Source organism: Mycobacterium sp. SMC-4 (assembly GCF_050205565.1).
Taxonomy (GTDB): Bacteria; Actinomycetota; Actinomycetes; order Mycobacteriales; family Mycobacteriaceae; genus Mycobacterium.
Window position 1 is genome coordinate 224,620 of the sequence record NZ_JBNMQU010000002.1, and the last position, 57,671, is coordinate 282,290.

At 69.3% G+C, this 57,671-nt stretch carries 51 protein-coding genes, 1 tRNA gene and 1 pseudogene (2 of these 53 only partly in view); 15 read left to right on the forward strand and 38 right to left on the reverse strand.

All coding sequences use genetic code 11. From position 1 onward, the window contains the following. Positions 1-928, forward strand: partial view of a quinone-dependent dihydroorotate dehydrogenase gene (locus tag ACQI46_RS05840; protein WP_427093027.1) — the 3' portion only. The gene continues 134 nt to the left of window position 1, outside the view; 928 of the gene's 1,062 nt are visible here — the last part of the coding sequence; the start codon falls outside the window, past its left edge; it ends in the stop codon at positions 926-928. 519 nt (positions 929-1,447) lie between these two features. Here ACQI46_RS05840 and ACQI46_RS05845 read toward each other — a convergent pair. Continuing rightward, positions 1,448-1,984, reverse strand: coding sequence for a YbhB/YbcL family Raf kinase inhibitor-like protein (locus ACQI46_RS05845; RefSeq protein ID WP_427093028.1), 537 nt, complete (start codon positions 1,982-1,984; stop codon positions 1,448-1,450). Positions 1,985-2,011: 27 nt separating this feature from the next. Then, entirely contained in the window at positions 2,012-3,346 is a 1,335-nt protein-coding gene (locus ACQI46_RS05850; protein WP_427093029.1) for a M20/M25/M40 family metallo-hydrolase, read from the reverse strand. A 104-nt stretch (positions 3,347-3,450) separates the two neighbouring features. On the opposite strand from ACQI46_RS05850, the gene ACQI46_RS05855 reads away from it, so the two are divergent. Further along, positions 3,451-3,536, forward strand: a tRNA-Leu gene (locus ACQI46_RS05855). Positions 3,537-3,583: 47 nt separating this feature from the next. On the opposite strand, the pseudogene ACQI46_RS05860 reads toward ACQI46_RS05855, so the two are convergent. Next, positions 3,584-5,899: pseudogene (locus ACQI46_RS05860) on the reverse strand (arylsulfatase); the annotation flags it as partial. A 198-nt stretch (positions 5,900-6,097) separates the two neighbouring features. On the opposite strand from ACQI46_RS05860, the gene ACQI46_RS05865 reads away from it, so the two are divergent. Then, positions 6,098-7,405: an acyltransferase family protein gene (locus ACQI46_RS05865; RefSeq protein WP_427093030.1), complete on the forward strand. Its 1,308-nt coding sequence runs from the start codon at positions 6,098-6,100 to the stop codon at positions 7,403-7,405. Here ACQI46_RS05865 and ACQI46_RS05870 read toward each other — a convergent pair. Further along, a complete protein-coding gene (locus tag ACQI46_RS05870; protein WP_427093031.1) occupies positions 7,384-11,160 on the reverse strand; it encodes a molybdopterin-dependent oxidoreductase in 3,777 nt (1,258 codons plus the stop codon). The two genes, ACQI46_RS05865 and ACQI46_RS05870, sit on opposite strands and share 22 nt — an antisense overlap. After that, positions 11,157-12,599 carry a nitrate/nitrite transporter gene (locus tag ACQI46_RS05875; RefSeq protein WP_427093032.1) on the reverse strand — a complete coding sequence of 481 codons (1,443 nt, stop codon included), beginning with the start codon at positions 12,597-12,599 and terminating at the stop codon, positions 11,157-11,159. The genes ACQI46_RS05870 and ACQI46_RS05875 overlap by 4 nt, the downstream gene beginning before the upstream one ends. 180 nt (positions 12,600-12,779) lie before the next feature. Between ACQI46_RS05875 and ACQI46_RS05880 the strand changes: the two genes are divergently transcribed. Genes ACQI46_RS05880 through ACQI46_RS05895 form a run of 4 tightly spaced genes read left to right on the forward strand, consistent with a single transcriptional unit; the run spans position 12,780 to position 16,671 of the window. Then, positions 12,780-13,133: a molybdopterin oxidoreductase gene (locus ACQI46_RS05880; protein ID WP_427093033.1), complete on the forward strand. Its 354-nt coding sequence runs from the start codon at positions 12,780-12,782 to the stop codon at positions 13,131-13,133. Positions 13,134-13,135: 2 nt separating this feature from the next. Continuing rightward, positions 13,136-15,607, forward strand: a complete 2,472-nt coding sequence (gene nirB, locus ACQI46_RS05885; RefSeq protein WP_427093034.1) for a nitrite reductase large subunit NirB — start codon at positions 13,136-13,138, stop codon at positions 15,605-15,607. Further along, a complete protein-coding gene (locus ACQI46_RS05890) occupies positions 15,604-15,918 on the forward strand; it encodes a Rieske (2Fe-2S) protein (RefSeq protein WP_427093035.1) in 315 nt (104 codons plus the stop codon). The genes nirB and ACQI46_RS05890 overlap by 4 nt, the downstream gene beginning before the upstream one ends. A gap of 21 nt (positions 15,919-15,939) precedes the next feature. Then, complete coding sequence (locus ACQI46_RS05895; protein ID WP_427093036.1) at positions 15,940-16,671, forward strand: type 1 glutamine amidotransferase; 732 nt, start codon at positions 15,940-15,942, stop codon at positions 16,669-16,671. On the opposite strand, the gene ACQI46_RS05900 is transcribed toward ACQI46_RS05895, so the two are convergent. After that, positions 16,653-18,005, reverse strand: coding sequence for a TIGR01777 family oxidoreductase (locus ACQI46_RS05900; protein WP_427093037.1), 1,353 nt, complete (start codon positions 18,003-18,005; stop codon positions 16,653-16,655). The genes ACQI46_RS05895 and ACQI46_RS05900 overlap by 19 nt on opposite strands. Before the next feature lie 91 nt (positions 18,006-18,096). On the opposite strand from ACQI46_RS05900, the gene ACQI46_RS05905 reads away from it, so the two are divergent. Beyond that, positions 18,097-18,771 (forward strand): phosphoribosyltransferase, encoded by a 675-nt coding sequence (locus ACQI46_RS05905; RefSeq protein WP_427093038.1) that lies wholly within the window; start codon positions 18,097-18,099, stop codon positions 18,769-18,771. Positions 18,772-18,782: 11 nt separating this feature from the next. Here the strand turns inward: ACQI46_RS05905 and ACQI46_RS05910 are convergent, their stop codons facing one another. The 20 genes from ACQI46_RS05910 to ACQI46_RS06005 form a co-directional block, all read right to left on the reverse strand. Further along, positions 18,783-19,175, reverse strand: coding sequence for a DUF308 domain-containing protein (locus ACQI46_RS05910; protein ID WP_427093039.1), 393 nt, complete (start codon positions 19,173-19,175; stop codon positions 18,783-18,785). Positions 19,176-19,205: 30 nt separating this feature from the next. Then, positions 19,206-20,018 (reverse strand): DivIVA-like cell division protein Wag31, encoded by an 813-nt coding sequence (wag31, locus tag ACQI46_RS05915; protein ID WP_427093040.1) that lies wholly within the window; start codon positions 20,016-20,018, stop codon positions 19,206-19,208. Between the two features lie 224 nt (positions 20,019-20,242). After that, the gene (locus tag ACQI46_RS05920) at positions 20,243-20,533 is read right to left on the reverse strand and encodes a YggT family protein (protein WP_427062377.1); all 291 of its coding nucleotides are present in this window, start codon (positions 20,531-20,533) and stop codon (positions 20,243-20,245) included. A gap of 110 nt (positions 20,534-20,643) precedes the next feature. Further along, positions 20,644-21,285 (reverse strand): cell division protein SepF, encoded by a 642-nt coding sequence (locus ACQI46_RS05925; RefSeq protein ID WP_427093041.1) that lies wholly within the window; start codon positions 21,283-21,285, stop codon positions 20,644-20,646. Then, positions 21,282-22,118 carry a YggS family pyridoxal phosphate-dependent enzyme gene (locus ACQI46_RS05930; protein ID WP_427093042.1) on the reverse strand — a complete coding sequence of 279 codons (837 nt, stop codon included), beginning with the start codon at positions 22,116-22,118 and terminating at the stop codon, positions 21,282-21,284. The genes ACQI46_RS05925 and ACQI46_RS05930 overlap by 4 nt, the downstream gene beginning before the upstream one ends. Continuing rightward, positions 22,115-22,852, reverse strand: coding sequence for a peptidoglycan editing factor PgeF (pgeF, locus tag ACQI46_RS05935; protein WP_427093043.1), 738 nt, complete (start codon positions 22,850-22,852; stop codon positions 22,115-22,117). Before pgeF ends, ACQI46_RS05930 begins: the two co-directional genes overlap by 4 nt. 18 nt (positions 22,853-22,870) lie before the next feature. Continuing rightward, complete coding sequence (gene ftsZ / locus ACQI46_RS05940; RefSeq protein ID WP_427093044.1) at positions 22,871-24,031, reverse strand: cell division protein FtsZ; 1,161 nt, start codon at positions 24,029-24,031, stop codon at positions 22,871-22,873. Between the two features lie 182 nt (positions 24,032-24,213). Next, a complete protein-coding gene (locus ACQI46_RS05945) occupies positions 24,214-25,113 on the reverse strand; it encodes a cell division protein FtsQ/DivIB (protein ID WP_427093045.1) in 900 nt (299 codons plus the stop codon). Further along, positions 25,110-26,570 carry a UDP-N-acetylmuramate--L-alanine ligase gene (gene murC / locus ACQI46_RS05950; RefSeq protein ID WP_427093046.1) on the reverse strand — a complete coding sequence of 487 codons (1,461 nt, stop codon included), beginning with the start codon at positions 26,568-26,570 and terminating at the stop codon, positions 25,110-25,112. Before murC ends, ACQI46_RS05945 begins: the two co-directional genes overlap by 4 nt. Beyond that, positions 26,567-27,703, reverse strand: coding sequence for an undecaprenyldiphospho-muramoylpentapeptide beta-N-acetylglucosaminyltransferase (murG, locus tag ACQI46_RS05955; RefSeq protein ID WP_427093047.1), 1,137 nt, complete (start codon positions 27,701-27,703; stop codon positions 26,567-26,569). The genes murC and murG overlap by 4 nt, the downstream gene beginning before the upstream one ends. Then, entirely contained in the window at positions 27,700-29,316 is a 1,617-nt protein-coding gene (gene ftsW / locus ACQI46_RS05960) for a putative lipid II flippase FtsW (RefSeq protein ID WP_427093197.1), read from the reverse strand. The genes murG and ftsW overlap by 4 nt, the downstream gene beginning before the upstream one ends. A 35-nt stretch (positions 29,317-29,351) precedes the next feature. After that, entirely contained in the window at positions 29,352-30,815 is a 1,464-nt protein-coding gene (gene murD, locus ACQI46_RS05965; RefSeq protein WP_427093048.1) for a UDP-N-acetylmuramoyl-L-alanine--D-glutamate ligase, read from the reverse strand. Next, positions 30,808-31,887 (reverse strand): phospho-N-acetylmuramoyl-pentapeptide-transferase, encoded by a 1,080-nt coding sequence (gene mraY, locus ACQI46_RS05970; protein ID WP_427093049.1) that lies wholly within the window; start codon positions 31,885-31,887, stop codon positions 30,808-30,810. The genes murD and mraY overlap by 8 nt, the downstream gene beginning before the upstream one ends. Beyond that, positions 31,884-33,380: a UDP-N-acetylmuramoyl-tripeptide--D-alanyl-D-alanine ligase gene (locus tag ACQI46_RS05975; protein WP_427093050.1), complete on the reverse strand. Its 1,497-nt coding sequence runs from the start codon at positions 33,378-33,380 to the stop codon at positions 31,884-31,886. The genes mraY and ACQI46_RS05975 overlap by 4 nt, the downstream gene beginning before the upstream one ends. Beyond that, positions 33,373-34,908: a UDP-N-acetylmuramoyl-L-alanyl-D-glutamate--2,6-diaminopimelate ligase gene (locus ACQI46_RS05980; RefSeq protein WP_427093051.1), complete on the reverse strand. Its 1,536-nt coding sequence runs from the start codon at positions 34,906-34,908 to the stop codon at positions 33,373-33,375. Before ACQI46_RS05980 ends, ACQI46_RS05975 begins: the two co-directional genes overlap by 8 nt. A 44-nt stretch (positions 34,909-34,952) precedes the next feature. Further along, a complete protein-coding gene (locus ACQI46_RS05985; RefSeq protein ID WP_427093052.1) occupies positions 34,953-36,869 on the reverse strand; it encodes a peptidoglycan D,D-transpeptidase FtsI family protein in 1,917 nt (638 codons plus the stop codon). Next, positions 36,866-37,831, reverse strand: coding sequence for a hypothetical protein (locus ACQI46_RS05990; RefSeq protein WP_427093053.1), 966 nt, complete (start codon positions 37,829-37,831; stop codon positions 36,866-36,868). Before ACQI46_RS05990 ends, ACQI46_RS05985 begins: the two co-directional genes overlap by 4 nt. Further along, positions 37,828-38,955 carry a 16S rRNA (cytosine(1402)-N(4))-methyltransferase RsmH gene (gene rsmH / locus ACQI46_RS05995; protein ID WP_427093054.1) on the reverse strand — a complete coding sequence of 376 codons (1,128 nt, stop codon included), beginning with the start codon at positions 38,953-38,955 and terminating at the stop codon, positions 37,828-37,830. The genes ACQI46_RS05990 and rsmH overlap by 4 nt, the downstream gene beginning before the upstream one ends. Then, positions 38,930-39,364 carry a division/cell wall cluster transcriptional repressor MraZ gene (locus ACQI46_RS06000; RefSeq protein ID WP_427093055.1) on the reverse strand — a complete coding sequence of 145 codons (435 nt, stop codon included), beginning with the start codon at positions 39,362-39,364 and terminating at the stop codon, positions 38,930-38,932. Before ACQI46_RS06000 ends, rsmH begins: the two co-directional genes overlap by 26 nt. Before the next feature lie 300 nt (positions 39,365-39,664). Next, complete coding sequence (locus ACQI46_RS06005; protein ID WP_427093056.1) at positions 39,665-40,069, reverse strand: DUF3040 domain-containing protein; 405 nt, start codon at positions 40,067-40,069, stop codon at positions 39,665-39,667. 212 nt (positions 40,070-40,281) lie between these two features. Here ACQI46_RS06005 and ACQI46_RS06010 point away from each other — a divergent pair, with 212 nt between their 5' ends. The 4 genes from ACQI46_RS06010 to ACQI46_RS06025 all read left to right on the forward strand — a co-directional run bounded on the left by ACQI46_RS06010 (position 40,282) and on the right by ACQI46_RS06025 (position 44,291). Continuing rightward, positions 40,282-40,860 carry a GNAT family N-acetyltransferase gene (locus ACQI46_RS06010; protein WP_427093057.1) on the forward strand — a complete coding sequence of 193 codons (579 nt, stop codon included), beginning with the start codon at positions 40,282-40,284 and terminating at the stop codon, positions 40,858-40,860. A 51-nt stretch (positions 40,861-40,911) separates the two neighbouring features. Then, positions 40,912-41,607: an LppM family (lipo)protein gene (locus ACQI46_RS06015; RefSeq protein ID WP_427093058.1), complete on the forward strand. Its 696-nt coding sequence runs from the start codon at positions 40,912-40,914 to the stop codon at positions 41,605-41,607. 84 nt (positions 41,608-41,691) lie between these two features. Further along, positions 41,692-42,771: a bifunctional (2E,6E)-farnesyl/geranyl diphosphate synthase gene (idsA2, locus tag ACQI46_RS06020; protein ID WP_427093059.1), complete on the forward strand. Its 1,080-nt coding sequence runs from the start codon at positions 41,692-41,694 to the stop codon at positions 42,769-42,771. Between the two features lie 2 nt (positions 42,772-42,773). Then, positions 42,774-44,291 (forward strand): alpha-(1->6)-mannopyranosyltransferase A, encoded by a 1,518-nt coding sequence (locus ACQI46_RS06025; protein WP_427093060.1) that lies wholly within the window; start codon positions 42,774-42,776, stop codon positions 44,289-44,291. Between the two features lie 41 nt (positions 44,292-44,332). On the opposite strand, the gene ACQI46_RS06030 is transcribed toward ACQI46_RS06025, so the two are convergent. Continuing rightward, positions 44,333-44,737, reverse strand: coding sequence for an Rv2175c family DNA-binding protein (locus tag ACQI46_RS06030; RefSeq protein ID WP_427093061.1), 405 nt, complete (start codon positions 44,735-44,737; stop codon positions 44,333-44,335). A gap of 86 nt (positions 44,738-44,823) precedes the next feature. On the opposite strand from ACQI46_RS06030, the gene ACQI46_RS06035 reads away from it, so the two are divergent. Next, positions 44,824-46,029 carry a protein kinase domain-containing protein gene (locus tag ACQI46_RS06035; RefSeq protein WP_427093198.1) on the forward strand — a complete coding sequence of 402 codons (1,206 nt, stop codon included), beginning with the start codon at positions 44,824-44,826 and terminating at the stop codon, positions 46,027-46,029. 23 nt (positions 46,030-46,052) lie between these two features. On the opposite strand, the gene ACQI46_RS06040 is transcribed toward ACQI46_RS06035, so the two are convergent. Genes ACQI46_RS06040 through ACQI46_RS06050 form a run of 3 tightly spaced genes read right to left on the reverse strand, consistent with a single transcriptional unit; the run spans position 46,053 to position 48,826 of the window. After that, positions 46,053-47,447: a class II 3-deoxy-7-phosphoheptulonate synthase gene (locus tag ACQI46_RS06040; RefSeq protein WP_427093062.1), complete on the reverse strand. Its 1,395-nt coding sequence runs from the start codon at positions 47,445-47,447 to the stop codon at positions 46,053-46,055. Positions 47,448-47,467: 20 nt separating this feature from the next. Then, the gene (locus ACQI46_RS06045) at positions 47,468-47,968 is read right to left on the reverse strand and encodes a polyadenylate-specific 3'-exoribonuclease AS (protein ID WP_427093063.1); all 501 of its coding nucleotides are present in this window, start codon (positions 47,966-47,968) and stop codon (positions 47,468-47,470) included. A gap of 3 nt (positions 47,969-47,971) precedes the next feature. Next, the gene (locus ACQI46_RS06050) at positions 47,972-48,826 is read right to left on the reverse strand and encodes a hypothetical protein (protein WP_427093199.1); all 855 of its coding nucleotides are present in this window, start codon (positions 48,824-48,826) and stop codon (positions 47,972-47,974) included. A 120-nt stretch (positions 48,827-48,946) separates the two neighbouring features. Here ACQI46_RS06050 and ACQI46_RS06055 point away from each other — a divergent pair, with 120 nt between their 5' ends. Then, entirely contained in the window at positions 48,947-50,224 is a 1,278-nt protein-coding gene (locus ACQI46_RS06055; protein WP_427093064.1) for a glycosyltransferase 87 family protein, read from the forward strand. 16 nt (positions 50,225-50,240) lie between these two features. On the opposite strand, the gene ACQI46_RS06060 is transcribed toward ACQI46_RS06055, so the two are convergent. The 5 genes from ACQI46_RS06060 to ACQI46_RS06080 all read right to left on the reverse strand — a co-directional run bounded on the left by ACQI46_RS06060 (position 50,241) and on the right by ACQI46_RS06080 (position 53,687). Further along, on the reverse strand, positions 50,241-50,966 hold the full coding sequence (locus tag ACQI46_RS06060; RefSeq protein ID WP_427093065.1) for a lysophospholipid acyltransferase family protein: 726 nt from the start codon (positions 50,964-50,966) through the stop codon (positions 50,241-50,243). A gap of 121 nt (positions 50,967-51,087) precedes the next feature. Next, positions 51,088-51,510, reverse strand: coding sequence for a hypothetical protein (locus ACQI46_RS06065; RefSeq protein ID WP_427093066.1), 423 nt, complete (start codon positions 51,508-51,510; stop codon positions 51,088-51,090). Next, positions 51,507-52,784: an ArsA family ATPase gene (locus ACQI46_RS06070; RefSeq protein ID WP_427093200.1), complete on the reverse strand. Its 1,278-nt coding sequence runs from the start codon at positions 52,782-52,784 to the stop codon at positions 51,507-51,509. The genes ACQI46_RS06065 and ACQI46_RS06070 overlap by 4 nt, the downstream gene beginning before the upstream one ends. Beyond that, positions 52,777-53,214, reverse strand: a complete 438-nt coding sequence (locus tag ACQI46_RS06075) for an SRPBCC family protein (protein ID WP_427093067.1) — start codon at positions 53,212-53,214, stop codon at positions 52,777-52,779. Before ACQI46_RS06075 ends, ACQI46_RS06070 begins: the two co-directional genes overlap by 8 nt. An 83-nt stretch (positions 53,215-53,297) precedes the next feature. Beyond that, positions 53,298-53,687 carry a polyketide cyclase / dehydrase and lipid transport gene (locus tag ACQI46_RS06080; protein ID WP_427093068.1) on the reverse strand — a complete coding sequence of 130 codons (390 nt, stop codon included), beginning with the start codon at positions 53,685-53,687 and terminating at the stop codon, positions 53,298-53,300. Positions 53,688-53,794: 107 nt separating this feature from the next. Between ACQI46_RS06080 and ACQI46_RS06085 the strand changes: the two genes are divergently transcribed. Further along, positions 53,795-55,597, forward strand: coding sequence for an AMP-dependent synthetase/ligase (locus ACQI46_RS06085; RefSeq protein ID WP_427093069.1), 1,803 nt, complete (start codon positions 53,795-53,797; stop codon positions 55,595-55,597). Here the strand turns inward: ACQI46_RS06085 and ACQI46_RS06090 are convergent, their stop codons facing one another. The 3 genes in view from ACQI46_RS06090 to ripC are tightly spaced (each overlapping or abutting the next) and all read right to left on the reverse strand, a layout consistent with a single transcriptional unit that may run on beyond the window. Next, positions 55,598-56,728, reverse strand: a complete 1,131-nt coding sequence (locus ACQI46_RS06090) for a glycosyltransferase family 4 protein (RefSeq protein ID WP_427093070.1) — start codon at positions 56,726-56,728, stop codon at positions 55,598-55,600. It lies immediately after the preceding gene. Further along, positions 56,725-57,564, reverse strand: a complete 840-nt coding sequence (locus tag ACQI46_RS06095; protein ID WP_427093071.1) for a peptidase — start codon at positions 57,562-57,564, stop codon at positions 56,725-56,727. Before ACQI46_RS06095 ends, ACQI46_RS06090 begins: the two co-directional genes overlap by 4 nt. After that, a protein-coding gene (gene ripC / locus ACQI46_RS06100) for a peptidoglycan hydrolase RipC (protein WP_427093072.1) crosses the window boundary here: on the reverse strand, positions 57,533-57,671 show its final stretch. Its footprint extends 1,013 nt past the window's final position; 139 of the gene's 1,152 nt are visible here — the last part of the coding sequence; its start codon lies off the right edge, out of view — the gene reads right to left on this strand; its stop codon occupies positions 57,533-57,535. The genes ACQI46_RS06095 and ripC overlap by 32 nt, the downstream gene beginning before the upstream one ends.

Consider the following 57,671-nt stretch of genomic DNA (forward strand, 5'->3'; position numbering starts at 1 on the left):
CGATCCTGCGCTGGCCAGCACCGTGTTCGGGGTGCGCTTTCCCGGACCGTTGGGATTGGCCGCCGGCTTCGACAAGGACGGTCTCGGGGTGCGGACCTGGGGCGCATTGGGATTCGGCTACGCCGAGCTCGGGACGGTCACGGCGCGACCGCAGCCCGGCAACCCGTCACCCCGCCTGTTCCGGCTCCCCGAGGATCGCGCGCTGCTCAACCGCATGGGTTTCAACAACCACGGCGCCGCCGCGCTGGCCGCACAGCTGACCCGCCGCGCCGCCGACGTGCCGATCGGGGTCAACATCGGCAAGAGCAAGGCCACCCCCGCCGAGGCCGCGGCCGACGACTACGCGCACAGCGCCCGACTGCTCGGCCCGCTGGCCACGTACCTGGTGGTCAACGTGAGTTCCCCGAACACACCCGGGCTGCGCGACCTGCAGTCCGTCGAGTCGCTACGTCCGATCCTGCAGGCGGTGCTGGCCGAGACGTCGACGCCGGTGCTGGTCAAGATCGCACCGGATCTCGCCGACTCCGACATCGACGACATCGCCGATCTGGCGGTCGAGCTCGGGCTGGCCGGCATCGTCGCGACCAACACGACGATCTCGAGGGCCGGTCTGGCCACTCCCGGGGTCGAGGCGCTGGGCGCGGGCGGGGTGTCGGGGCCGCCGGTGGCCCGGCGCTCGCTGGAGGTGCTGCGCGCGCTGTACCGCCGCGTCGGGGACCGCATGGTGCTGATCAGCGTCGGCGGCATCGAAACCGCCGACCACGCCTGGGAACGCATCACCGCCGGGGCGACGCTGCTGCAGGGCTATACCGGCTTCGTGTACGGCGGCGGGCTGTGGGCCAGCAAGATCCATGACGGGATCGCCCGCCGCCTGCACGACAACGGTTTCGGCAGCCTCACCGACGCGGTCGGCTCGGCGGCAGGGTAGTTCGCGGGCCGGTTGGGTTGAGGCGGGCCGCTCGGGGCCGCTTGGGCCGTTCGAGCGTTCCGGGCCGCTCGGGGCCGCTCGAACCACACCAGCCCCACCTCGGGCGCTTGCCGTGCCGCCCGAACCACACCAGCCCCAACTCGAGCGCTCCCCGGGCCGCTTGAACCACACCAGCCCCAACTCGAGCGCTCCCCGGGCCGCTTGAACCACACCAGCCCCACCTATCCGCATAATGCAGGACTCTTCTCGCACTTTCCCTGCAAAAGGCAGATAGGTGGGACTCGTGTGGTCTGCGCGGACCTGGGTGTGGTCTGCCCCTGGGGCCTGTGTGGCATGCGGGACTCGTGTGGTCCGCGCGGACCTAGTGTGGTCTACCCCTGGGGCCTGTGTGGCATGCGGGACTCGTGTGATCCGCGCGGACCCGACGTGGTCTGCCCCTGGGACCTGTGTGGCATGCGGGACCCGTGTGGTCTGCGCGGACCCTGGTGTGACCTGCGGGACCGTGGGGTCTGCGTGGACCTAGTTCTGCTCGTAAGTGCCGTGGATCAGCGCCCGCGCGATGGCCTGGTTGAACAGGTTGAAGCCCAGGTACGCCGGAGTCGCGTCGGCCGGGACGTCGAGCTTCTCCACCCCGACGGCGTGCACGGCCACGATGTAGCGGTGCGGGCCGTGTCCGGGTGGCGGTGCAGCGCCGATGTAGCGCTTGAGTCCGGCGTCGTTGGCCAAAGTGACTGCGTCGCCGGGGAATCCGCTCGAGCTACCGTCGCCGACACCGGCGGGCAGTTCGGTGACCGTCGCCGGCAGGTTGAACACCGCCCAGTGCCAGAACCCGGAGGCGGTGGGCGCGTCGGGGTCGAAGACGGTGACCGCGAAGCTGCGCGTCGTCTCGGGGAAGCCCGACCAGCTCAGCTGCGGCGACACGTCGGAACCGCCGGCGCCCATGATGCCGCTGACCTGATCGTTGGCCAACGGTCCACCGTCGGTGAAGGATTGGGAGGTCACGGTGAAGGTCGGGAGATCGGGCAGGAAATCGTACGGATTGTAGGGAAACGCCACAGCGGTCATACCTTTCTCGTCGGTTGATCAGCAGTGCAACAGGAAGTGTTCGAGCACGTTCGCTCCGAACGTCAACGCGTCGACGGGTACCCGTTCGTCGACACCGTGGAACAGCGCAGCGAAGTCGAGATCGGGCGGCAACCGCAGCGGTGCGAAGCCGAAGCAGCGAATCCCCAAGCGCGCGAAGTGTTTTGCATCCGTGCCCCCGGAAAGCATGTAGGGCACGGTGCGGGCCTCGGGATCGGCGGCCAGGATCGCGTTGTTCATCGCCTCCAGCAGCTCACCGTCGAACGGGGTTTCGTAGGAAGGCAGTTCGGTGACCCACTCGCGCGTCACATCCGGCCCGATGATCTCGTCGACCTCGCGCTCGAAAGCTGCCAGCCGGCCGGGCAGGACGCGGCAGTCGACGATGGCTTCGGCGGTGCCCGGGATCACGTTGGCTTTGTATCCGGCTTTGAGCATGGTCGGGTTGGCGGTGTCGCGTAGCGTCGCGCCGACGATGCGCGCGATGCCGCCGAGCTTGGCGACGGTGCCCTCCAAATCCGGCGACGACGGGTCGAACGTGTAGCCGGTCTCCTCGGCGACCGCGGTGAGGAACTGCTCGACCGCCTCGGTCAGCACGATCGGGAAACGGTGCCGGCCCAGCTTGGCGACGGCCTCGGCGACCGCGGTGACGGCGTTGTCGTCGTGCACCATCGATCCGTGCCCGGCACGACCGCGCGCACTCAATCGCATCCACATCATCGCCTTCTCGGCGGTTTCGATCAGATACAGCCGGCGCTCGCCGCCGTCGCGACGCGGCACCGTCAGCGAGAACCCGCCGACCTCCCCCACCGCTTCGGTGACGCCCTCGAACAGATCGGGCCGGTTGTCCACCAGCCACCGGCAGCCGTAATTGCCGCCGGCCTCCTCGTCGGAGACGAACGCGAACACCAGGTCGCGCGGCGGCACGATGCCGGCCCGTTTGAAGTGCCGTGCCACCGCGATGATCATCCCGACCATGTCTTTCATGTCGACCGCGCCGCGGCCCCACACGTAGCCGTCCTCGACGGCGCCGGAGAACGGGTGCACGCTCCAGTCCGCGGCCTCGGCGGGCACCACGTCGAGGTGGCCGTGCAGCATCAGCGCGCCCCGCGACCGGTCGGCCCCGGGTAGCCGCGCGAAGACATTGGCTCGCCCTGGCGCCCCGGCCTCGATGTATTCACACTCGTATCCGACCTCGGTGAGCTGCTCGACCACCCATCGGGCGCATTCGGCCTCGCCTTTGGTGGTGGCGGGGTCGCCGGTGTTGGAGGTGTCGAACCGGATGAGAGTGCTGACGATGTCGACGACCTCGTCGCTGGGTGTCGGTGCGGACGTCACAGTCCCTTTCCTACCACTGTTGGTCCGCGCGCCCCGGTCTCGGTCGGTCCGGCTGGTTTGGTCCGGGGATGGGCGATCCGTTAGCCTTAGCTGCCGCAGAGCAGGTCCGAGTGGCGGAATGGCAGACGCGCTAGCTTGAGGTGCTAGTGCCCTATTAACGGGCGTGGGGGTTCAAGTCCCCCCTCGGACACAATCGTCGACACGCCGGTGGAACATTGTTTCGCCGGCGCGCCAGTCTCAGTCGACAGCCAAGGCCGCTGCCGCCAGCTTCTCGAGGTCCAGGTACTGCGCCTCCTCGACGGTGACCGCCACGAAATCGATGGTGCCGCCGGTGAAGGTGCCGGGCGTCTGGTAGTCCCGGCTGACCGCGTCGCCGCTGTCGCGCCCGATGCACAGCCCGTCGCCGGACAGGGTGAACTTCCCGGACTGGGCGCGCATGTCGCCCTGGGCGGCCACGTGATCGTCGACGTAGAGCGTGGTGGTCCCCAGCGATTCACCGTGCTCACCGGCGCGCTGACGGATGAACTCCATTCCCAGCGTGTGCCGGCCGGGTGTGAGCTCGTCGGAGATGAACTTCTGCTCTGGTTCGATGCCCAGGAAGTTGTAGCTGTAGTGCAGTCTGCGGTCCTTGACGTAGAGCGCGTGGCCGCCGAACCGGCTACCGTGCGCAAAGATCACCCCCGAGCAGTCGGGACCGTCGATCTGCACATCGGCCAGGATCTTGTAGGACCGGCCCCGCACGTTGACCGCGACCCCCTCCGGGACCGGTGAGGTGCCCGGGTAGTAGACGTAGCGCTGCCGCGGCGGCTCCTGCGACGGCCGCTCGACGGTCAGAATCTCCTGAGGGCTGCGATCGTCGAGCGGCAGCACGAGGTTCCTCTCGGCCTCCTCGTTCCAGGCGGCGATCAGTTCCTGCAGTTTCTCGGGATGGCGGGCGGCGAGATCGATCGACTCCGATCGGTCGCTGTCGACGTGGTAGAGCTCCCAGGTGTCCTCGTCGAAATGTCCTTGTCCGCTCAGCGCGGCGTGAACCGCAGCGGCTTTCCAGCCGCTTTCCCAGATCCCGCGGGTGCCGAGCATCGCGTAGTACTGCCGCGTCTTGCGGGTGGGCGCGTCTGGAGCCGCATCGAACGTGTACCGCATCGACACCCCGGACAGCGGGAATTGCTCGACGCCGCGATACACCGTCGGCATCTCCAGCCCACACACATCGAGGATGGTGGGGACGATGTCGGTGCAGTGGTGGTACTGCTTGCGGACTTCTCCTTGCGCCGCAATCCCTTTGGGCCAGGAGATCACCAATGGGCAGCAGGTGCCGCCCGCGTACTCGGAGTAGCGTTTGAACATCTGGAACGGTGTGGAGAACGCCACCGCCCACCCGGTCGGGAAATGACCGTAGGTGTCCTGGCCACCGAGCACGTCGAAGTACTTCATGTTCTCTGACAACTCGTCCGGGTAGTTGTTGAAGAACTTGTTCTCGTTGACCGATCCGCTGGGACTTCCCTCCCCGGAAGTGCCGTTGTCGGCGCAGTAGAAGACGATCGTGTTCTCCAACTGGCCGGTCTGCTCGAGGTAGTCGATCAGGCGGCCGATCTGCGCGTCGGTGTACTCCGACAGTCCGGCCCACACCTCGGCCATCCGGGCGAACAGCTTGCGCTCGTCCGGGTCGAGGGAGTCCCAGGGACGAACGGCGTCCGCTGGGTTGGCGACGTCGCCGGGCATCGGGTTGATGGGCGTCAACCTGGTGTCCTGGGGCAACAATCCCTTGTCGATCATCCGGGCCAGCACCCACTCCCGGTAGGCCTCGTAGCCTGCGTCGAACTTGCCCTTGTACTTGTCGATGTACGCCCTGGGGGCTTGGTGCGGCGCATGATTGGCGCCCGGACACAACCACATGAACCACGGCTTGGACGGGTTGGACGCCTTCTGGTCGCGGATCATCTGCAGCGCCTGATCGACCAGGTCCTTGGACAGGTGATAGCCCTCGTCGGGCCCGTAGGGCTGATCGATGAACTTGTTGTCCTCGACCAGGTCGGGGAACCACTGGTTCGTCTCGCCACCGAGGAAACCGTAGAAGCGGTCGAAGCCCTGCTGCAGCGGCCACTGCGACCGCCCGGCACCCGGCGCGACATCCTGTTCGGGGACGTTGTGGTTCTTGCCCAACCAGAATGTGCTCCATCCGGCGTCCTGCAGAACGTGGCCGATGGTGGCGCACTGTTCGGGTATGCGGCCGTTCCAGCCGGGGAAGCCCTGTGCCGCCTCGGTGATGGAGGAGCAGCCGTTGAGGTGGTGGTTGCGGCCGGTCAGAAATGTGGACCGGGTCGGCGAGCACAGCGCTGTGGTGTGCCACTGGCTGTAGGACAGGCCCCGGTCGGCGAGCTTCTGCAACGTCGGCATCTCCACCCCGCCGCCGAACGGCGACCATGCCGCCAAACCGGTGTCGTCGTAGAGGATCACCAGCACGTTCGGAGCGTCCTCGGGAGGTCGCGGTGGAGTGAACGGCCCCCAGTCCGGCACGGAATCGCGCACATCGAGATTGATCACGCCCTCGAACGGCTTGCTGTCCATGCTCGATCTCCTTCACCTCAGTCCGGAGGATCCATCGGGATCAGCTGCCTGCGCGAATGGTCTGTTCCCCACCGGACCAGCTTCCCAAAGGCTAGGCGCGCCACGGCCGGAAATGACCCGTTTCGGACACTCGATCGAGCGCTTCCCGCCTTGTCGGGGCCACCGCCCGCAGAATGGTCAGCGATGGACACCACCAGAGCTTCGGCACCGGCGCGTGAACTCGCGCTCGATCTCTACCGTTCCGCAGCGGTCATGCTCGTCGTCATCGGGCACTGGCTGCTGTCGGTGATGACCTACCGCGACGGCGAGTTCGGTCGCGACAACCCTCTGGTCCTGATGCCGTGGACGCAGTGGCTCACCTGGGGGTTCCAGGTGGTGCCGGTGTTCTTCGCCGTCGCCGGGTACGCGAGCGCGGTGTCGTGGGCGCGGCGGGATCCCGCGACCGCGTCGCGCCAGGAGTGGGTGCGCCGCCGGGTCGCGCGCACGCTGGGGCCGACGGCGGTCTACGTCGGGTTCGTGATCGTGGTGATGGCGGTGCTGCTGGCCGTGGGTATCGACGGATCGGTGCTGGCCCTCGGCGGCTGGGCGGTGGCCATGCACCTGTGGTTCCTGGCGGTGTATCTGATGGTGGTGGCGCTGACCCCGGTGGCGGTGGCCGCCCACTCCCGGTTCGGGCTGGCGGTTCCCGCCGTCCTGGCCGCGGGTGTGGTGCTCGTCGACATCGTCGGCATCACCACCGAGCAGCAGCAGATCCGCACGCTGAACTACTTCTTCTGCTGGGCGGCCATCTACCAGCTCGGAATCGCCTGGCACGGCGCGCTTCTGCGACAACGCGTGCTGGTGGCTCTGGCGACGGCCGCCGCGGTCGCGCTGCCGATCCTGGTGACGTGGGGCCCGTACCCGATCGCGATGATCGGCGTGCCGGGCGTCCGCGTCGAGAATTCCGCGCCGCCCTCGGTGGCGCTGTTGGCGTTGGCGACCGTGCAGATCTGCGTGTTGCTCGCGCTGGTGCCGCTGATGAACCGGGCGCTCGCGCGCGGCGCATGGCCGCGACTACTCGGCGTCGCCAACAACAACGTGATGGCGCTGTACCTGTGGCACATGATGCCGGTCATCGTGGTCACGCTGATCGGCTACCCGACCGGGCTGCTGCCCCAACCGGAGCTCGGGTCCGGTGCTTGGTGGCTGGCGCGGCTGCAGTGGGAGATCGTGCTGGCAGTGGTGACCGCGGGCCTGCTGTGCCTGCTGTTCTGGCAGCGACGCTTCTTCGCCGCCCCGGTGCCGACGTTCGCGGTGCCCGTCCCGCCTGCGCTCGGTGAGGCGCTGCTCTATGCCGGCACCGCGTCCTCCGCGTTGGCGCTGGCGCTGTTGTCGGCCAACGGATTTGCACCCGACGGCCGGCTCCCGGTCAGCGCGATCGTCTTGTTCGGCGTCGGCGCGCTGCTGGTCGCGGCCCGGCCGCGGACCACTCAGTACACGTCGCGCACATAGCGCTTGTCGGCGACCATCCGGCGCTTGTAGTCACGCGCCTTGTCCTGGCTCATGCCGCCGTGGGTGCGGATGATCTCGGTCAGCGCGTCGTCGACGTCGCGTGCCATCTGGGTGGCGTCACCGCAGACGTAGAAGTGGGCCCCGTCCTCGAGCCAGCTCCACACGTCGCGCCCATAGTCGAGCATCTTGTGCTGGACGTACACCCGTTGTCTCTGATCGCGCGAGAACGCGAGATCGAGGCGGTTGAGCAGCCCGCCGTCCACCATGTCGAGGAGGTCGTCGCGGTAGTAGAAGTTCTGGGCGCGGTGGCGACCACCGAAGAACAACCAGTTCGGTCCGCGATGTCCAAGGGCACTGCGTTCCTGCAGGAACGCCCGGAACGGCGCGATCCCGGTGCCGGGGCCCACCATGATCATGGGGGTGCGCGGGTCCTGCGGGGGACGGAAGTTCGGCGACCGCGCCAAAAACACCGGCACGGTGGCGCCGGATGGGGCGCCGGCGAGGTAGGTCGACGCCACTCCCCCGCGCGGGCTGGCGCCGTCTCTTCCGTACCGCACCACCCCCACCGTCAGCTGCACTTCGTCCGGGCTCACCAGGGGGCTCGACGAGATCGAATACTGCCGTGGAGTCAACCGGACCAGCACCTGCTGCCACGCCTCGATGTCTGCGCGCACCGCGAATTCCTCGACCAGGTCGAGCCCATTGCGGTCGACCAGCCACGCCTGCAGCGCGTCACGGTCCTTGCGCAACCGCTTGGCCAGGTCCGGGCCGACGCAGTTCGCGGCGACGAACGCCACGAGGTCGGGCGTCACCTTACCCACGTCGTAGTGCGACGTCAGCGCAGTGTGCAGCGACATGTCCTGCCCGTCGACGACGACGGATTCACCACCGGTGAATCCGGTTGCCGCCAACCACTTTCCGACGACCTCGGCGGAGTTTCGCACGTAGACACCCAACGAATCGCCGGCCGCATAGGTCAGACCGCGGCCACTGATGTCGAACCCGATGTGGTGGACCTGCTGGGCCGACGTGGCCGGGGTCAGGGCGGTGTTGCGGCACAGCGGTGCGTGCACCGGATGCTGCCGGGTGAACGGGGCGGGACTGTCGGTCGATGTGTCCGCTGCTGCGCCCATCGCGGTGAGCACCGACCGCATCCACCCGTTCAGCGGTGCGTCGTCGGACACCTCGCAGTCGGCGCGGTCGGCGATCCGGACAGCACCGAGCTCGGTCATCCGCGCATCCAAAGCGCGTGCGTGGCCGCAGAATTCGGCGTAGGACCGGTCGCCGAGACCAAGCACTGTGTAATCGACACCTGCCAGCGCCGGAGCCTGCGCGGAGGCCAACCGCTCCCAGAACGCGGCACCGTTGTCGGGTGGCCCGCCGTCCCCGAAGGTACTGGTCACCATGATCACCGAACCGGACAACGCGGCAGGGTCGACGTCGTCCATCGCCCGCAGCCGGGCACCGGGCAACCGGGCGCCGAGCGCGCCGGCGAGCTCCTCTGCGTTGCCGGTCTGCGACGCCCACAGCACCAGAGGTCCGGTTGCGTCCTCAGACTCGTCGGCCGGCGGTTCGCTGCCGGCCGGCAGGTCGGTCGGCAGCGGCGTCAGACGCACCGCGCACACCTTCAGCTCCGGTTGCAGGGAGTACGGGTCGACGGCGTCGTTGGTGACGGCGTTGACGGTCACCTCGGGGCCGTGTTCGTCGTTCCAATGGAACGGCGCCCACGCGGTGCCCGGCAGCACCCGTTCGGTCAGCGTCGCGGGCAGCACCGCGCGGCCGCGCCGCGACTGCACCTCCACACGCGTCCCCTCGCAAACGCCCAGTTTCGCAGCGTCGTCCGGGTGGATCTCCAGCACCGGGCCCGGGTTGAGTCGGTTGAGCCGCGCGACGCGGCCGGTCTTGGTCATGGTGTGCCATTGGTGCTGCACGCGACCGGTGTTCAGGATCACCGGGAACTCGTCGTCGGCGGCCTCAGCGGCAGGTAGGTACGGGCGTGGCAGGAACGCCGCGCGCCGCGACGGGGTGGGAAACGCCAGCCGGGGCCGGGTGCCGTCGGTGTCGGCGAACAGGTCCTGCGAAACACCGTCGTTGAGGTAGCGGATCGGATTGCGTGCCGGCGCATCGTCACTGGGGCACGGCCACTGCACCGGGGTTTCGCGTAGCCGCGTGTAGGTGATGCCGCGCAGGTCGTAGCCGGTGCGCGGGTTGTGGAAGCGGCGGATCTCGTCGAAGATCTGCGCCGCTGAGGTGTAGGCGAAGTGCTCGCCGAACCCGAGACGTTCGGCCACCGCGCAGATCAGCTGCCAGTCGGGGCGGGCCTGTCCAGGCGCGGCGGTGCATTGCGGGGACAGGGTCAGCGTCCGTTCGGAGCTGACCGTGACAGCATCGAACTCCGACCACAGAGCCGCCGGCAGCACGATGTCGGCGAACCGGTTGGTGGCGGTGTCGGCGTAGACGTCCTGGGTGATCACCAGCTCCGCGTTCTGCAGGCCGGCGATCACCGTGTCCCGATTGGCCAGGCTGGCAACAGGATTGGTGCAGATGATCCAGACGGCCTTGATGCGGCCGTCGCGCAGGCCGCGGAACGTCTCGACGGTGCCGGGACCGACCTCGGAGCGGATGGTGTCCGGCGGCAGGCCCCACTGCTGCTCGACGAAGGCGCGGTCCTCGGCGCTGGTGACCACCCGCTGCCCCGGAAGACCGGGCCCCATGTAGCCCATTTCGCGGCCGCCCATCGCGTTGGGCTGCCCGGTCAACGACAACGGTCCGCTGCCGGGCCGGCAGATGGCTCCGGTGGCCAGATGCAGATTGCAGATCGCGTTGGTGTTCGCGGTGCCGCGGGTGCTCTGGTTCAGTCCCATCGTCCAGCAACTCATCCACTCGCCGGCCTCGGCGATCATCGTGGCGGCAGTGCGGATGTCGGCTTCGGCCAGACCGGTGAGTGCGGCGACGCGGTCGGGCGGATAGTCGGCCAGAAACGCCGGCATCGCGTCCCAGCCTTCGGTGTGCGCGGCGATGAACTCCTCGTCGATGGCGCCGTCGGCGACCAGTAGGTGCAGCAGACCGTTGAGCAGCGCCAGGTCGGTGCCGGGACGGATCTGCAAGTGCAGGTCGGCGCGCTCGGCGGTCGCGGTGCGGCGAGGGTCCACCACGATCAGCTTCGCTCCGGCCTTGAGTCGATCGGCCATGCGCAAGAACAGGATCGGATGACAGTCGGCCATGTTGGAGCCGATGACGAAGAACAGGTCGGTGCAGTCGAAGTCCTCATACGAGCCGGGCGGACCGTCAGCACCCAGAGACTGCTTGTAGCCGGTGCCGGCGCTGGCCATGCACAGCCGCGAGTTCGACTCCAGATGCACGGTGCGTAGAAAACCTTTGGCCAGCTTGGTGGCGACGTACTGCGCTTCCAGCGACATCTGGCCCGACAGGTACACCGCGACCGCGTCGGGGCCGTGTTCGTCGACGATGGCGCGCAGGCGCTCTGCCGCGGCGTCCACGGCGTCGTCGACGTCGCACGGGACCGGGTCGCCGCCCCGGGACGGACGCAGCAGCGCCGAGGTGAGCCGCCCGTCGGTGCTGGTCATCACCTCGGCGTGGGTGGCACCCTTCGTGCACAACCGTCCGAAGTTGCTGGGGTGCAACTTGTCTCCGGTGACCGTGGCGATCACCGGCGCGCCGGTCGCGGCGTCGGGACGGGTCTCGACGGAGATCCCGCACCCGACGCCGCAGTACGAGCAGGCGGTCCGGGTCATGTCTGGGCGGCGGCGCTCGGTGCCGGGGTGCGTCCGATGTGTTCGTAGACGCGGTGTTCCTTGAGGCGCAGGAACACCGCCCAGGTGACGACGGCGCAGACGATGTAGAAGCCGAGGAACACCCAGAACGCGTTGGTCGCCGACTGTGCCTCTCCGACATAGGAAGCGCGCAGCACCACGTTGATGAACACCCCGCCGAGCGCGCCGACGGCGCCGGCGAAACCGATCAGCGCACCGGACATCGCGCGCGACCACGCGGCCTTCTCGGTCGCGTCGAGGTCGTCACGGCCCTGCGCCTTGGCCTCGAAGATCGACGGGATCATCTTGTAGGTGGAGCCGTTGCCGATACCGGACAGCACGAACAACAGGATGAAACCGATGACGTAGCCGGCCATCTGGCCGCTCGTGGGCGCACCGGCTGACGCGTCGTCGAGCGTGCCGGCGATCACGACGATGCCGGCGGCGAGCATCATCGCCACGAAGGTGTAGAGGGTGATCCGGCCGCCACCGACCCGGTCGGCGAGCTTGCCGCCGAACGGCCGCGCGATCGAGCCGAGAAGCGGTCCCAGGAAGGCGATCTGGGCGGCGTGCAGCGACGCCTGCGCGGGCGTGTCACCAGAGGCCAGGAAGTTGATCTGCAGCACCTGACCGAACGCGAACGAGAAGCCGATGAACGAGCCGAACGTGCCGATGTAGAGGAAGCTCATCACCCACGAGTGCTTGAACCGCATCGCCTCGATCAGCGCCCCGAAGTTGGACTTCTGATTGCGCAGATTGTCCATGTACATGGCTGCGCCCAGCGCCGCACCCGCGATGGCGACCAGGTAGATGGCGCAGACGATTTCGGGTCGGGCGTTGCCCACCGCGGCGATCACGAGCAGACCGATGAGCTGGATCACCGGGACGCCGATGTTGCCGCCGCCGGCGTTGAGGCCCAACGCCCATCCTTTGAGACGCTGCGGATAGAACGCGTTGATGTTGGTCATCGACGACGCGAAGTTGCCGCCCCCCAGGCCGGCGAACGCGGCGATCACCATGTAGGTGGTGTAGGACGCCGGGTTCTTCATGTAATACAGCGTCAGCGCGGTCGGGATGAGCAGGAGCAGCGCGCTGACGATGGTCCAGTTGCGGCCACCGAAGCGGGCCGGCGCGATGGTGTAGGGAATCCGCATGAACGCCCCCACCAGCGTGGGAACGGCCACCAGGTAGAACTTGCCTGCCGCGTCGATGCCGTAGACGTCCTGCGGCATGAACAGCACCATCACCGACCAGATCGACCACACCGAGAAGCCGACGTGCTCGGCCACGATCGACCAGATCAGGTTGCGTCGGGCGATGTCTTTTCCGGCGGGCTTGCCGCCGACGCCTTCCCACGCGTCGACGTCTTCTGGATCCCAGTGCTCGATGTCGCGGTTGCGGGTTGCTGCTGTAGTTGCCACGGATCAAAGTCAACTGCCGAGCCATTCCGCACCGGTTGCACGTCGGTGACCGGTACGAAAAAAGCGCCTCACATATCGGCCGGGCCGACGGTGAGACCGCGGCCCCGCACCCCGGCGCAGACTCACGCGCGACGCGCAGACGAAACCCCCACGAAACACGCTGCTTCTAGCTTCGAGGACATGTCCGACGGCAGCAGTCCACGTTTCCTGCAAGGCGCCTTCGAGTTCGACGGGGCGGGCTATGACAAACCCACGCTCCTCGACCCCACCCTGCGTTACGTGGTGCCGCCCGGCATCACGACTCAACCCGTGTACTTCCGGGGCGGCAACTCGACCGATCACATGATCGCGGTGATCCTGTTCCGCGACGGAGAACCGATGCGCTACTTCCCCATTGCCGCCTCCGGCGCCACCCACGTGGTGCTGAGGGTGGTGGAGGATCTGCTGGGTGACACCGAGCTGGAACTCCACGTCGCGGCACCCGTCGGGGTGACCGGCACGGTGATCGTCGACCTGGGCCTGGTGGAGGTGTAGCGATGGCTCGTCTTGTGGTCGTCGGCAACGGCATGGCCGGTATCCGCGCCATCGAGGAGATCCTGGCCCGCGGCGGCCGCGACCGCTTCGACATCACCGTGTTCGGCGACGAGCCCTACGGCAACTACAACCGGATCCTGCTGTCGAACGTCCTCGCCGGCTCTGATGACCCGGACGCGATCTACCTCAACGGACTGGACTGGTACGCCGAGCACGGCGTCGATCTGCGCGCGGGGGTGCGGGTGGTGCGTCTGGACACGTTCGCCCACGTGGTGCACGCCGACGACGGCACATCACTGCGCTACGACAAACTCATCCTCGCCACCGGCAGCCGCTCGTTCTTCCCGCCGATCACCGGTCTGTGGGCCGACGACAAGACACTGGCCGACGGCGTGTTCGGCTTCCGCACCCTCGACGACACCGCAGCGATGATCTCCGCAGCCGCGAGCCGCGCGCACGCCGTGGTGATCGGCGGCGGGCTGCTCGGCCTGGAAGCCGCACGCGGCCTGCAGAGCCGCGGGCTGGCCGTGGATGTCGTGCATGCCGGACCGACGCTGATGAACGCGCAACTCGACGACCCCGCCGGCGCGGTCCTGCGGAAATCGGTGGAAGCACTGGGAATCAGAGTGCACACCGAGAAACGCACCACCGAGGTGGTCATCGATCCTGAGTCAGACCGCTTGCGCGGCATACGGTTCGCCGACGGGTCCGGGCTGGATTGCGACATGCTGGTGATCGCGGCCGGTATCCGGCCCAATGTCGGTCTGGCACAACGGGCCGGGCTGACCGTCGAACGCGCGATCGTCACCGACGACCACATGCGCTCGATCGACGACGACGACGTCTACGTCGTCGGTGAGTGCGCCCAGCACCGCGGCCAGGTCTACGGCCTGGTCGCCCCGCTCTGGGAGCAGGCGAAAGTCCTCGCCGACCATCTGACCTCGTCCGACGCGCGCGCCGCCTACCACGGCTCACGGGTGGCCACCAAGCTGAAGGTCGCCGGCGTCGACGTCGCGGCCATGGGCCTGAAAGCCCCGGAGCATCCCGACGACGAGTTCATCCAGTACAGCGAACCCAAGCACGGGGTCTACAAGACGGTGGTGATCCGGGACGGGAAGCTGGTCGGCGCCACACTCATCGGAGACGTGTCGAAGGTGTCCTTCCTGACCCAGGCGTTCGACAGCGGCCTGCCGCTACCCGAGGAGCGCGTGCAGTTGATGTTCGACATCGCCACGCCCGACATCGGCACCGGCGTCGCGGAGCTGAGCGACGACGCACAGGTCTGCAACTGCAACGGGGTCACCAAGGGCGCACTGGTGGCCGCCGTGCGCGACGGGCAGACCTCGGTGACCGGCGTGATGGCCGCCACCAAGGCCGGAAAAGGTTGTGGCTCCTGCAAACAACTCGTGGCGCAGGTCGTCGAGTGGGCGGCCGAGGGGGCGATCACCGAGGACCCGTCGGCGTCGTGGTACGTGCCGGCCATCCCCTATGACAAGCCCACGTTGATGCGTCACATCCGCGACCTGCGCCTGACGTCGGTGTCGTTGGTGTTCGCCGCGCTGGCGCCCGACGGGCAGCCCGACGCCAACTCGAAGATGGCCCTGGCGTCGCTGCTGGACATGATGTGGGCCGATGAGTTCGTCGACGAGCGCGATGCCCGGTTCATCAACGACCGGGTGCACGCCAACATCCAGCGCGACGGCACGTTCTCGGTGGTACCGCAGATGAAGGGCGGGGTGACCAGCGTTCAGCAGCTGCGCAAGATCGCCGACGTGGCCGAGAAGTACGACATCCCGATGATCAAACTGACCGGCGGACAACGCATCGATCTGCTCGGGGTGCGCAAAGAGGACCTGCCCGCGGTGTGGACCGATCTGGACATGCCGTCGGGATATGCCTACGGCAAGAGCTTCCGAACCGTGAAAACCTGTGTGGGAACGGACTTCTGTCGGTACGGACTCGGCGATTCGACGGCTCTGGGCATCGCGATCGAGGAACGCTACAAAGGGCTGGCCAGCCCGGCGAAGATGAAGCTCGCCGTGACGGGCTGTCCCCGCAACTGCGCCGAAGCGCTGTGCAAGGATCTCGGCGTGGTGGCCGTCGGCGACGGCCGGTGGGAGATCTACGTGGGCGGGGCTGCGGGCGCGCACATCCGCAAGGGCGACCTGCTGGCCACGGTGAACAGCCCCGACGAGGTGATCACGTTGACGGGGCGGTTCCTGCAGCACTACCGCGAGAGCGCGAACTGGCTGGAACGCACGTACGCGTGGGTGCCGAGGGTGGGTATCGACACGCTGCGCGCCGTGTTGGTCGACGACCCCGACGAGGCCTTCCTCGCCGGTCTCGACGAGCGGATGCAGAAGTCCGTCGACGCCTATCGCGATCCGTGGCGCGACGGTGCCGACCCGGCCACGCCGGGACAGTTCCGTCCGTCCCTGCCGCTGGTCGCGCTGCCGCAGGTGCCGGTGCGGTGAGCGACATCGAGCTCGGCGGCATCGGCGAGATACCCGTCGGTGAGGGCCGCACGTACACCGTGTCCGGCGAACAGATCGCGGTCTTCCGGTTGCGCGACGGGTCACTGCGGGCCGTGACAGCGGTGTGTCCACACCGGGGCGGGCCGCTCGCCGACGGGCTCGCCGACGACCGTGTGGTGGTGTGCCCGCTGCACGGACACACATTCGACCTGGCGACGGGCAGCGAGGTCTCGGGTGCGTCCGGGGCCGGGATGACGGTGCGCAGCTATCCGGTCCGGGTGGTCGATGGACGCATCCTGCTCGGTGGGTGAGATCGCCGCGTCGGGGCCATAATGGCCGGCGTGTCCCGCAAGGTCCTTTTTCTTGTCAACGAGCCGATGGCCACCGAGGCGCTGCTGGGCGATGCGTTCGCCGCACAGGGCTTCGAGGTCGAGACCTTCGAGGTCGTTCCGCCCGAACACGCCGATGACCCGGCGCGCGACGTGGTTTTCCCGGACCCGACCGGTTACGACGTGATCGTCCCCCTCGGTGCGTCATGGCCGGTGTACGACGAGGCGTTACGCCGCACCTGGGTGGGCGCGGAGATGCAGTTGCTCCGTGACGCCGCCGATTCCGGAATCGCGCTGCTGGGAGTGTGTTTCGGCGGGCAGCTGATGGCGCAGACGTTCGGCGGCTCGGTGGCGCGTTCGCCGCGGCCCGAGATCGGCTGGTACGACGTCCTCAGCGATCGACCCGACGTGGTGCCGGGCGGCCCGTGGTTCCAGTGGCACTTCGACCGTTGGACGTTGCCACCCGGGGCGACCGAGATCGCGCGGACACCGAACTCCTCCCAGGCTTTCGTTTTGGGCCGATCACTGGCGCTGCAGTTCCACCCCGAGATCGACGCCGACCTGCTGAAGATCTGGTTGGCTGCCGACCGCGACGGTGACGTCCTTGCCGCCGGCCTGGATCATGACGAGTTGATCAGCCGCACAACCGATCTCGCGGAGTCGACGGCACCGCGGATCCGGAACCTGGTCAGGGGGTTCCTGACCCACGTCGCCGGTCAGCCCTTACCCAGCTGATGGGCCAGGGCGGCCTCGATGCCGGGGTGGCGGAACGTGTGGCCCAGCCCGAGGAGTGCCGCCGGCACCACCCGCTGACTGGCCGCGGCCAACTCGCGGGCACCCTGCTCGCCCAGCAGCACGCGGGGACCGAAGGACGGCACCGGCAGCAGCGCCGGCCGGTGCAGCACCGCGGCCAGTGCACGGGTGTAGTCGGCGTTGCGGATCGGTTCGGGGGCAACAGCATTGACCGGACCGGCCAGTTGCTGGTCGTACAGCGCCCGGTGGTAGACGTCGAGCAGGTCGTCCAGACCTATCCACGCCATCCACTGTCGACCGCCGGCCACCGGGCCGCCGAGTCCGGCGCCGAACAGCGGGCGCAGCAGGCGCAGCATGCCGCCGGCCGAGGACTGCACGATCCCGGTGCGCACGGTGACCACCCGTAGGCCTGCGTCGCGCGCCGGCGTGGTCGCGGCTTCCCAGTCGGTCACCACGTCGGCGAGGAAGCCGTCGCCGCGCGTGCTGTCCTCGGTGAGTTGCGTGTCGCCGCGGTCGTTTCCGTAGTAGCCGACCGCCGAGGCGCTGACGAAGACCCGGGGCCCGTCGGCGGAGTCGGCCGCGACCTGCGCCAGCCGTCGCGTCGGCTGCACCCTGCTGTCGCGGATCCGTGCGCGGTGGGCGGAGGTGAACCGTCCGGCGATCGACTCGCCGGCCAGATGGACGACGGCGTCGACCCCGTCGAGCAGGTCGGGGGCCGGTGACTGCGGGGACCACTGACGTTCGTCGGGACCGCCCGGCGCGCGCCGGACCAGCCGGATGACCCGGTGGCCGCCGGTGGTCAGGAACGCGCACAGCGCGGCGCCCACCAGACCGGAGGACCCCGTGACCGCGACCGTCAGCGGCGCCAGCCCGGCCTCGGCGGCTCTGCGGTGCGCCGCCAGATCGTCGGCGACCTGACGATGGCGGTAGACGAACATGGGCCGCAGCATCGCCTCGGGTACCGCCGCGTCGACGCGGTCGTACATGCGGGTACGGACACCGTCGACGTCGTCGAAGGTGTGGGTGTGGCGCCACCCGCCGAGCGCCCGCACCGGCCCGGACACCACTCCACGTGGCGACAGCTCGTCGACGAAGCGGTGCGGGGGTTCATACGCCGACGGATCGTGGCGGGCCGTCCAGCGCACACCGCCGGGCAGCCGCAGCACGGCGACGCCGTCGGCCAGCGACTCGGCCTCGGCGAGGGCCGTCATCGGCTGCCACGGCGGGGTCAGCCGGTGGATCGCGCCGGGCCGAGCGTGCCAGTCCCAGACCTCGGGCCGCGGGTGGTCGACCACGCTCTCGAATTCGATTCCCACTGGTCCTCCTGGGCGTTTGTCGGTCGTTGGCTATTCGGCGCCACCGACGCCGGGGATTGCCTGCCTCCCGGACGGGTACCCCCACGCCGGAATGGCACAGAGGGCAACGGTCTTCTCCGACCGCCGTGACGCGGGCCGGGCGGTGGCGCGCGACCTGCTCGCCCACCGGGGACGCGCCGACGTGCAGGTGTTGGGGCTGGCTCGCGGTGGCGTCCCGGTCGGCTGGGAGGTCGCCGCGGCGCTCGACGCACCGTTGGATGTCTGTCTGGTGCGCAAACTCGGTGTGCCGCAATACCCCGAGCTGGCGATGGGGGCGATCGCCACCGGGGGCGGCGTGGTCCTCAACGACGATCTGCTCCGGAGTCTCGGCCTCGGCGACGAGGACATCCGGACAGCTGTGGAGCGTGAGACGGTCGAACTGCGCCGCCGCGAGGACGTCTATCGCGGTGGGCGCGGCCCGTTGAACGTGACCGGTCAGACGGTGATCCTCGTCGACGATGGGATCGCCACAGGCGCCAGCATCACCGTCGCGGTCCGTTCGGTACGCGAGATCGGTGCCCGCGCAGTCGTCGTCGCGGTGCCCGTGGGCCCGGTATCGGTGTGCCGCCGACTGCGACAGGAAGCCGACGACGTCGTGTGCACGACGTCTCCGCCGCACTTCCGCGCGGTCGGCCAGGTGTACGCCGATTTCCATCAGGTCAGCGACGACGAGGTCCGCGACATCCTCGCCACCCCGACCATCCCCGGCGGGACTGAAATTCGTTGAGCCACAAGGGCTCAGGACTTGCGCGCCTCATCGTCGGAGGCGTCGGGCACGTCCGACGTGTCCGACGTGGCGTGGGCCTCGGACGTGTCGTGGGCGTCGGAGGTGTCGGTGGTGTCGGAAACCTCGGGGGCGTCGGGGACGTCTGAGGGTTCGTCCTCGTAGTCCGACGCGATGGGCGCCTCGTCCGGATAGTCCTCGGGATAGTCGTCCGCGTCGTCATCGGCATCGACGGCCGCGGCGGCGTCAGGCTTGGAGCGGTCCCGCAGCGCGTCGACGATCAGCAGGATGACACCGATGGCGCTGGCCGCGATGCACACCCACGCGATCATCTCGTTGCTGGTGACCACCGCGGTCACCAGTGCCGCCAGTCCGATGACGGCGAGCACGAGCGCCACGATCAGCATGGGCCAACCTTCGATCGGTGGGGCACGCGACTAGTTGTTGCCCCGATTGAACTGGTTGAAGCCACCGTCGTTGCCCGCACCGGAGTCCACCGGCGCCGCGGAACCGCGCTGACCCAGCTCTTCGAGCTGAGATTCCAGGTAGGTCTTGAGCCGTGTGCGGTACTCGCGTTCGAAGGTACGGAGCTGCTCGAGCCGTCCCTCCAGCACGGTGCGCTGCTGGTTGATGGTGCCCATGATCTCGGAGTGCTTGCGCTCCGCATCGGCCTGCAGCGCGTCGGCCTTCTCCTGGGCCTGGCGCAGCTGGGTCTCCGACCGCGTCTGCGCGTCGGCGAGCATGGCCTCGGCGCGCTGGCGGGCATCGGTGACCGTCGTCTCGGCGGTCTGGCGCGCCTCGGCGACCATGGCGTCGGCCTGGGCGCGGGCATCGCTGAGCATCTTGTCGGACTCGGCCTTGGCGCTGCTGGTCAGGCGGTCGGCAGTCTCCTGCGCGAGGCTGAGCACCTTGGCCGCGCGCAGGTGCTGGTCCTCGCTGCTGGCCGCGGGCGCAGCCGGCGCGGGGGCCGGCGCCTCGTACACCGGCTGCGGAGCCGGTGCGGGTTCGGGCTCCGGCTCGTAGGCTGGGATCGTCTGCGTCGGCTGGGAGGACCCGGACCGGGCGGCGGCGAGCTCCTGGTCGAGTTCGGCGACTCGCTGACGGAGGTCGCTGTTCTCCTCGATCAGACGGGACAGCTCGTTCTCGACGAGGTCGAGGAACGCATCGACCTCATCCTCGTTGTAGCCGCGCTTACCAATGGGTGGCTTGCTGAACGCGACGTTGTGCACGTCGGCAGGAGTGAGCGGCATCGTCTGCCCCCTTGAAGTCTGGACCGTGAACGATCACAAAGTGTAGAGCCTTACAGGGTCGTAACTGGCGTCCATCCTGTCACACGTGACCCTGCGGTTGCAGATGAGGTCAGGAAATAAGACAGATTTTCAACAATCGCGAAACACGCCCCGATGAGCGCAGGGCCGACCCACCCCGGGACGCCGACCCGGCCCAGGAGGCATCGGCCCTGGTCAGACGAGGTTCAGGCCGCGGCGCTGAACGCCAGCTGCATCCCGATGAACGCCAGGAGCAGCAGCACCATGATCGACAGATCGAACCGGATGGCGCCGATGGTCAGCTGCGGAATGATCCTGCGCAGCAGCCGCACCGGGGGGTCGGTCAACGTCATGATGATCTCGAGCACCACGACCGTGGCGCCGCGTGGATGCCAGTCGCGACTGAACGAGCGGATGAACTCGACAACGACCCGGGCGATCAGCAGCAGCCAGAAAACGAACAGCGCGAAACCCAGGATTTCGAAGAAGAGCCCCAACGGAAGCGACCTCACTCGTAGGCAGATGGTGACGTTCGATACCGCCCGCGATTCGGCCGGTGTGCCGCTGTGCGCGACCCGGCCAGCCTACCTGTGGTCGCGGCGCCGCCTCACTGGTAGGCGTAGAAGCCGGCCTCGGCGATCCGGCGACGCTGCTCGGCGGTGACGTCGACGTCGGCCGGCGAGAGCAGGAACACCTTGGTGGCGACCTTGTCGAATGAACCACGCAGAGCGAAGGCAAGGCCGGCGGCGAAGTCGACCAGCCGTTTGGCGTCGGCGTTGTCCATCGACACCAGGTCCATGATCACCGGGGTGCCGTCGCGGAACCGCTCACCGATGGTGCGGGCCTCGCTGTAGTCCTTGGGACGCAGCGTGGTGATCTTCGCCAGCGGGCTGCCGGCCTCGAACAGCTCGGCCATGCCGCGGGGGTCCATCGCCAGGGCGCCGCGGGTCGATCCGCGCATCGCGCCGAATCGCGGTGGGGTGCGGTCGAATTCGCGGGGGGTGCGCATGCGGGGCTCGAAGCGGCCGTCCTCGAAACCGCCGGCCATGCCCGCACGGTAGGCGGGCGGCTCGTCGTAGTCGCGGCGGTCGTCGTAGCCGCGCGGGTAGGCCTCGTCCTCGAAGCGGTCCTCGCGGGGACGGCGGTACCCGCGGGCCGGGCCGCGCTCGTCGTCTTCGTAGTAGTCGTCCTCGTAGTCGTCCATCGGCGCCATACCGAAGTAGGCCTTGACCTTGTGCAGTGTGCTCATCGTGCGAACCCCTTGTGCGGTGATGAAGTTTCTGTCTTGTCGGTAGACCCGAGAGACTCTGTTGTCTGTGGTGATCGTGTGACTGGTGTGACTTCGGGTGACGTTAGCGGTCGCGCTCCCAATAGCGCGGTACCGACACGCACACAAGTAGAGCCGTGTTTGACCGCGGCTTCCAGGTCACCCGACATGCCGGCCGACAATCCGAGCCGTTGCGGATACCGCTCCTGCACCCGCCGATGCTCCTGTTGCAAACGGCTGAACGCGGCATCGACGTCGGCGCCGAGCGGGGGAATCGCCATCAACCCGGCGAAGTGCAGCCCGTCGGCGCGGTCCAGCGCGTCGCACAACTGGTCGATACGTGTGGTCGCATCGACATCGACACCGCCCCGGGCCTCGTCGCCGTCCAAGCTCAGTTGCAGGAACACGTGCAGCGGATCGGCGCGCTGACCCTGCTCGAGCGCGTCGGCGGCGGCGCGAGACAGCGCGTCGACGAGTTTGGGGCTGTCCACCGAATGCGCGACGTGTGCCCACCGCGCAATCGAGCGTGCCTTGTTGCGTTGAATCCGGCCGATCATGTGCCACCGGATCCCGGCGTCACCGGTGAGTTCACGCACCTCGTCGACCTTGCGGCCGGCCTCCTGGTCACGGGACTCACCAAAGGCCCGACACCCCAAGCGGTGCAGCGCTGCGACGTCGGCGGCCGGGAAGAACTTCGTCACCGGCAGCAGCTCGATGTCGTCCACCGGGCGTCCGGCAGCGTCGGCCGCGCGCTGCAGCCGGGCGCGCACCGCGGCCAGCGCAGTGGCAAGTTCCTGCTCGCGGGCGCCGCTCATGACACCGGCTCCAGCCAGATCAACGACGCCAGCCGGCCGGTGGGTGCGCCGCGGCGGTGGCTGAACAGCGACCGATCGGCGACAGTGCAGCGCGGATCGATGTCGACCGCGTGCACACCCAGGGAGCGCAGCTGCGCGGCGATGCCCGCGCGCAGGTCCAGTCCGGCCGTGCCGCGCGCGGTGGTGGTACGGCTGCCCGGCAGCGCCTGCTCCACCTCGGCGGCCATCTGTTCGGGCACCTCGTAGTTGCGACCGCTGACCGCGGGCCCCAGTAGTACCGACATGTCCTCGGCGTGGGCGCCGACAGACTCCATGGTCTCCAACGCGCGCCCCACGATGCCGTTCTGCGCGCCGACGCGTCCGGCGTGCACCGCCGCGACCACGCCGGCGCGCGCGTCGGCCATCAGCACGGGCACGCAGTCGGCGGTCACGACAGCCAACGCGAGCCCGGGCCGGGCGGTCACCAGGCCGTCGGTGTCGTCCGGTGTCTCCGCCGCATCGTCGACCACCCGCACGTTGGTGCTGTGCACCTGGTTCATCCACACAATCTGATCGTCACGGCCGTCGTGACCCGCGCCCGCGCTCAGTCCGAGGGCCGTCGCCAACCGGTGGCGGTTGGCGGCCACGGCGGCGGGGTCGTCGCCGACGTGGTCACCCAGGTTGAAGGTGTCGAACGGGGGCTTGGAGACCCCGCCCGCGCGGGTCGTCGTCACACGGCGCACACGAAATCGCACGCTGCGACCGTACGTCGTTCAGTGACGCATGAACGGCGGCACGTCGACGTCGTCGTCGGAGATGCCGCCGTCGTCGCCACCGATACGCACCGTTGCGCCGTTGGTCACCGGGACGCTGGCCGGGTCGTTGTCGAACAGCGACGATCCGACGCGACCGGCCTTGCCGGGTGCGATCGGGGTGCTGGCCGGCGCTTCGGCGGGTGCCTCGCTGGTGACGGGCTTGCGGCCCGGCCCGGCGGCGTCGAATCCGGCGGCGATGACGGTGACGCGCACCTCGTCGCCCAGGGAGTCGTCGATCACGGTGCCGAAGATGATGTTGGCGTCGGGATGGGCGGCGTCCTGCACCAGCGACGCGGCCTCGTTGATCTCGAACAGGCCCAGGTCGCTGCCACCGGCCACCGACAGCAGCACGCCCTGCGCACCTTCCATCGAGGCCTCCAGCAGCGGCGAGTTGATCGCGATCTCGGCGGCCTTGAGGGCGCGTCCGTCGCCGCGCGCCGAGCCGATGCCCATCAACGCGGTGCCCGCGGAGCTCATCACGCCCTTGACGTCGGCGAAGTCGACGTTGATCAGGCCGGGGGTGGTGATCAGGTCGGTGATGCCCTGCACGCCGTTGAGCAGCACCTCGTCGGCGCTGCGGAACGCGTCCATCAGCGACACCGCGGCGTCGCCCATCTGCAGCAGGCGGTCGTTGGGGATCACGATGAGCGTGTCGCAGCTCTCCCGCAGCGCCTGGATGCCGTTCTCGGCCTGGTTGCTGCGGCGCTTGCCCTCGAAGGAGAAGGGTCGCGTCACGACGCCGACGGTCAGGGCGCCGAGCTTGCGGGCGATCGACGCCACCACCGGCGCGCCGCCGGTCCCGGTGCCACCGCCCTCACCGGCGGTCACGAACACCATGTCGGCGCCGCGCAGCAGCTCCTCGATGTCGTCCTTGGCGTCCTCGGCGGCCTTGCGGCCGACCTCGGGGTCGGCGCCGGCGCCGAGTCCGCGCGTGGAGTCGCGACCGACGTCGAGCTTGACGTCGGCATCGCTCATCAACAGCGCCTGTGCGTCGGTGTTGATCGCGATGAACTCGACGCCCTTGAGGCCCTGTTCGATCATCCGGTTGACGGCGTTGACGCCGCCGCCGCCGATGCCGACCACCTTGATCACTGCGAGGTAGTTATGCGGAGGGGTCATCGCCGCGGTTGCCTTCCTGCCTGGTTGCTGTCTGCTCTGCGGAGTTCCCCCTGATCAAAACCCTCAACCTCAACCTGAGGCTTAGAGTTATGTCAAGTTGTTCCGCGTAGACAGAACGGTAGGGTCAGCGCCCGCACGAACTCAGCAGGCGCGCCGACACGCGCGCAGAAATTTCCGCCGCACTACTTGACGGTCGGCAGATCGGGGCTGGAGACGTCATAGACCTGGCCCGGCTGGGTCAGCAGCGCCGCGAGTTTGAGCGCCTTCTCCTCGGTGCGGTCGGTGGTGCCCCACACCACCGTGCGGCCGTCTACCAGCGTCAAGGTGATCGACGCCATCGACGGCGCCGTGACCCGCCCCACCTGCGTGGCCACTTCCGGCCGCAGCGAGGTCATCACCTGCAGGGCCGCCTGGGTCGCCGGGTCCTGCGGACCCGGATTCTCGGTCTCGAGGTACGGCACACCCGGCGGCGGCGGTCCGGTGGCGAAATCGACGCCGTCCTTGTCGAACTGGTGCACGCCGTCCGGGTAGTCCCGCACCACCACCGGCACCCGCTCGACGACCGTCACCCGCAGGGTCGACGGGTACTCCCGCTGCACCCGCACCGACGCGATTCGCCGGATTCCGGCGACGCGTTCGGCCACGTGATCGGTGTTGACCTGCAACAGCGGTGTGCCCGGTGCGACCGCCGCAACGTCGACGACCTCCTGCTCGGGCACCGCGCCCAGACCGACGACCACGATGTTGCGCGCCGACATGATCGGCGTGAAATACAGCAGCAGACCCAGCCCGACCACCAGCACGGCGATGCCGGCGGTCCACAGCAGCGCCTTGAGGCCGCGCACCGCGCCGCGGCTGAGCGTCGCGCGTTCGGCGCCCGGCGTGCCCAGGGCGCGGCGCTTGGCCTCGCGGCGCGCGTTTTCGATGGCCGTCGCCCGGGCCAGGGCCTCCCGGCGTTGCTCGCGTTCGCGGCGCGCACGGCGGCGCGGACCCTCGACGTCGACAGCTTCGGTCTCAGGCGCCTCGTCGGTGTCCGTGTCCGGCGTCTCGCGGTCCGGATCGTCGTCGCGAGGCTCGGTCATCGTGGCGTCGGCCCCGATCCGCCCGGAGACGCTCGGTTGGCTTTGTCGGCGAGCTCGCTGACGATCAGTGCACCGAGCATCGTGACGTCGCCGGCGCCCATGGTGACCACCACGTCGCCGGGTTCGGCTACCGCGGCCACCTGGCCGGCCACCGCCGAGAAGTCGGGCACGTAGGTCACCGGCGCAGTCACGTGGTCGGCGACGGTGGCGCCGCTCACCCCGGCCAGCGGCTGCTCACGCGCGGCATAGACGTCGAGCACGAAGACTTCGTCGGCCACGCTCAGTGCGGAACCGAACTCGGCCGCGAAAGCCTCAGTGCGCGAATACAAATGGGGCTGGAAGACCACGATGGCCCGGCCGCGCTCTCCCTGCTCGACGACCGCCCGCACCGCGGTCAGCGTGGCGCGCACCTCTGTCGGATGGTGGGCGTAGTCGTCGAAAACCCGTACGCCATAAGCGGACCCGACGAGTTCGAAGCGTCTGCGCACGCCCTCGAAGTCGGCCAGCCCGTCGAGCACCACCTCCGGCGACGCGCCGGCACGGACCGCCGCCAGCAGCGCGCCCATCGCGTTGAGCGCCATGTGCCGCCCGGGCACCGCCAGCCGCATCACCCGTGGACCGTCCTCGTCACGCAGCTGCACAACGGCCACCCCGCCGGTCCCCTGTTGCGACCACTCCAGCAGCTCGGCGTCGAGCGCGTCGCCCGCGCTGCCGTACCGCAGCACCGTGACCCCTTGGGCTGCAGCGCTTTCCGACAACGCGTGGGCACCGGGGTCATCGGCGCACACCACGAGCGCCCCGCCCGGCCGGATGCGCTCGACGAACTGCTCGAAGACCTCGGTGTAGGCCTCCACACTGCCGAAGAAGTCCAGGTGGTCGGCCTCGATGTTGGTCACCACCACCACATCGGGGTGGTACTGCAGCAGCGACCCGTCGCTCTCGTCGGCTTCGGCGACGAAGAACTCGCCACTGCCGTGGTGGGCGTTGGTACCGGGTTCGCCCAGGTCTCCCCCGACGGCGAACGACGGGTCCAGCCCGGCGTGCTGCAGTGCCACGATCAGCATCGACGTGGTCGTCGTCTTGCCGTGGGTGCCGGTGACCATCAGCGTGGTGCGCCCGGCCATCAGCTTGTCGAGCACCACCGGACGCAGGATCACCGGGATGCCGCGCCGGCCGGCTTCGACCAGCTCGGGGTTGGTCTTCGGGATCGCCGCGTGGGTGGTGACGACCACCGTGGGTCCGCCCGGGAGCATGTCGAGGGCCGCCGGGTCGTGGCCGATACGGACCACGGCTCCGCGTGCCCGCAGCGCAGCCACCCCGCGCGACTCCTTGGCATCCGATCCGGACACCAGCGCGCCGCGGTCGAGCAGGATGCGCGCGATGCCGGACATTCCCGCGCCGCCGATGCCGACCATGTGGACGCGCGCCAGCTCGGGCGGCAGCTCGGCCGAACTCACCGCTGTGCCCGCCCGTTCCGGTGAGCACGCGCCACGTCCAAGGCCACCTCGGCGACGCGGCGAGCCGCGTCTGGATGACCCGCCAGCACGGCCGCGGCGGTCATCGTGGAGAGCCGCTCGGAGTCGGTGAGCAGCGCGGCCACGGTGTCCGCGACGAACTGCGGGGTCAGGTCGCGGTCGTCGACGATCAGCCCGCCCCCGGCGTCGACGACCGGGCGGGCATTGAGGCGCTGTTCGCCGTTGCCGATGGGCAGCGGGACGTACACCGCGGGCAGACCGACGGCACTGACCTCGGCCACCGTCATCGCGCCGGACCGACAGATCGCCAGGTCGGCAGCCGCATAGGCCAGGTCCATCCGGTCCAGGTAGGGCACCGCGACGTAGGGCGGGTCGCCAGGTGCGGGGTCGCGCAGCTCCAGGGTGTTTTTCGGGCCGTGCGCGTGCAGCACCGAGATGCCTTGACGGGCAAGGTCTTCGGCGGCTGCCGAGACAGCCCGGTTGAGCGACTGCGCGCCTTGAGAGCCGCCGAACACCAGCAGCACACGGGCGTCGTCGGCGAAACCGAAGAACGCGCGCGCCTCGGCGCGCAGGGCCGCGCGGTCCAGCGCGGTGATGGCGTCGCGCACCGGCACGCCGACCACCTCGACGCGGCCCAGGCCCGGGTCCGGCACCGCCGAGAGCACCCGCGCCGCGGCGCGGGCGCCCACTTTGTTGGCCAGTCCGGCGCTGGCGTTGGCTTCGTGGATCACCACGGGTACCCGCCGGTCCCGCCGTGTGCTGCGAGCGGCCAGATAGGCAGGCAGGGCGACGTAGCCGCCGAAGCCGATGACCACGTCGGCGCCGACGTGGTCGAGCACTCCGCGGGTCTCGCGCACCGCACGACGCACCCGCAGCGGCAGTCGCGCCAGATCAGCGGTGGGCTTACGGGGCAGCGGCACAGGGGTGATCAATTCGAGGTCGTAGCCGCGCTGGGGTACCAGCCGGGTCTCGAGTCCGCGCGCGGTGCCCAACGCGGTCACCCGCGTGTCGGGGGCCAGTGCCCGCAGCGCATCGGCCACCGCCATCGCGGGTTCGACGTGGCCCGCCGTGCCGCCGCCGGCCAGGACCACGGAAAGCGCCCGATCGCCCGTCACCCGTAACGCTGACCTTCCAATGTGCGGGCACGTCGGCCCTGCTTACGCTGGCCAGCACCATATCGGACGGAGCCGCCGGGTTCAGAAATCGGCTGCTCAGCGCCGCGGCCCCGCCCAGCCGCGCGCTCGGGCGTCGGCTTGCGCTTGGTCCGCGGTGTCGACGCGCGGTTCGACCGCGGTGTCGACGCGCGGTTCGACCGCGGTGTCGATGCGCGGCTCGACCGCGGTGTCGACGCGCGTCTCGACCTTGGTGTCGCGTTTGCGCCGGACTGAGCCGCCTGACGCCGGTCACGCGACCGCAGCCGGTCCCGGACCGCCTCGGTGCGGGTCGGCACGTAGGGCGCGGGCAGCGGCAGCCGCAGCAGCCGGTTGACGCGGTCGTCGCGGCCCGCGCGCAGCGCGGCCACCGCTTCGGGTTCGTGCCGGGCGGCGTTGGCCATGATGCCGATCATGAACAGCGTGGTGGCCGTCGACGTGCCGCCGGCCGAGATCAGCGGCAGCTGCAGGCCGGTCACCGGCAACAGTCCGACCACGTAGCCGACGTTGATGAACACCTGCGACAGGATCCACAACGTGGCGGTCGCGGTGAGCAGACGCAGGAACGGATCGGCCGATCGGCGCGCGATCCGCATGCCGGTGTAGGCGAACAACCCGAACAGGCACAGCAGCCCGGCGGCGCCGACGAAGCCGAGCTCCTCGCCGATGATCGCGAAGATGAAGTCGTTGTGGGCGTTGGGCAGGTAGTTCCACTTCGCGGTGCCCTGCCCCAGGCCGTCGCCGAAGATCCCGCCGTTGGCCAGCGCGAACCGCGCCTGGCGGGCCTGATAGCCCGAGCCCTGCGAGTCGGCGGCGGGGTCGAGCCAGGACTGCACGCGTGCGGAGCGGTAACCGGCCGACATCGCCAGTATCGCGCCGGAGATCAGCACCGCGCCCAGCGAGCTCAGGAACACCCGCAGCGGAAGGCCCGCGTACCACAGCAGGCCGAGCAGGATCACGCCCATCGACAGCGTCTGCCCCAGGTCGGGCTGGGCGACCACCAGCGCGAGCGCGATGACCGCCGCCGGCACCAGCGGGATGAGCATCTCGCGCAACGAGGCGCGTTCCATGCGCCGGGCGGCCAGCAGGTGCGCGCCCCAGATCGCGAGCGCGATCTTGGCCAGCTCCGAGGGCTGCATCGAGAAGCCCGCCACCACGAACCAGCCCCGCGACCCGTTGGCGACCTTGCCGATACCGGGGATCAACACCAGGATCAGCAGCACCACGGTCACCGCGAACCCGGTGAACGCGAACTTGCGCATCAGCCGCACCGGGACGCGCAGCGCCACGTAGAACGCCACCAGGCCGATCGCGGTCCACAGCACCTGCTTGGTGAACACCGACCACGGCGAGCCGTCGACGTCGTAGGAGTACACCCCCGACGCCGACAGCACCATGGTCAGACCCATCGTGGTCAGCAGTGCGGCGACCGCGATGATCAGGTGGAACGACGTCATCGGGCGGTTGAGCCACGACCCGAAGCGGGTGCGCGGCAACGGCAGCGCGGCGTCCGACGCCGTCAGGGCCGGGGTTCCGTCGCTGGCCGGGTTGGTGCGCCGGGTGCGCAGCCGGGTCAGGATGTTGCTCACTGCAGGACGCCTGACGCTCGGGACTACCGGACGGCGTCGCGGACGGCGGCGGCGAACGCGTCGCCGCGGTGACCGTATCCGCGGAACTGGTCGAACGACGCGCCGGCCGGTGCCAGCACCACGGCGTCTCCGGGCCGGGACAGCCGGCGGGCCGCCCGGACGACGCCCGTCATCACGGCGTCGGCCACCGGCCGCCCCGCGGTGTCGATCACGTCAGTCACACGAGTCCCACCTGTCTCAGCTGTCTCAAGCACCCCAGAATCCTCCCCCGTCACAACCTCGACGATGGGGACATCCGGTGCGTGTCGCGATAACGCCTTTGCCACGATCGCCCGGTCGCGGCCGATCACCACGGCGCCGACCAGGCGATCGGCCACCGCGGCCACCATCGCGTCGACCGAAGCGCCCTTGAGCATCCCGCCCGCGATCCACACCACCCGAGGAAACGCGCTGACCGACGCCTGTGCCGCGTGCGGGTTGGTGGCCTTGGAATCGTCGACGAAGGTCACCCCGTCGACCACCGCGACCACCTCAGCACGGTGGCGGCCCACCTGGAAGTCGGCCAGCGCACCGCCGATGGGTTCGGCGGACACTCCGACCGCGCGGGCCAGCGCTGCCGCGGCCAGCGCGTCGAGCACCCCGACCGGGCCGGCCACCGGGATGCTGTCGGCCGGCGCGAGGACCAGTCCGTCGGCGAACGCGTTGTCGACGAGCAGGCCGTCGCGCACCCCCAGTTCGCCCGCCGCCGGCGCGCCGAGCCGGAATCCCACCCGCACCGGGGCCGCGGACTGCTCCAACAGCTCGGCGGCCACCCGATCGTCGACCCCGGCCACCGCGACCCGGCCGGTCAGCGCGCGCGCCTTGGCCTGCGCGTACGCCGACATCGAGCCGTGCCAGTCGAGGTGGTCCTCAGCGACGTTGAGCACGACCCCGGCCTCCGGGCGCAGCGAAGGTGCCCAATACAGCTGGAAACTCGACAACTCGACAGCCAGCACCTCCGCGGGTTGATCGAGCACGGCCAGCACCGGGTCGCCGATGTTGCCGCACAGCACCGCGCGTCGGCCGGCCGCCAGCAGCATCGCGTGCAGCATCGATGTCGTCGTGGTCTTGCCGTTGGTCCCGGTGACCACCAGCCACTGTCGCGGCGGCCCGAACCGGCCCGACTGATCCATGCGCCAGGCCAGCTCCACATCGCCCCACACCGGGATCCCGGCCTCCGACGCGGCGGTGAGCACCGCGGCGGTCGGCGGGAAGCCAGGACTGGTGACGACGACGTCGCACTCCCCCATGCGGGCCACGGCATCCGCGGGATCGCGTGTCGTCACCCCGTGCTGCGCGAGCGCGGCCAGTGCCGCGGCGTTGTCGTCGGTGACGGTCACCTGCACGCCGAGCGGCTGCAACGCCGCGACTACGGCCTGCCCGGTGATGCCGGCCCCGGTGACCAGGACGGCGGCACCCGGCGCGATCGGTCCCAGCACGTCAGGCACCGACGGTGGTCAGCCATTCGCTGTAGAACAGCGCCACGCCGAGCCCACAGGCGATGGCGGTGAGCAACCAGAACCGGATGATGACCGTCGTCTCGGCCCACCCCACCAACTCGAAGTGGTGGTGGAACGGCGCCATCCGGAAGACCCGGCGGCCGGTGGTGCGAAAAGCCAGGATCTGCACGACCACCGAGGTGACCTCGGCGACGAACAGCGCGCCCAGCACCACAGCCAGCATCTCGGTGCGGCTGGTCACCGACAGGCCCGCGATCACACCGCCGAGGGCCAGCGAACCGGTGTCACCCATGAAGATCTTGGCCGGCGCCGCGTTCCACCACAGGAAGCCGATGCAGGCGCCGGCCGTCGCGGCCGCGATGATCGCCAGATCCAACGGGTCGCGCACGTTGTAGCAGCCGACACCGGGCGCGGTCGCGCACGCGTTGCGGAACTGCCAGAACGTGATCAGCACGTACGCCGCGCACACCATCGCCATCGCGCCGGCGGCCAGCCCGTCGAGTCCGTCGGTGAAGTTGACCGCGTTGGACCAGGCGCTCACCAGGACCACGCAGAACAACACGAACACCGCGGGCGCCAGCGTCACCGTCGCGATCTCGCGGACGTAGGACAGTTCCGGGCTGGCCGGCGTGAGACCGTCGGCGTTGCGGAACTGCAGCGCCAGCGCCCCGAACACCACCGCGGCCAACAGGATGCCGATCGTCTTGGCGGTCTTGTTCAGCCCCAGGTTGCGCGCCCGCCGCAGCTTGATCATGTCGTCGACGAAGCCGACCAGACCCAGCGAGGTGGCCAGCAGCAGAACCAGCAGGCCCGACGCCGACGGGCCCTTGCCGTCGATGACGACGCCGACCAGGTGGGTGCCGAAGTAGCTGGCCCAGATGCCGGCCAGGATCGCCACCCCGCCCATCGACGGGGTACCGCGCTTCTTGTGGTGACTCGGCGGGCCGTCCTCGCGGATCTCGTGGCCGAACCCCTGCCGGGTGAACAGCCGGATGAGCACCGGGGTCAACAGGATCGACACCGTCAACGCGATGCCGACGGCGATCAGGATCTGCCTCATCGATCACCTGCTCCGTCGGCGACCAGCGCGTCGGCCAACGCGCCCAGTCCAGCAGAGTTCGAGGCCTTCACCAACACGACGTCACCGGGCGCCAGCTCGGTGCGCAGCAGAGCCAGCGCGGCATCGGCGTCGGCGACCGCGGTGGCCTCCGAGCCCCACGATCCCTCCATGACCGCCCCGTGCAGCATGGCGCTCATAGGCCTCCCGGTTCCGACGACGATGAGTCGAGACACATCTAAGCGCACGGCCAGCCGTCCGATGCGGTCATGCTCGGTTACCGCGTCGTCGCCGAGTTCGGCCATCTCGCCGAGCACCGCGAAACTGCGTCGCTTGGGCGCGTCGCCGCGACTCATCCAGGCCAACGCCTTCAGCCCGGCGGCCATGGAGTCCGGGTTGGCGTTGTAGGCGTCGTTGATCACCGTGACCCCGTCGGCGCGGGTGCTGACCTGCATGCGTTGCCGCGACACCGGACCGGCGGTCGCCAGCGCGTCGGCCACCTGCTCGAGCGTGGCGCCGCAGTTCAGCGCCACCCCGGCTGCGCACACCGCGTTGGACACCTGATGGTCGCCGTGCACGGCCAGCTCGACCGGGACGTGCGCGGTGCCCGCGTGCAGGGTGAAACGCGGACGGGCGAGCGGATCGAGGGTCACCGCGTCGGCCCAGATGTCGAGGCCCGGTGAACGTCCGACCCGCACGACGCGCGCGGAGGTCTTGGCGGCCATCGCGGCGACCGCCGGGTCATCGGCATTGAGGATCACCACGCCGGATTCCGGAACAGATTGCGGGAGTTCGGCTTTGGTCTCGGCGATGGCCTCGCGCGAGCCGAATTCGCCCAGGTGCGCGGTGCCGACGTTGAGGACCACCGCCACCGAGGGCGGTGCGATCGCGGCGAGCGCGGCGATGTTGCCGCGGTGGCGCGCCGACATCTCCAGCACCAGGAAGTCGGTGGACTCGGTGGCCCGCAGCACGGTCCAGGGATGACCGAGTTCGTTGTTGAACGAGCCGGGCGGGGCCACCACCTCTCCCAGCGGGGCCAGGGCGGCGGCGATCAGATCCTTGGTCGAGGTCTTGCCCGACGAACCGGTGATACCGACGATCGTGAGGCCTTTTGCGACCAGCCGCGCGGCGACCGCGGCAGCCAGTTTGGCCAACGCCGCGAGCACCGCCGCACCCGAGCCGTCGCGGTCGTGTTCGAGCACCCCCGCGGTGCCGCCCCCGGGCGACGGCGCGGCCGGCTCCACGACGATCGCCGGCACCCCGACCGGACGCGCAGCGAGCACTGCCACCGCGCCTGCGGACACCGCACCCGCGGCGAAGTCGTGGCCGTCGGCGCGGGCTCCCGGCAGTGCGAGGAACAGGCTGCCGGGACCCACGGCACGGGAGTCGAACTCCACGCTGCCGGTCACGCGTCGCGCGGTCGCCTGCTCGTCGCTCACGTCGACCAGGCGGCCGCCGACGATGTCGGCGATCTCGGCCAGCGACATCTCAATCACGTGCAGCGCCTTCCGTGAGCCGGGCCTGCAGTGCCGCGGCGAGTTCCTCGCGGTCGTCGAACGGCCGCGTCTGTCCGTGGCTGGTCTGGCCGGACTCGTGGCCCTTCCCGGCGATCAGCACGGTGTCGCCGGGGCGCGCCCAGCCCACGGCGTGCACGATGGCCGCGCGCCGGTCGCCGATCTCGACGACCTCGGCATCGGCGCCTTCGGTACCGGTCAGGATGGCCGCGCGGATCGCTGCCGGGTCCTCGCTGCGGGGATTGTCGTCGGTGACCACCACCAGATCGGCCAGCTCCGCGGCCACCTGGCCCATCGGTTCCCGCTTGCCGCGGTCACGGTCGCCGCCCGCACCGAACACGACAGCCAACCGACCGTCGGTCGAGGTCCGCAGCGTCTCCAGGACCGCGCGCAGCGCGCCCGGCTTGTGGGCGTAGTCGACCAGCGCCGCGAACCGCTGTCCGCGGTCGACGGCTTCCAGCCGGCCCGGCACCGACGCGTCGCGCAGCCCCGGCGCGGCCTGCTCCGGAGAGACTCCGACCGCGTCGAGCAGCGCGGTCGCCAGCACTGCGTTGGCCACGTTGAAGCGGCCGGGCAGGCCGACCTGCAGGTGGTGGTGCACCCCGGCGGGGTCGACGGCGCGGAACTGCTGGGTCGTGGGTCCGCCGGAACCTTCGGCGACGTCCTCGACGCGCCAGTCGGCGGGACCGGCGACGCTGACCGTGACAGCGTCGTCGCGACGCCGCACCAGGGCGCGACCCCACTCGTCGTCCACACAGACGACGGCCTGCGCCGCGTGCGTCGGCGAGCCCCGGTCGAACAGCCGCGCCTTGGCGTCGAAGTACTCCTCCATCGAGGAGTGGAAGTCCAGGTGGTCGCGGCTGAGGTTGGTGAACCCGCCGATCGCGAACGCGGTGCCGTCGACGCGGCCGAGGGTCAGCGCGTGACTGGACACCTCCATGACCACGGTGTCGACGCCGTGTTCGACCATCGCGGCGAGCAGCGCCTGCAGGTCGGGCGCTTCGGGTGTGGTCAGGCCGCCGGGCAGATCACGTCCGTCGATGCGCACCCCGACCGTGCCGATCAGCGCGGCCACCCGACCGGCGGCGCGCAGACCGGCCTCGACGAGGTAGGTGGTGGTCGTCTTGCCGGACGTACCGGTGACTCCGATGACCCGCAGCTTCTGCGACGGGTGGCCGTAGACGGCGGCGGCCGCCTCCCCCAGCACGGCGCGCGGGCGCGGATGAACCAGGACAGGCACGTCGACACCGCCGAGGTGGCCCACTCCGTCGGGATCGGTGAGCACCGCCACGGCGCCACGCGCGACCGCGTCCGCGGCGTAGCGGGCACCGTGCGAGCGCGCTCCGGGCAGCGCCGCGAACAAGTCGCCCGGCCGGGCATCCTGGCCGCGCAGCGTGACCCCGGTCAGCACCACGTCCGGGATCGGGCTGCCGTCGACGGCGACTGCGGACACCAGCTGGGATACGTCGCGCAGTGGCAGGCCGACAGGGTGACTCGGGCGCAGATTCATGGCGTTGACACAGTACCGACCCGACGGGCCCGCTCTGTGGCGCGTCAGTCGGCCTGAAGTATCAGCGGCGCACCCGGATCCGCCGAGAGCGGCACATTGTCGCGCTGCAGCAGCCAGGAGGCGATGTTGTGGAACAGCGGTGCGGCCGAGGAGCCCGGCGAGCCGTCGGCGGCACGGTGCGGGGCGTCCATCATCACGCCGACGACGTAGCGCGGGTCGTCGGAGGGCGCCATACCGGCGAAGGTGATCCAGTAGACGTCGCTGTAATAGCAGCCGCAGGCCGGGTTGATCTGCTGCGCGGTGCCGGTCTTGCCGGCGATCTGGTAGCCCTCGACCGCGGCCTGCGGGCCCGTGCCCTGCTGGATGCCGCGCGGGTCGCGCTGCACCACCGAGCGGAACATATCACGCACGGTGCGGGCGGTCTCGGCCGACACCACCCGCACACCGTCGGGCCGCGGTTCGTCGGTGCGGGTGCCGTCCGCCTCGAGGGTGGCCTTCACGATGCGCGGCGGGATCCGCACGCCGTCGTTGGCGATGGCCTGGTACATCCCCGCCATCTGCAGCAGCGTCATCGAAAGTCCTTGGCCGATGGGCAGGTTCGCGAAGCTCGAGCCCGACCACTGGTCGATCGGCGGCACCAGGCCGGCGCTCTCGCCGGGCAGTCCGACGCCGGTGCGCTGACCGAGCCCGAACTTGCGTAGCATCTCGGCGAACCGCTCCGGACCGACGCGCTGGGCCAGCATCAGCGTACCGACGTTGGACGACTTCCCGAAGATTCCGGTGGTGGTGTAGGGCGTCACGCCGTGTTCCCACGCGTCGCCGACGGTGACGCCACCCATGTTGATCGACCCCGGCACCTGCAGCACCTCGTCGGGCTTGGTCAGACCCATCTCGATGGCCGTGGCGGCGGTGACGATCTTGTTGACCGAGCCCGGCTCGAACGGTGAGGACACCGACGGGTTGCCGAGCTGCCGGTGCTCCTGACGGCTCAGGTCCTGGGCCGGGTTGAAGGTGTTGTCGTTGGACATCGCGAGCACCTCGCCGCTCTTGGCGTCGAGTACGACCGCCGAGACGTTCTTGGCGCCCGATGCGTCCTTGGCCAACTGCACCTGCTGTTGGACGTAGAACTGGATGTCGTCGTCGATGGTGAGCATCACCGACTTGCCGTTGACCGCGTCGTGGCGGTTGCGGTAGCTGCCCGGGATCACCACGCCGTCGGAACCGCGGTCGTAGGTGATCGAGCCGTCGGTGCCGGCCAGAACGGAGTCGAGCGAGTCCTCCAGGCCGAGCAGACCGTGCCCGTCCCAGTCGATGCCGCCGATGATGTTGGCGGCCAACGACCCGCCGGGATACTGGCGCAGGTCCTGGCGCTCGGAGCCGACCTCGGGGAACTTCGACCGGATGGCGTCGGCGATCGCGGGGTCGACCGCGCGGGCGAGGTAGACGAACGTCTCGTCGCTGCGCAGTTTCTTGAGCACCGTGGCGCTGTCGGGTTTGCCGCCCAGCCGGGAGGAGACCTCTTCGGCGATCTCGGTGAGCCGGTCGTCCGGGTCGGGCGCCGAGGCACCGGTCTCCTCGGCCTTCTTGACGGCTTCGTCGAGTTCTTTGCGCACCCGTACGGGCTGGAAGGTCAGCGCGCGCGCCTCGATCGTGAAGGCCAGCTTGTCGTGGTTGCGGTCGACGATGGCGCCGCGTACCGCGGGGTCGATGTCGGTGACCTTGAGCTGGCCGGCGGCCTGCGCGCGCAGGCCTTCGGCGCGGGGCACCTGCAGCGAGAACAGCTGCGCTGCGGCGATCACCAGCAGCAGGAAGATCGCGGCGTTGCCGGCGCGGTGCCGGAACACGAACGATGCGCTGCGCAGACCGGTCTGCTGCGCGGGCTGACGGGTACGCCGGGCCCGCGCGGACCGTTCCTGGTTCGGGGCTGCGCTTTTCCCCGAGCGCTTCGGCTGGCGGGTCACGCCGGCGCCCCTGGGATCACCGGGGCGGGCGGCGCCACCGGCGGTGCGGGCACTGCCGGCGGGGCGGGCACCGCCTGCGGTGCCGGTGCCAGGTGCTCGGCCGGGCCGGGCCCGGGCAGCATTCCCGTCACCGCATGCGGCACCTCGACGCCGGGAACGGCCAGCGGAACCGGTGGCAGCCCGACACCGGTCTGCAGTTCGGCCGACGGCAGGCGCACCGGCACCTCACGCGGTTCGACGACGCGCGGCGCAGGCGGTGCCGGCGGGACCGGCTCGGGCAGCGGCGCGTTCAGCGGCGGCGGTGGAACTCCTTCGGCCGGCTTCGGGGTGCCGACGACGACCCAGTTGCCCGCGGGATCCTGCACCAGCCGCGCGGTGTCGCGAGACGGGATCATGCCGAGTTCGCGGGCGGCCTCGGCCAGAGCCGGAGCGGCCTGCGCCTCGAGCACATCGCGTTCGAGGGCTTCCTTCTGCTGCATCAGCGCCTCGTTGAGTTCACGCGCGTTACCGAGTCGGTACGAGCGCTCCGCGGCGTCGGTGGACAACCACAGCGTCACACCGAGGCCGAGACCGAGCGCGGAGATGATCAGCACCACGAACGGCACCCGGGCGACGAGGCGCCGCGGGTTCAGGTCGATCGACGCCAGCCGGACGAGGATGCGTTCGCGCAGCGGCGGCCGCACGACCTTGGGCGCCTTGGCCTTGCGCGCCTTCGCGCGCGCCTTGGCCTGGCTGGCACTCTTGGGCCGGGCCGGCACCTCGGCCGGTCGGGGCGTCGGTGTGGTCCGCGGCGCCGACCGGTTGGGCCGGGTGTCGGGGACGGTCTTGCGGTTGCGCGCCTCGGGCGGTGTGCGTTTCGGCTCGCGCGGGCTGCGCCGGCTCTTTTTGCGCTCGGTGTCGGCCGGCTGACGGGTGCGGGCCGACCCGGTGCGGGTGGAGCGAACCGGCTTCTTCGATTTCATCGTGACTCCCCCATCACTTTCTCGACCGCGCGCAGCCGGACCGGAGCGCTTCTCGGGTTTCGGTTGATCTCGTCGTCGTCGGCACGTTCGGCGCCCCGGGTGAGGGCGACGAAACGTGGTTGGTGGCCCGGTAATTCGACGGGCAGCCCGGGCGGGGTGCGTGACGCGGTCGCCTCGGCGAACTCGGTCTTGACGATCCGGTCCTCCAGCGACTGATAGGCCATGACGGCGAGGCGGCCGCCGGGACGCAGGGCGTCGAGGGCCGCGGGGATGGCCGCGCGCAGGGACTCCAGTTCGGCGTTGACGGCGATCCGCAACGCCTGGAAGGTGCGCTTGGCCGGATGGCCGCCGGTCCGGCGGGCGGGCGCCGGGATCGCGGCGTAGAGCAGTTCGACCAGTTCGGCAGTGGTGCTCAGCGGGGCGGTGGCCCGTCGTCGCACGATGTGTGACGCGATGCGGCCCGCGAACCGCTCCTCACCGAACTCCCGCAGGATTCGGGCGATGTCCTTCTCGGCGTAGGTGTTCAGGATCTCGGCGGCCGTCAGGTCCGACTGCGGGTTCATCCGCATGTCGAGCGGCGCGTCGATCGAATAGGAGAAGCCGCGCTCGGCACGGTCGAGCTGCATCGACGACACACCGAGGTCGAAGAGGATGGCATCGACCCCGCGGCCCGCCAGAGCCTCGGTGATGCCGTCGTATCGCGTGTGCACCAGGGTGATTCGGTCTGCGAACGGCTCGAGACGTCGGCCGGCGATGCTCAGCGCATCCGGGTCGCGGTCCAGGCCGATCAAGGACAGACCGGGGAACTGGGTCAGGAAGCGTTCCGCGTGACCGCCGGCGCCCAGTGTGGCGTCGACGAGCGTGGCGCCGGTTCCGTCGGGGTTCTGCCGCGTGAGCGCCGGAGCCAGCAGCTCGACGCACCGGTCGAGCAACACCGGGATGTGGGGCTCGTGTTCGACCATCGCAGCACCGTGGGGGTCAGGGGCGGCCCCTGCAGTGAGGTCCCTGTCCGAGAGCGCGAACCTGACGTCGGGGAAGTACGTCAGGGCCGGTTCGGGCAGAGGCCGCACTGCACGGGCCTGCCGGCCAGTGGGCAGATCAAAAGATGTCGCCGAGTGCTTCATCGCTGGCCGCGGAGAAGTTCTCTTCGTGTAGCTCCTGGTAGTTGCGCCATGCTTCGGCGTCCCAGATCTCGAGGAACTCGATGGACCCGGTGACGACGCAGTCCTTGCTCAAGTTCGCGTAGCGGCGGTGTTCCGACGACAGCGTGATGCGCCCCTGAGCGTCCGGGTACTGCTCATCGGTGCTGGCCGCGAGGTTGCGCAGGTAGGCGCGGGCCTGCGGGTTGCCACGCTTGGCGCGTCCGTTGATCTCGGCGATCATCGCCTCGAACTCGGCCCGCGGATAGACAGCCAGGCTGTGATCTTGGCTCTTGGTGACCATCAACCCTCCTGCCAGTGCGTCGCGGAACTTGGCGGGCAACGTCAGTCGCCCCTTGTCGTCGAGCTTGGGCGTGTAGGTGCCGAAGAACATCTCGTCACCTCGCAGACCTTCTCAAGCCTTGCCCTTCACGAAGCCCCGGTCGCTCCGTTGTCCGCCACTTTACCCCACAATCCCCCACTTTTCCCCGAATCCCGCCGCGCGTTTCCACCACCTGCCACTTTGCAGGCGGCACGTCCGACGGCAGCCCGGCGATCGGGGGTGGGTCACTGGCGAAAGGCGCGCAAAACCCGCAGGTCAGGGCCACGTTCTGACATTTCGGCACCCGAGTGGGGCGTGGTGGGGCAAAAAAGAAGGGGCAGCCCTGGCGGGCTGCCCCTGTCGCGAATACCGCTAGTCGTCGAAACGCCGGCGGAAGCGATCCTCCATCCGGCTGGTGAACGAGCCACCGGGACCCTTGGCGCGCTTCTGGCGCGCCGCCGTCAAGTCATCGGGCACGCGGTCACGGCCGCCGGCCACGCGGGGCCCGGTGATCGCGAACACCACACCGCCGAACATCACGATGAAGCCCAGTACCGACAGGATCGGGAAACTACCGATCATGGTCGCCTTGACCGCCACACCCGCGATGAGCATCGCGAGCCCGAGAACGAAGAGAGCCGCACCCTGCAGCCGACGACGCGTCGAAGGAGCACGCAGGGTTCCGCCGCGGACGCTGGACGCGAACTTGGGGTCCTCGGCATAGAGCGCGCTCTCGATCTGGTCGAGCATGCGCTGCTCATGATCGGAGAGTGGCATTCGTCCCTCCCTCTCGCCGTGGGGTGTGGCAGTAGTCAGATCACCGGATGCCCGCGGATACGGGCACTTAACACTAATGATACGAGGTCGATCTGCGCCGTACCACCTAGTTCACCGCCCGATTGTATGACGGGTACCGCACCTGCAAGCCGCCACGCGAGGCAAGCCGATAATGGGGGTGACCACCGATCACCGCTGGGAAGGGCTGACACTTGGCGACGCAACTGATCGACCTGTCGCCCGGCGATATGCAGCGCCGGCTCAGCGACGCCCTGTCGATCTACGTCGACGCCATGCGCTATCCCCGCGGCACCGAGGAACAGCGCGCCTCGATGTGGCTCGAGCACACCCGCCGCCAGGGATGGAAGGCAGTCGCCGCGTTCGAGGCGCCCGAGCCGGCTGATCTGAGCGACGCGCCGATGCTCGGCGTCGCCTACGGCTACTGCGGCGCCCCGGACCAGTGGTGGCAGCAGCAGGTCAACGCCGGGCTGCGTCGCAGCGGGGCGGACGCCGAACGCGTCTCCGAGCTGATGAGCAGCTATTTCGAGCTGACCGAGCTGCACATCCACCCCAGCTTCCAGGGCCGCGGCCTGGGCGAGGCACTGATCCGTCGCCTCCTGTCCGACCGCAACGAACGCCATGTCCTGTTGTCCACCCCCGAGGTCAACGGCGAGGCCAACCGCGCCTGGCGGCTGTACCGCCGTCTGGGATTCACCGACGTCATCCGGGACTACCATTTCGCCGGCGACCCGCGCGCCTTCGCCATCCTGGGCCGCGCACTGCCGCTCTGAAGTTCTCCCCACCAACCCGGCGCTCCCGGTCTCATCTGGCACGATGACCGGGTGCCGATCCGTCACCGGACCTTCAAGCGCGTCCTGACATTGCTGCTCCTGCTGTTGCTGGTGGCGCCGACCCTCATCGGTTGCGTCCGGGTGCGCGCCTCGCTCACAGTGTCGCCGGACGACCGTGTGTCCGGGCAGATCGTCGCCGCGGCCAAACCGCGCGACGACAACGACAAGGGGCCCCAGCTCCTCAACAACCTGCCGTTCGCCCAGAAGGTCGCGGTGTCGGAGTACAACCGCGACGACTACGTCGGATCGCAGGCGGTGTTCTCCGACCTCACCTTCGCCGAGCTCCCGCAGCTCGCCGCGATGAGCCGGGACGCCGCGGGGGTGGACATCTCGCTGCGCCGCGCCGGGGACCTGGTGATCCTCGAGGGCCGGGCCGACCTGACCACCCTCAACGATCCCGAGGCCGACGTGTCACTGTCGGTTGCGTTCCCCGGCGAGGTCACCTCGACCAACGGGGATCAGATCTCCTCCGAGATCGTCGAGTGGAAACTTCGCCCCGGCATCGTCAGCAACATGAATGCGCAGGCCCGCTACACCGATCCCAGCGCCCGCTCGTTCACCACCGCCGCGATCTGGCTGGGCGTGGCCTCGCTTCTGGTCGCGGGCGTCATCGGCGCGCTGGCCTACACCAGCCGCGACCGTTCACCCCGTCCCGGCGACCCGCAGGACGCGACGCACGGGGCCTGACTTGCCTTCCCCGCCAGCGCAGCATCTACGCTGAGGGCAATTGCCGGGGCGAGTTGACGACACAGAAAGGGGCGCCCGCTGAGCGTGGATGCAGCGGCACCATCGGCCGTCGAACTGGCTGCGGCCGTCACCGAAGAGCTGAGGGTCTACCTACGTGAGCGGCGCCGCGACGCCGCCTACATCGGTACCGATTACGCGGTGCTGACCGAGGCGCTCGAAGAGTTCGTGCTGCGCGGCGGCAAACGACTGCGCCCGGCATTCGCCTATTGGGGCTACCGCGCGGTCGCCGGGGCCGAACCCGGACCCGACGTGCTGCGGTTGTTCTCGGCGCTGGAGATGCTGCACGCCTGCGCGCTGGTCCACGACGACGTGATCGACGCGTCTGCGACGCGCCGCGGGCTGCCGACCGTGCACCGGATCTTCGCCGAACGGCACCGCGACCGGAACTGGCACGGTTCCGCTGAGCAGTTCGGGCTGTCGGCGGCGATCCTGCTCGGCGACCTGTCGTTGGTGTGGGCCGACGACATCGTCGCCACCGCGGTCTCCGGCACCGACGCGCACGCCCGCGTGCAGCGGATCTGGGCGGCCATCCGCACCGAGGTGCTCGGCGGCCAGTATCTGGACATCGTCGCCGAGGCCAGCGGCACCGAGACCGTCGCGTCGGCATTGACGGTGAACATCTACAAGACGGCGTCGTACACGATCACGCGGCCACTGCAACTGGGCGCGGCCGCCGCGGCCGACCGACCCGATGTCCTCGAGGCCTTCCACGAACTGGGCACCAGCCTCGGCATCGCGTTCCAGTTGCGCGACGACGTGCTGGGCGTGTTCGGCGACCCCGAGGTGACCGGCAAGCCGTCCGGCGACGACCTGCGTTCCGGGAAGCGCACGGTGCTGCTGGCCGAGGCTGTCGAACTGGCCGAGAAGAACGACTCGTCGGCGGCCGAGCTGTTGCGCACGTCCATCGGTACGCCGCTGACCGAGCCGCAGGTGGTCCAGGTGCGGGCGGCCATCGAGTCGGTCGGGGCGCTGGCCGCCGTCGAGCACCGGATCGAACGCTTGACCCGCAAGGCCATCGACATCCTCGATTCCGTATCGATCGACGCGCAGGCCCGCGTCGGTCTGACCGACCTTGCCAGATTGGCCGCCAACCGGTCGGCATAGGCATGACAACCCCAGCGCCTGCGCAGGCTCCCAAAGACAGTCTGTCGGAACGGGTTTCCGGGCAGTTCCGGCGACTGCACGCGTTCGCACTCTCCCCTGCGGGCCGACCCGCCCTGGTGGGCGCGCTCGGTGCGGCCATGATCACCGCCGGCGGGGTCGGCTCGGGCAGCACCCGACTGCACGACCCGCTGCTGGAGTCCATGCACTTGTCGTGGCTGCGGTTCGGGCACGGCCTGGTGCTGTCCTCGCTGCTCTTGTGGGGCGGGATTGCCCTGATGTTGTTCGCGTGGCTGTGGTTGGGCCGCCGGGTCATCGAGCGCACCGCCAGTGGGTACACGATGCTGGCCACCACCGGCTTCTGGTTGACGCCGCTGCTGTTCAGCGTCCCGGTGTTCAGTCGTGACACCTATTCGTACCTGGCGCAGGGCGCGCTGCTGCGCGATGGTTTCGACCCGTACGTCGTCGGGCCGATCGAGAACCCGAACCCGTTGCTGGACGACGTCAGCCCGATCTGGACGACGACCACCGCCCCGTACGGTCCGGCCTTCATCCTGGTGGCCAAGTTCGTCACGATGATCGTCGGTGACGACGTGGTCGCCGGCACCATGCTCCTGCGGCTGTGCATGCTGCCCGGATTGGCGTTGTTGATCTGGGCGGCGCCGCGAATCGCGCGCCACGTCGGCGCCGACGGCGCGATCGCCCTGTGGATCTGCGTGCTCAACCCGCTGGTGATCATCCACCTGATGGGCGGCGTCCACAACGAGATGCTGATGGTCGGGCTGATGATGGCCGGTATCGCGCTGACCTTCCGCGGCCGCTACGCCGTCGGCGTCGCGCTGATCGGCGTCGCCGTCGCGGTCAAAGCCACGGCCGGCCTGGCCCTTCCGTTCATGGTGTGGGTGTGGGCGCGCGGATTGCGGGAGCGCCGCAGCTACACACCGGTGCGGGCGTTCGCCACGGCCACCGGGGCGTCTCTGTTGATCTTCGTCGCGGTGTTCGGCGTGATCTCGCTGGCCGCGGGTGTGGGCCTGGGGTGGCTGACGGCGCTGGCCGGGTCGGTGAAGATCATCAACTGGCTGACCGTCCCGACGGCGACCGCGAACCTGATCAACGCCGTGGGCGGACTGCTGTTCCCCGTGAACTTCTATGCGGTGCTCGAGATCAACCGGATCATCGGTATCGCGATCATCGCGGTGTCGGCGCCGCTGCTGTGGTGGCGATACCGCCATACCGATCGCGACGCGTTGATGGGCACCGCGCTGCTGATGGCGGTCGTCGTACTGTTCGTCCCGGCCGCCCTGCCCTGGTACTACACCTGGCTGCTGGCCGTGATGGCCGCGTTGGCGCAGTCTCGGCGCTCGATCGCGCTCATCGCCGGGTTCTCGACCTGGATCATGGTGATCTGGCGGCCCGACGGTGCGCACGGCATGTACTCCTGGATGCACGTGCTGTTGGCGCTGGGTTGTGCTGGGGTGGCGTGGTATTCGCTGGCGCGGACCACGACGGCGAGCCGTCAGTAAGGCACGACGGCGAGCCGTCAATAAGCCACGACGGCGAGCCGTCAGTACGCCATCGCCTGCGCGCGGCGGATCACCTCACGGGCCTGGTGCGAGTGCAGCGCGTCGACCGGCCGCGCGTTGTCCACCTCCCCGGTGGACCCGTCGCGGCGGATCGTCAGCGACGGATCGGGGGTGAACAGCCAGCGCACGATCTCGGTCTCGCGGTAGCCGCCGTCACGCAACACCACGAGCAGACCGCTCAAGCTCTTGACGAGATGCCCGGTGTCGTCGAAGAAGATCTGCGGGATCACGATTTCCTTGCCGCGCCGCACCGCCACCAGGTGGCCCTCGCGTAGGTGCTGGAGCACCTTCGACTGCGGGATGCCCAGCATCCGGGCCACTTCGGGAAGCTGATAGACGGCCTCGTCCGGCTCGAGCACGTCGTCGGCAGTCGGAATGCTGCTCATCGCACAAAGTCTAGAACCCCGCAGGGTCAAGCGCCGCATCCTTGACCCTGCCCACGGGCCGGGCCGCCGCGATGCCGGCTCGTACCATATGTGCGGTGGAGACCTACCGGACCGCCGATGCCCTGACGGGGGTGGTTCTCGACGGTCGGTACCGGGTCGACGGGTTGATCGCCACCGGCGGCATGTCGGGGGTCTACCGGGGGCTGGACCTGCGTCTCGACCGTCCGGTGGCGCTGAAGATCATGGACTCCCGCTACGCCGGCGATGACCACTTCCTCACCCGATTCCAACGCGAGGCCCGCGCCGTCGCCCGGCTCAAGCATCCCGGCCTCGTCGCGGTGTACGACCAGGGCGTCGACGGGCGTCACCCGTTTCTGGTGATGGAGCTCGTGGAGGGCGGCACGCTGCGTGAGCTTCTGCGTGAACGCGGCCCCATGCCGCCACACGCGGTGGCCGCTGTGCTGCGGCCGCTGCTGGGTGGTCTGGCCGAGGCACATCACGCCGGGCTGGTGCACCGTGACATCAAACCCGAGAACGTGTTGATCAGCGACGGCGGTGACGTCAAACTCGCCGACTTCGGGTTGGTCCGCGCGGTCGCCGAAGCCAAGATCACTTCCACCAGCGTCATTCTCGGCACCGCGGCCTATCTGGCGCCCGAACAGGTCGCCACCGGTGAAACCGACGCGCGCGGCGACGTCTACGCCGTCGGCGTGCTGGTCTTCGAGCTCCTGACCGGGCGCACTCCGTTCACCGGAGACACCCCGCTGGCAGTGGCCTACCAGCGTCTCGAACAGGACGTGGCCCCGCCGAGCACTGTGATCAACGGTGTCCCAAGGCAATTCGACGACATCGTGGCCTGCGCCACCGCCCGCGACCCCGAGCACCGGTTCAGCGACGCCGCCGAGATGGCCGACCAGCTCGAGGTGATCGCGCGTGAACTCGCGCTGCCGGCGTTCCGGGTGCCCGCACCACGCAACTCGGCATTACACCGCAGCGACACCACAGTCACCGACCTCGACGCCGCCGATCCCGCGCCGCCGGTGAATCGCCAGACCCGGGTGTTCAGCCGCGACGAACTCCCGCCGCAGGACGACTATGACGACTACGACGACGAACCCGAATACCAGCCGCTGACAGGGCAATTCGCCGGCATCGAACTGAGCGAGTTCTACTGGGCCAGGCAACGCGCCAAACGCGTGCTGCTGTTCTGGGTGATCGCGGTGATCACGCTGACCGGGCTGGCCGCCGCCGGAGCATGGACGCTCGGCACCAACCTGCCCAACCTGCTCTGACCGCGGAGCATCTCCGCCCCTGCCTAACCGCGGAGCATCTCCGCGACCAAGAACGCCAACTCCAACGACTGCTGCGTGTTCAACCGCGGATCACAGGCGGTCTCGTAGCGGCCGGCCAGGTCCGTGTCCGAGATGTCCTGGGCGCCACCGAGACACTCGGTGACGTTCTCCCCGGTGATCTCGACGTGGATACCACCGGGATGGGTGCCCAACGCGTGGTGCACCTCGAAGAAGCCCTGCACCTCGTCGACGATGCGGTCGAAGTGGCGGGTCTTGTAGCCGGTCGAGGACTCGTGGGTGTTGCCGTGCATCGGGTCGCACTGCCAGATCACCTGGTGCCCCGACGCCTGCACCTTCTCGATGATGGGCGGCAGCACGTCGCGCACCTTGTGGTTGCCCATCCGGCTGACCAGCGTCAGACGTCCGGGCACGTTGTGCGGATCGAGCCGCTCGACGTACTCGACCGCCAACTCCGGGGACGTGGTGGGACCGATCTTCACCCCGATCGGGTTCGCGACCACCTCGGCGAACGCGATGTGGGCGCCGTCGAGCTGACGGGTGCGCTCGCCGATCCACAGGCAGTGCGCCGACAGGTCGTAGAGCTTCGGGTCGGGCTGCGGGCCTTCCCCGTTGTCCAGGCGCAGCATGGCGCGCTCGTAGTCGAGCACCAGCGCCTCATGGCTGGCGTAGATCTCGGCGGTCTCGAGGTTGTGGTCATCGACGCCGCAGGCGCTCATGAAGTGCAGCGCCCGGTCGATCTCGCCGGCCAGCGCTTCGTAGCGCGCTCCGGCCGGCGACGTGCGCACGAACTCGCGGTTCCAGTCGTGCACCTGGTGCAGCGACGCCATGCCCGACGATGTCAGCGCGCGGACCAGGTTCATCGCTGCGCTGGCGTTGGCGTAGGCGCGCACCAGCCGGGACGGGTCGTGCTCGCGCACGGTCGCGTCCGGGGCGAAACCGTTGACCATGTCGCCGCGGTAGGACTTCAGGCCCAGCGCGTCGACATCGCTGGACCGCGGCTTGGCGTACTGCCCGGCGATGCGGGCCACCTTCACCACGGGCATGCTGGCGCCGTAGGTCAGCACCACCGCCATCTGCAGCAACGTGCGGATATTGGCGCGGATGTGGGGTTCGGTGTTGTCGACGAACGTCTCGGCGCAGTCGCCGCCCTGCAGCAGGAACGCCTCACCGCGCGCGACCGCCGCCAAATGCGCCTTGAGCCGCTCGATCTCCGTGGGCACCGTCACCGGCGGCACACTCTCCAGGACCGTCCGCATGGCGGCAGCCTGACCGGCGTCCCAGCTCGGCTGCTGCACGGCGGGTTTGGCCAGCGCAGCGTCCAGCCGCTGGCGCAGGTCCTCGGGCAGCGGCGGAAGCGCAGGCAGCTGATCGATGGGTACGTCGACGGTCCAGTTCACCCGTCAATGGTAACTGCGGGTCAAAACCGCACGTCGGGACCGCCGCGGCCGGTGATCAGCTGATACCGCAGCAGATTGTGCTTGGCGTCGACGAGCGCGTCGTGCGAGTCACGGGGCCGGGGCGGCATCCGCGGAGAGCCGCGGTCCTCCCAGAACTGCCGCAACTCCCGGGTGAACCGCGGGATCGCCGGCGGCAGGTCGGTCATCGGCCCCCACAGCTGACACAGCACCACGTGGTCGTAGGCACCGACCCACGCCCACAGCTCGATCGGCTCGTCGCCGTCGACGCCGAAGAAGTCCTCGAGCTCGGACCGGATCTGACGACGCGACCGCCACAGCGGCGACGCCGGGGACGGCAGCTTCGGCAACACATGCCTACGCACCCAACGCCCCGCCCGATCCGGGTTGAATTCCGTTGAGATGGCGTAATACTCGCGGCCGTCCTCGGCGGCGACACCAATCGAGATCAACTCGATGGTGCGACCGTCGTCGATGAACTCCGTGTCGTAGAAATAACGCAAAACCTATCCGGCTTCCTGTGCGACGGGCTGGCGGCCGCCCGGGGCGGGCGCGGCGTGGATCTCCCGGTCGAGCTGTTGGTCGACCAGAGCGTCGTCGGGAAACTTCGGCATCCCGGCGATCGCATCCTGCATCCACAGTTTGGCCCGCACCACCGGCCGGCGTTGCCGCCGCTCCCGTTCCAACGACCGGTGCATCTTGCCGGGCCGTCGGGTGTAGCGCCAGCGCGCCCACGGCGCATGCGGCCGCGACAACCGGATCGCGCCGATGAGCAGCAGCGGGGTGATGAACATTCCCAGCAGCCCGGTCCACACCTTGCCCTTGAGCAACACGATGACCGCCAGCAGCAGCGTCACCACCGCGCCCACCACCACGCCGGTGCGCACCTCCCACGAATGGTCCTGCTGCCACATCCCCACATCCACGAACGACAGCGGGTTGAAGCCCATGATCAGCAGGCCTGCCACGGCCACGGCCACGAACACCGCGTCGACCGAGGTGCGTCCGTCCTGGGCCCAATAGACGTCGGACAGGTGCAGGATCAACGCGAACTCGTCGAGTACCAGCGCCGCGCCGATACCGAAAAAGATTGAAGCAACCGTGAACTCGGGTACACCCCCGTCGACCGCGAGCGTCACCATCGTCACCCCGGAGACCATGACCAGAATCACACCGATCACGACGTGGTGGATGTGCAGACCGGAACCGCCGGAGATGTTGCGTGGCTGCCACCATCTGCGGGGTGCGTCGCTGTCGGCGTGGCTGCGGATGTACCGCACGATCGTGCGGGTGACGAAGAACGTCACGATGAACGCGACCAGGCAGCACACCAACGGAAGGCGCGAGTACGGAATGCCCATCGGCAGGCCTGAAGCGGCCGTCAGCGCGGGATGCACGCGGAAAACTTACGCCGACCTGCGCGTGTCGGGGCCGGGATACGCGTCGGCGCGCCGGGACACCCGGATAGTCTGGTGCGCGACATGAGTACGTTGCAGTCGTCCGGCGGGACGGGTTGGGGGCCTAAGCTCGCCTGGCGGCTGTTCCAGGTGGTGACGGCTGCGGCACTGGCGTGGGCAGCGTGGCGTCTGCTGGGCCGGGTCCCCTACCGCATCGACATCGACGTCTACCGCATGGGCGGCCAGGCCTGGCTCGACAATCGCGCGCTCTACGCCGACGGGGCGATCTTCCACACCCGCGGCGGCATCGATCTGCCGTTCACCTATCCGCCGCTGGCGGCGGTCGCCTTCTCCCCCTTCGCGATCCTGTCGCTCGAGGCGGCCAGCGTGGCGATCACCGTCACCACGCTGGTGTTACTGCTGGTGTCGACGGTGATCCTGCTGACGCGGCTGGATGTCTGGCCGACGACGACCGTCACCGGCGAGCCGGCCTGGTTGCGCCGGATCTGGCTGGCCGCGGCCATCGTCGCACCCGCGGTGCTGCTGTGCGAACCGATCCGGGCCAACTTCGACTTCGGCCAGATCAACGTGGTGCTGATGACGCTGGTGATCGCCGACTGCGTGCCCCGCAGGACCCTGTGGCCGCGTGGCCTGCTGCTGGGCCTGGCGATCGCGCTGAAGCTGACCCCCGCCGTCTTCCTGCTCTACTTCCTGTTGCGCCGCGACACCCGCGCGCTGGTGGTCACCGCCATTTCAGCGGTGGTGGCGACACTGGCCGGGTTCGCGTTTGCGTGGCGGGACTCGTGGGAGTACTGGACCGAGACGGTGCGCAACACCGACCGAATCGGCACGGCCACGTTGAACACCAACCAGAACATCGCCGGCGCACTGGCGCGGCTCGGGCTGGCCGAGGGTCCCCGTTTCGCGCTGTGGGTCGTTGCCTGCTTCGCGGTCCTGGCCCTGGCGGTCTGGGCGGCACGACGCGCCCTGCGCGCCGGGCAGCCCGTGCTGGCGCTGATCTGCGTGGCGATGTTCGGTCTGGTGGTCTCGCCGGTGTCGTGGTCACACCACTGGGTGTGGTCGCTTCCGGTGGTACTGGTCACGGCCGTGTTGGCACTGCGGCTGCGCCACGCCGCACTCGGTGTCGTGTCCGCCGTCGGACTGGGCCTGATGATCTGGTCGCCGATCACGCTGCTGCCCGAGCACCGTGAAACCACCGCCACTCTGTGGCGTCAGCTGGTGGGGGCGTCGTATCTGTGGTGGGCACTCGCGGTGATCGCCGTGGCGGCGACGGTGTCGGCGCGGGCGGTCGGCCAACCGGCCGAATCACCGAGCGACACACCGATGTCCGCGGTGCGCTGAAAGCCGATCCGGGAGCCTAACCGGCCGCGGATTCAGGAAGCCGGGTCGGCGGCTTGAGGGCCGCCGGTACTTTTCCCTCTTTGATGTCCGCTGCGTAGAGGTCCACGTACTCCTGGCCGGACAGGCGCATCAACTCGTACATCACCTCGTCGATCACCGCCCGCTCGATGAAGCGGTTGCCGGCCAGCCCTTCGAAGCGGCTGAAGTCCATCGGCGCACCGAACTTGACCGTGACCCGTCCGAACCGCCACATCTTGGTGCCGGGCGGGTTGACGACGTCGGTGCCGATCATCGCGACCGGGATCACCGGCACCTGGGTCTCCAGGGCGAGCCGGGCCAGTCCTGTCTTGCCCTTGTACAGCCGCCCGTCCGGGGACCGGGTGCCTTCGGGGTACATCCCGAGCAGTTTGCCCTCGTCCAGGATGCGCTGGGCCGTGGTCAGCGCGGCCTGCGCACTGTCGGCGTCGGTGCGGTCGATCGGCACCTGACCGGCGACGGTGTAGAACCAGCGGGTGAACCAGCCCTTGAGGCCGGTCCCGGTGAAGTACTCCGCCTTCGCCAGGAACGTGATCCGCCGATTCACCACCAGCGGCAGGTAGAAACTGTCGGCCACCGCAAGGTGGTTACTGGCCAGGATGGCTGCGCCGGACTGCGGGAAGTGTTCCAGCCCTTCAATTTTCGGTCGACCAAGCAACCTCAGTAGAGGTCCCATGAAGATGAACTTGAACAGCCAGTACCACATGGAACCTCCGGATCACCCGACCTCACGACGCGGACTCGTTTGCCCGACCGCGGTGCCGCCGTTGCGACCGCGGTGCTCTGCGCCAACTTTACTCACCGCCTGTGCCTGCGACCACACTGTGTCACTCTTCGACGGTGACCGGGATGTGCTGGTAACGCCCCGGCGCAGCGCCCGGTTCGCCCGAGCCCTCGGTGTGCGGCGGCGCCGGACTCCCTGGCGGCCCGCCCTCGGGCGGCTGCGGCGGACCGGGCCCGTCGTCGTTGTCCACCAACGCTTTGACCAGTGTCAGCAGCGCGACGCTGTGCTCGGCGACGATGTTGAGCAGCGGGTGTTGTTCACCGGAGACCAGGGCGGCCAGCGCGCACACCGGGCACCACACCTGCTGGCACCTGCCGGGACTGTCCTGGCCCATCTGCATCCCGGCCGCGGCCAGCCGGATCGCCGGGTCCAGCCGCTCCAGGATCGTCTGCGCCAGCTGGCGCAGCTCCGGCGGGATCTCGGGATGCCGCCGCGCGCCTCCGGCCTGGGAGTCAGCGTCACTCACGCCGGCCACACCTCCGGATTCGGTCGGAAACGCACGGTCAGTTCGCTGCCGCGAAGAGCCGCATCACAGACGATGCAGCGCCGCAGCACCGATGCCAGTCGAACTCGGCGCCGCATGCCGCCGACCCCGATGATCAGGTCATCACCGACCCTACCCAACCTCAGCGCCTTCGAATCCACTTGAGGCAGCTGCACCCGCAACCGGTACACCGCGTCCAGCCCGCTGCCGGATTCGCGGTCGACCACGGGGCGCAGCGGACCGGGCGGCGGCGAACCGTCCCGTCGCCGGGCGGCGTCGAGCAGCTCGCCCAGCGCCTTGGTCCCGATCGGTTCGCCGGCGACGTGCGGCACCATGACCAGGCCCACGTCGCCGATCACCCGGTCGAGGTCAGCGAGTACCACCCGCTGCTCGGCGATCCGCTCGGAATACCAGTCGAAGGCCGGATGCGCGGGCAGGTTGCTGTACTCGAACGAATCATCTTGTACCAGAACCTGATTCACGATCAGCTCGGCCACCGATACACCCATCAACGCCAGCGAACCCAAGGTGCGGGTCGCCTCGGCCGCCACCACGCGTTCGGCGGTCATCACCAGGTGCGCGCCGACCCGCGACGCGTCGGTGAGCAAGGTTCCGAGGTGTTCGGCACCGGCGGCGATGCGTTCGAGCAGTCCCACCACCGCCGCGGTGCGGGGATCGTCGGCGCTGGACAGTCGCCGATGTCGCGGCCAGGCGCGCTCGAGGTACAACGCGAATGTGGCCGGCAGCGTGAGCATCCGCATCGCGTCTGCCGTCGACGCGCAGTCGACGACCACCAGGTCCCAGGCCCCGGACTCGGCGAGTTCGCCCACCGCGTGCAGCCCGAGCACTTCCTGCACACCCGGTAGAGCCGAAAGTTCTTCCGGCGCAAGGTCATCGATGTCGGAGTCGGGGAACCGCCGGGACAGCACGGCGGCGTTGTCTCGCCACTGCCGCGCCAGCAACGCGAGAGTGTCCAGAGCCAGCGCGTCGAGCGCACCGCCGCCTGCGTCGGCGGTGTCGAGATCGGTGAGCACCCGGGTGGGCGCGCGGTCCCCGGTGGGTGTGATCGGCACGCCCAGCACGTCACCGATCGAGTGCGCCTGATCGGTGGACACCAGCAGAACCCGCATGCCCGCACCAGCCGAGCGCACCGCCGTCGCGGTGGCCAGTGTCGATTTCCCTACCCCGCCCTTGCCGACGAACAGGCTGATCCGGGCTCCCCCGCCCGGCGCGGCGGTGTCTTCGCGCTCAGTCAGCCTCGACTCGTTTCTTCAGGTCCTTCAGTGCCGTGTCCGTGAGCCGGCGCTCGGCCTTGCGTTTGAGCAGCCCGATCATCGGGATGACGAGATCCACCGCCAGTTCGTAGGTGACCTCGGTGCCGTTGCCTTTCGGCGTGAGCCGATACGCGCCGTCGAGCGCTTTGAGCAGGGTGCTCGACACCAGCGACCAGGTGACCGACTGCCGGTCCCGCGGCCACTCGTAGGCCAGCACCATCGTGTCTTTGAGCACCGCCGCGTCGAGAACCAGTCGGGCCACCTTCGGGTAACCCTCGTCGTCGGCTTCCAGTACCTCAGTTTCCTTGTACTCGGCGACCCAGTCCGGATAGGACCCGATGTCGGCGATGACGTCCATCACCGTCGCAGGGTCGGCATCGATGTAGATCGTCTGCGCCGTCTTGTCCGCCACTTCAGCTGTCCCCGGTCTGTCCGCTCGGTCTGGCCGCTGGCCAGAAATCTACTCTCCCACCCGCCGCCACGAGGTCAGCGTCGTCAGGCCAATCGGGAAACACCGACGGGCCGGCCGGCCTCGAGGGTGCGCTTGATCTCGAAGGCCATGTCCTTGCCTGCGACGCGACGTCGGTGGTTCATCTTCGCCAGGTTCATCTTGGCCAGCTGCCAGGCCGCGACACCGGACGGCTCGGCGTGCAGGAAGTAGTGCAACACCACGCCGTCGAGCACCTTCTCCAGCCAGACCTCCATGGTCCCGGTCAGCGCACCCGTCACCTTCCAGCGGTGCCCGAGCTCTCCACGGTCCTCGACCACAGTCAGTCGCAAGTCGGGCCACCAGCGCCGCCAGCTCGCCTGATCGGCCACCGCCGCGCCCACAGCCACCGGGTCCGCCTCGACGAATGTCTCGTCGGCGATCTGGATGCTGTTCATGGCTGACAAGCTTCACATATGCGGCGTCTGAGCCTCGGGGCGGGCGACTAGGGTGGACATCACACCATCATTTGTCGATCCGGCTGAGAACACGAGAGGGCCGTCACGTGCGCGAGTTCAGCGTTCCCGCTTCCTTCACCGTCGACGAGCACGACAACGTCGCCAACGCGGTCTACGAGCATGAACGGATCAACCCCGACCACGTCATCTTCCAGCGCCTCGTCGACGGCACGTGGCGAGACGTCACATGCCGGGAAGCAGCCGCGCAGGTCCGCGGGATCGCGCAGGGGCTGATCGCGTCCGGCGTCGCTCCCGGCGATCGCGTCGCGATCCTGTCGGCCACCCGCTACGAGTGGCCGATCATCGACTTCGCCATCCTGTCGGTGGGCGCGGTGACGGTGCCGATCTACGAGACCAGCTCGGCCGAGCAGGTGCAGTTCGTGCTGTCGGACTCCGGCGCGGTGGCCGCGTTCGCAGAGACCAAGGACCACGTGCAGCGCATCGAAGCTCTGCGCGACCAATTGCCGCAGCTGCGCGCGGTGTACACCATCGACGGTCCCGTCACGGGGGCCATCGACGAGCTCACCGCAACCGGCCGCGACGTCGACCCGCAGGCAGTGGCCGACCGTCTGGCCGCCATCCGGTCAGCCGACCCGGCGACGTTGATCTACACCTCGGGCACCACGGGGCGCCCGAAGGGCTGCCAGCTGACCCACTCCAACCTGCTGTACGAGATCCGCGGATCCAAGGAGTGCTTCCCGGACCACCTCGCCAAGGGCGAGAAGCTGCTGGTGTTCCTGCCGCTGGCGCACGTGCTGGCCCGCGCGCTGACCATCGGCGCCTTCACCAGCGGAGTGACGCTGGGCTTCACCAGTGACATCAAGAATCTGGTGCCGATGTTCGCCGTGTTCAAACCGACGCTGGTCGTCTCGGTGCCGCGGGTGTTCGAGAAGGTGTACAACACCGCAGAGCTGAACGCCGAATCGGGCGGCAAGGGCAAGATTTTCGCGGCTGCGGTCGACACCGCGATCGAGTGGAGCAAGGCGCAGGACACGGGCGGACCAGGTCTGCTGCTGCGGCTCAAGCACGCGGTGTTCGACCGGTTGGTGTACGGAAAGCTTCGCGCCGCGCTCGGCGGCAACTGCCACGCCGCGATCTCCGGTGGCGCCCCGCTGGGTGCCCGGCTGGGCCACTTCTACCGCGGCGTGGGCCTGTCGATCTACGAGGGCTACGGGCTGACCGAGACCAGCGCCGCGATCACCGTGAACCGAGTCGGGGACCTGCGCGTCGGGTCGGTCGGGAAGCTGTTGCCCGGCAACAGCATGCGTCTGGGTGAGGACGGCGAGCTGCTGGTCAAGGGCGGCGTGGTGTTCAACGGCTACTGGCGCAACGAGGACGAGACCAACGCGGTGTTCACCGACGGCTGGTTCCACACCGGTGACCTCGGCGCGATCGACGACGACGGCTTCCTGACCATCGTGGGGCGCAAGAAGGAGATCATCGTCACCGCCGGCGGCAAGAACGTGGCGCCTGCGGTGCTCGAAGACCGGTTGCGCGCCCACCCGCTGATCAGTCAGGCGATGTGCGTCGGTGACGCCCAGCCGTTCATCGCGGCGCTGATCACCATCGACCCCGAAGCGTTCCCGGGCTGGAAGGACCGGCACGGCAAGGACGCCGCCGCAACGGTCGGTGACCTGGCCGCCGACCCCGTTCTGGTCGCCGAGATCGAGTTGGCGGTCAAGGAGGCCAATCAGGCGGTGTCGAAGGCCGAGCAGATCCGCAAGTTCACGATCCTGCCCGTCGACTTCACCGAGGAGACCGGCGAGCTGACTCCGACGCTGAAGGTCAAGCGCAAGGTCGTCGCCGAGAAGTTCGCCGCTGACATCGACGCGCTCTACGCGAAGAACTGACTACAGCAGCCGGGCCAGTCGCTGCGCCTGGCGTTGCCACTGCCAGTTGTCGAGCACCCACTGCCGGCCCGCTGCACCCATCGCGGCGGCCCGGCGGGGTTCGGCGAGCAGATCGCTGACGGCCGCGGCGATCGCTCCGACATCCCAGCCGTCGACCACGGTGCCCGTCTTCCCGTCGAGCACAGTCTCTGGCGCCCCGCCGGAGCGCCCGGCCACCACGGGCACACCGCTGGCCGAGGCCTCCAGATACACGATGCCCAGCCCCTCGACGTCCAGCCCGCCGCCGCGGGTGCGGCACGGCATCGCGAAGACGTCGGCCATCGCATGGTGGGCCGGCAGCTCCGCCGCCGGCACGCCATCGGTGAAGACGACGTGCTCGGCCACGCCGAACGTGTACGCCAGCCGGCGCAGCGACGTCCGGTACGGACCACCGCCGACGATGACGAGCGCAGCGTCGGGAACCCGCTGCCGGATCGCCGGAAATGCACGGATGAGCATGTCCTGGCCTTTGCGCGGCACCAGCCGCGACACGCAGACCACCACGGGTCGCCGGCCCAGTTGGTAACGGGCCCGCAGTTGCGCGCGCGCCACCTCGTCCGGCGTGAACCGCTGGGCGTCCACTCCGGGCGGGACGTGCTCGAGGGCGGCGTCGGGTCCGAACGCCGACGTGAACCGCCGCCGCGTGTAGGCGCTGATGTAGGTGACGATGTCGGTGTCATTACCGATGCGGCGCAACGCGTTTCGCGCAACCGGGAGCATCGACCAGCCGACTTCGTGGCCGTGGGTACTGGCGATCACGCGGCGCGCGCCGGCCGCGCGCGCCAGCGGCGAGAGGAGTGCCAACGGCGCGGCCGCGCCGAACCACACGGTGTCGATCCGCCGCTGCCGGATCAACCGCCGCATCCGCAGCGCGACGGCGGGTTCGGGCACCATCAGCGTGGTGGGATGGCGCACGATGTCGTACCCGACGGCGGCGGCGTCGTATTCCGGTGCGTCTTTCCACTTCGGCGCATACACGGTGATGTCGTGTTCTCGCGTATCGACCAGCTGGGTCACCAGCGCTTCCAGGTAGGCCTGGATACCGCCCGGCCGCGGCGGGTAGTCGTTCGTGACCAACAGGACCCTGCTCATGACGGACCCGCCGTCAGGGTCTTGAGGTCGACGCCGAGGACGTCGCGGACCGCCGTGGCGACATCGCGGTGCCCGGGCCCGCACGCAGCGACGTACACCTGGCGCAGCTTATCGGCGCCGAACGTCGCGGCGACGAACGAGGCGAACTGCCAGGCCCGGTCGTAGGCGGCTGACCGGCCGGCGCCGGGTGCGCTCAGCTCTGCGTCGGTGGGCAGCGCCGCCGGCCGGGCCGGGGTGGGTACCAGCGGGCGCGCCACGTAGTCGGCGACCCCCTCGGTGAGCCACACCGGGGCGTCGGCAGCGGTGGCGGGGCGTGCCGCGTAGTGAAAAAGCTCGTGCCGCAACACGATCCGCAGGTCTTCGTCGCTCATGGAGCCGGCTGCCGGCGAGAACATGACGCGGTCGGCGGTGGTGGTCGCGGCGACGTCGGGGCCGCCGGCGGCCAGCGTCGCGAACTGGTCCGCGGAGCCGGCGACGACGATCTCGATGTCACTGCGCCATTGCGGACCCCAGAACGCGGACACCGCGTCGACGGCGGCCGGCAGTTCGGCTGCGATGCTCGCGAGCAGAGCGGCACCGTCGGGTGCGCCGAGGTCGACGAGCTGCGTCTGGCGACCGTCGGGGGTGGTGACCGAGGTCAGCGCCGGAACGGTCGCCGGGGTGGCGAAGGTGGCCGACGCGCTCGGGGCCGCGAGGGTGGGGCCGCTGGGGGAACTGTCCGGACCGGCCACCAGGAGGACCGCGCAGATCAGCTCGGCTCCGAGGACGGCGCCGAGTCGACGCCGGTCGGCCGCGCGCCGATGGTCAGTAACGACGGACGTTGTAGATCGGCGCATTGTCCACCGGCGCGACCCGCACCGGCGTGCCGTAGGTGGACGCGTGCACCATCATGCCGTCGCCGATGTAGATGCCGACGTGCGACGCATCGGAGTAGTAGGTCACG

Excerpts from the sequence above, each read along its gene's own strand:
- ACQI46_RS06050 (WP_427093199.1), bottom strand. The coding sequence starts at position 48,826 with ATGGGCATTCCGTACTCGCGCCTTCCGTTGGTGTGCTGCCTGGTCGCG.
- mraY (WP_427093049.1), bottom strand. The coding sequence starts at position 31,887 with ATGAGGCAGATCCTGATCGCCGTCGGCATCGCGTTGACGGTGTCGATC.
- ACQI46_RS05930 (WP_427093042.1), bottom strand. The coding sequence starts at position 22,118 with ATGAGCGGCGCCCGCGAGCAGGAACTTGCCACTGCGCTGGCCGCGGTG.
- ACQI46_RS05990 (WP_427093053.1), bottom strand. The coding sequence starts at position 37,831 with ATGAAATCGAAGAAGCCGGTTCGCTCCACCCGCACCGGGTCGGCCCGC.
- rsmH (WP_427093054.1), bottom strand. The coding sequence starts at position 38,955 with ATGAAGCACTCGGCGACATCTTTTGATCTGCCCACTGGCCGGCAGGCC.
- ACQI46_RS06080 (WP_427093068.1), bottom strand. The coding sequence starts at position 53,687 with ATGAACAGCATCCAGATCGCCGACGAGACATTCGTCGAGGCGGACCCG.
- ACQI46_RS05905 (WP_427093038.1), top strand. The coding sequence starts at position 18,097 with ATGGCACAGAGGGCAACGGTCTTCTCCGACCGCCGTGACGCGGGCCGG.
- ACQI46_RS06030 (WP_427093061.1), bottom strand. The coding sequence starts at position 44,737 with ATGAGCAGCATTCCGACTGCCGACGACGTGCTCGAGCCGGACGAGGCC.
- ACQI46_RS05945 (WP_427093045.1), bottom strand. The coding sequence starts at position 25,113 with ATGACCGAGCCTCGCGACGACGATCCGGACCGCGAGACGCCGGACACG.
- ACQI46_RS06005 (WP_427093056.1), bottom strand. The coding sequence starts at position 40,069 with ATGCCACTCTCCGATCATGAGCAGCGCATGCTCGACCAGATCGAGAGC.
- ACQI46_RS06090 (WP_427093070.1), bottom strand. The coding sequence starts at position 56,728 with ATGAGCAGGGTCCTGTTGGTCACGAACGACTACCCGCCGCGGCCGGGC.
- ACQI46_RS06000 (WP_427093055.1), bottom strand. The coding sequence starts at position 39,364 with ATGTTCTTCGGCACCTACACGCCCAAGCTCGACGACAAGGGGCGACTG.
- ftsZ (WP_427093044.1), bottom strand. The coding sequence starts at position 24,031 with ATGACCCCTCCGCATAACTACCTCGCAGTGATCAAGGTGGTCGGCATC.
- ACQI46_RS05865 (WP_427093030.1), top strand. The coding sequence starts at position 6,098 with ATGGACACCACCAGAGCTTCGGCACCGGCGCGTGAACTCGCGCTCGAT.
- ACQI46_RS05910 (WP_427093039.1), bottom strand. The coding sequence starts at position 19,175 with ATGCTGATCGTGGCGCTCGTGCTCGCCGTCATCGGACTGGCGGCACTG.
- ACQI46_RS05980 (WP_427093051.1), bottom strand. The coding sequence starts at position 34,908 with ATGAATCTGCGCCCGAGTCACCCTGTCGGCCTGCCACTGCGCGACGTA.
- ACQI46_RS06095 (WP_427093071.1), bottom strand. The coding sequence starts at position 57,564 with ATGCGCCGATCTACAACGTCCGTCGTTACTGACCATCGGCGCGCGGCC.
- ACQI46_RS06055 (WP_427093064.1), top strand. The coding sequence starts at position 48,947 with ATGAGTACGTTGCAGTCGTCCGGCGGGACGGGTTGGGGGCCTAAGCTC.
- ACQI46_RS05895 (WP_427093036.1), top strand. The coding sequence starts at position 15,940 with ATGGCCGGCGTGTCCCGCAAGGTCCTTTTTCTTGTCAACGAGCCGATG.
- ACQI46_RS05880 (WP_427093033.1), top strand. The coding sequence starts at position 12,780 with ATGTCCGACGGCAGCAGTCCACGTTTCCTGCAAGGCGCCTTCGAGTTC.
- nirB (WP_427093034.1), top strand. The coding sequence starts at position 13,136 with ATGGCTCGTCTTGTGGTCGTCGGCAACGGCATGGCCGGTATCCGCGCC.
- ACQI46_RS05870 (WP_427093031.1), bottom strand. The coding sequence starts at position 11,160 with ATGACCCGGACCGCCTGCTCGTACTGCGGCGTCGGGTGCGGGATCTCC.
- ACQI46_RS06025 (WP_427093060.1), top strand. The coding sequence starts at position 42,774 with ATGACAACCCCAGCGCCTGCGCAGGCTCCCAAAGACAGTCTGTCGGAA.
- wag31 (WP_427093040.1), bottom strand. The coding sequence starts at position 20,018 with ATGCCGCTCACTCCTGCCGACGTGCACAACGTCGCGTTCAGCAAGCCA.
- ACQI46_RS05925 (WP_427093041.1), bottom strand. The coding sequence starts at position 21,285 with ATGAGCACACTGCACAAGGTCAAGGCCTACTTCGGTATGGCGCCGATG.
- ACQI46_RS06060 (WP_427093065.1), bottom strand. The coding sequence starts at position 50,966 with ATGTGGTACTGGCTGTTCAAGTTCATCTTCATGGGACCTCTACTGAGG.